This is a genomic window from Variovorax sp. 10N432 (genome assembly GCF_056394465.1).
In genome coordinates this window covers 1-55475 of the sequence record NZ_JBFTHX010000039.1, presented here as the reverse complement: position 1 = coordinate 55475, position 55475 = coordinate 1, and the positions used below count along the sequence as shown (strand labels likewise).

General features: G+C 65.8%; 50 protein-coding genes, 2 pseudogenes and 1 riboswitch. Of the genes and pseudogenes, 32 read left to right on the top strand and 20 right to left on the bottom strand.

Annotation, left to right across the window (positions count from 1 at the left end; genetic code table 11):
* Positions 1–92: 92 nt before the first annotated feature.
* Complete coding sequence (locus tag AC1DF3_RS30185) at positions 93–1013, bottom strand: LysR family transcriptional regulator (protein ID WP_286538357.1); 921 nt, start codon at positions 1011–1013, stop codon at positions 93–95.
* A 65-nt stretch (positions 1014–1078) separates the two neighbouring features.
* On the opposite strand from AC1DF3_RS30185, the gene AC1DF3_RS30180 reads away from it, so the two are divergent.
* From AC1DF3_RS30180 to AC1DF3_RS30165, 4 genes and pseudogenes are all read left to right on the top strand, one after another.
* Complete coding sequence (locus AC1DF3_RS30180; RefSeq protein ID WP_478141841.1) at positions 1079–2494, top strand: aminotransferase family protein; 1416 nt, start codon at positions 1079–1081, stop codon at positions 2492–2494.
* Between the two features lie 77 nt (positions 2495–2571).
* On the top strand, positions 2572–3549 hold the full coding sequence (locus AC1DF3_RS30175) for a Bug family tripartite tricarboxylate transporter substrate binding protein (RefSeq protein WP_286538363.1): 978 nt from the start codon (positions 2572–2574) through the stop codon (positions 3547–3549).
* The gene (locus tag AC1DF3_RS30170) at positions 3546–5813 is read left to right on the top strand and encodes a N,N-dimethylformamidase beta subunit family domain-containing protein (RefSeq protein WP_478141840.1); all 2268 of its coding nucleotides are present in this window, start codon (positions 3546–3548) and stop codon (positions 5811–5813) included. Before AC1DF3_RS30175 ends, AC1DF3_RS30170 begins: the two co-directional genes overlap by 4 nt.
* Before the next feature lie 198 nt (positions 5814–6011).
* A pseudogene (locus AC1DF3_RS30165) lies at positions 6012–7219 on the top strand (AMP-binding protein); the annotation flags it as partial.
* A 44-nt stretch (positions 7220–7263) separates the two neighbouring features.
* Here AC1DF3_RS30165 and AC1DF3_RS30160 read toward each other — a convergent pair.
* The 6 genes from AC1DF3_RS30160 to bglX all read right to left on the bottom strand — a co-directional run bounded on the left by AC1DF3_RS30160 (position 7264) and on the right by bglX (position 13192).
* Positions 7264–7734, bottom strand: a complete 471-nt coding sequence (locus tag AC1DF3_RS30160; protein ID WP_478141839.1) for a hypothetical protein — start codon at positions 7732–7734, stop codon at positions 7264–7266.
* 180 nt (positions 7735–7914) lie between these two features.
* Entirely contained in the window at positions 7915–8550 is a 636-nt protein-coding gene (locus tag AC1DF3_RS30155; RefSeq protein ID WP_478141838.1) for an N-acetyltransferase, read from the bottom strand.
* Between the two features lie 2 nt (positions 8551–8552).
* Positions 8553–9332, bottom strand: coding sequence for a universal stress protein (locus tag AC1DF3_RS30150; protein ID WP_478141837.1), 780 nt, complete (start codon positions 9330–9332; stop codon positions 8553–8555).
* On the bottom strand, positions 9329–10288 hold the full coding sequence (locus AC1DF3_RS30145) for a universal stress protein (RefSeq protein WP_286538369.1): 960 nt from the start codon (positions 10286–10288) through the stop codon (positions 9329–9331). Before AC1DF3_RS30145 ends, AC1DF3_RS30150 begins: the two co-directional genes overlap by 4 nt.
* Positions 10289–10410: 122 nt before the next feature.
* Positions 10411–10575 (bottom strand): GreA/GreB family elongation factor, encoded by a 165-nt coding sequence (locus tag AC1DF3_RS30140; protein WP_286538370.1) that lies wholly within the window; start codon positions 10573–10575, stop codon positions 10411–10413.
* A gap of 334 nt (positions 10576–10909) precedes the next feature.
* Complete coding sequence (gene bglX, locus AC1DF3_RS30135) at positions 10910–13192, bottom strand: beta-glucosidase BglX (RefSeq protein WP_478141836.1); 2283 nt, start codon at positions 13190–13192, stop codon at positions 10910–10912.
* Positions 13193–13377: 185 nt separating this feature from the next.
* On the opposite strand from bglX, the gene AC1DF3_RS30130 reads away from it, so the two are divergent.
* Together AC1DF3_RS30130 and AC1DF3_RS30125 are read left to right on the top strand one after the other, a co-directional pair.
* Positions 13378–13713: a hypothetical protein gene (locus AC1DF3_RS30130; protein ID WP_478141835.1), complete on the top strand. Its 336-nt coding sequence runs from the start codon at positions 13378–13380 to the stop codon at positions 13711–13713.
* Positions 13714–13806: 93 nt separating this feature from the next.
* Positions 13807–13989: a DUF3606 domain-containing protein gene (locus tag AC1DF3_RS30125; protein ID WP_286538374.1), complete on the top strand. Its 183-nt coding sequence runs from the start codon at positions 13807–13809 to the stop codon at positions 13987–13989.
* Here the strand turns inward: AC1DF3_RS30125 and AC1DF3_RS30120 are convergent.
* The gene (locus AC1DF3_RS30120) at positions 13947–14933 is read right to left on the bottom strand and encodes an aldose 1-epimerase family protein (RefSeq protein ID WP_478141834.1); all 987 of its coding nucleotides are present in this window, start codon (positions 14931–14933) and stop codon (positions 13947–13949) included. The genes AC1DF3_RS30125 and AC1DF3_RS30120 overlap by 43 nt on opposite strands.
* A complete protein-coding gene (locus AC1DF3_RS30115; RefSeq protein WP_478141833.1) occupies positions 14930–16726 on the bottom strand; it encodes a glycoside hydrolase family 15 protein in 1797 nt (598 codons plus the stop codon). The genes AC1DF3_RS30120 and AC1DF3_RS30115 overlap by 4 nt, the downstream gene beginning before the upstream one ends.
* A gap of 152 nt (positions 16727–16878) precedes the next feature.
* Between AC1DF3_RS30115 and AC1DF3_RS30110 the strand changes: the two genes are divergently transcribed.
* From AC1DF3_RS30110 to AC1DF3_RS30100, 3 genes are read left to right on the top strand one after another with little or no spacing between them, the layout of a single operon-like run.
* Positions 16879–18426 carry a GMC oxidoreductase gene (locus AC1DF3_RS30110; RefSeq protein ID WP_478141832.1) on the top strand — a complete coding sequence of 516 codons (1548 nt, stop codon included), beginning with the start codon at positions 16879–16881 and terminating at the stop codon, positions 18424–18426.
* Positions 18423–19700, top strand: coding sequence for an MFS transporter (locus tag AC1DF3_RS30105; protein WP_286538379.1), 1278 nt, complete (start codon positions 18423–18425; stop codon positions 19698–19700). Before AC1DF3_RS30110 ends, AC1DF3_RS30105 begins: the two co-directional genes overlap by 4 nt.
* The gene (locus AC1DF3_RS30100) at positions 19697–20464 is read left to right on the top strand and encodes an SDR family NAD(P)-dependent oxidoreductase (protein WP_286538381.1); all 768 of its coding nucleotides are present in this window, start codon (positions 19697–19699) and stop codon (positions 20462–20464) included. The genes AC1DF3_RS30105 and AC1DF3_RS30100 overlap by 4 nt, the downstream gene beginning before the upstream one ends.
* A 106-nt stretch (positions 20465–20570) precedes the next feature.
* Here the strand turns inward: AC1DF3_RS30100 and AC1DF3_RS30095 are convergent, their stop codons facing one another.
* Complete coding sequence (locus AC1DF3_RS30095) at positions 20571–21932, bottom strand: DcaP family trimeric outer membrane transporter (protein ID WP_478141831.1); 1362 nt, start codon at positions 21930–21932, stop codon at positions 20571–20573.
* A gap of 54 nt (positions 21933–21986) precedes the next feature.
* On the opposite strand from AC1DF3_RS30095, the gene pgaA reads away from it, so the two are divergent.
* From pgaA to pgaD, 4 genes are read left to right on the top strand one after another with little or no spacing between them, the layout of a single operon-like run.
* Positions 21987–24218, top strand: coding sequence for a poly-beta-1,6 N-acetyl-D-glucosamine export porin PgaA (gene pgaA / locus AC1DF3_RS30090; protein ID WP_478141830.1), 2232 nt, complete (start codon positions 21987–21989; stop codon positions 24216–24218).
* Positions 24215–26008 (top strand): poly-beta-1,6-N-acetyl-D-glucosamine N-deacetylase PgaB, encoded by a 1794-nt coding sequence (gene pgaB / locus AC1DF3_RS30085; protein WP_478141829.1) that lies wholly within the window; start codon positions 24215–24217, stop codon positions 26006–26008. Before pgaA ends, pgaB begins: the two co-directional genes overlap by 4 nt.
* A gap of 19 nt (positions 26009–26027) precedes the next feature.
* Positions 26028–27281 carry a poly-beta-1,6-N-acetyl-D-glucosamine synthase gene (gene pgaC / locus AC1DF3_RS30080; RefSeq protein WP_286538385.1) on the top strand — a complete coding sequence of 418 codons (1254 nt, stop codon included), beginning with the start codon at positions 26028–26030 and terminating at the stop codon, positions 27279–27281.
* A gap of 17 nt (positions 27282–27298) precedes the next feature.
* Positions 27299–27802: a poly-beta-1,6-N-acetyl-D-glucosamine biosynthesis protein PgaD gene (gene pgaD / locus AC1DF3_RS30075; protein WP_286538387.1), complete on the top strand. Its 504-nt coding sequence runs from the start codon at positions 27299–27301 to the stop codon at positions 27800–27802.
* Positions 27803–28152: 350 nt separating this feature from the next.
* On the opposite strand, the gene AC1DF3_RS30070 is transcribed toward pgaD, so the two are convergent.
* From AC1DF3_RS30070 to AC1DF3_RS30055, 4 genes are all read right to left on the bottom strand, one after another.
* Positions 28153–28365, bottom strand: coding sequence for a hypothetical protein (locus AC1DF3_RS30070; RefSeq protein WP_286538388.1), 213 nt, complete (start codon positions 28363–28365; stop codon positions 28153–28155).
* Positions 28366–28501: 136 nt separating this feature from the next.
* Entirely contained in the window at positions 28502–30112 is a 1611-nt protein-coding gene (locus AC1DF3_RS30065) for a hypothetical protein (RefSeq protein ID WP_478141828.1), read from the bottom strand.
* Positions 30113–30296: 184 nt separating this feature from the next.
* Positions 30297–31481: an FAD-dependent monooxygenase gene (locus AC1DF3_RS30060; protein WP_478141827.1), complete on the bottom strand. Its 1185-nt coding sequence runs from the start codon at positions 31479–31481 to the stop codon at positions 30297–30299.
* A 142-nt stretch (positions 31482–31623) separates the two neighbouring features.
* Positions 31624–32214 carry a TetR/AcrR family transcriptional regulator gene (locus AC1DF3_RS30055; protein WP_286538393.1) on the bottom strand — a complete coding sequence of 197 codons (591 nt, stop codon included), beginning with the start codon at positions 32212–32214 and terminating at the stop codon, positions 31624–31626.
* Between the two features lie 183 nt (positions 32215–32397).
* Between AC1DF3_RS30055 and AC1DF3_RS30050 the strand changes: the two are divergent.
* The 8 genes and pseudogenes from AC1DF3_RS30050 to AC1DF3_RS30015 form a co-directional block, all read left to right on the top strand.
* Positions 32398–32661: pseudogene (locus AC1DF3_RS30050) on the top strand (VOC family protein); the annotation flags it as partial.
* Positions 32600–33376: a VOC family protein gene (locus tag AC1DF3_RS30045; protein WP_478141826.1), complete on the top strand. Its 777-nt coding sequence runs from the start codon at positions 32600–32602 to the stop codon at positions 33374–33376. The pseudogene AC1DF3_RS30050 and the gene AC1DF3_RS30045, both read left to right, overlap by 62 nt.
* 42 nt (positions 33377–33418) lie before the next feature.
* Complete coding sequence (locus AC1DF3_RS30040) at positions 33419–34561, top strand: FAD-dependent oxidoreductase (protein WP_478141825.1); 1143 nt, start codon at positions 33419–33421, stop codon at positions 34559–34561.
* Positions 34562–34590: 29 nt separating this feature from the next.
* The gene (locus tag AC1DF3_RS30035; protein ID WP_478141824.1) at positions 34591–35775 is read left to right on the top strand and encodes an amino acid ABC transporter substrate-binding protein; all 1185 of its coding nucleotides are present in this window, start codon (positions 34591–34593) and stop codon (positions 35773–35775) included.
* Between the two features lie 37 nt (positions 35776–35812).
* Positions 35813–36697, top strand: coding sequence for a branched-chain amino acid ABC transporter permease (locus AC1DF3_RS30030; protein ID WP_478141823.1), 885 nt, complete (start codon positions 35813–35815; stop codon positions 36695–36697).
* Complete coding sequence (locus AC1DF3_RS30025) at positions 36697–37656, top strand: branched-chain amino acid ABC transporter permease (protein ID WP_478141822.1); 960 nt, start codon at positions 36697–36699, stop codon at positions 37654–37656. Before AC1DF3_RS30030 ends, AC1DF3_RS30025 begins: the two co-directional genes overlap by 1 nt.
* Positions 37653–38396 (top strand): ABC transporter ATP-binding protein, encoded by a 744-nt coding sequence (locus tag AC1DF3_RS30020; RefSeq protein ID WP_286520898.1) that lies wholly within the window; start codon positions 37653–37655, stop codon positions 38394–38396. Before AC1DF3_RS30025 ends, AC1DF3_RS30020 begins: the two co-directional genes overlap by 4 nt.
* Positions 38380–39996, top strand: coding sequence for an ATP-binding cassette domain-containing protein (locus AC1DF3_RS30015; protein WP_478141821.1), 1617 nt, complete (start codon positions 38380–38382; stop codon positions 39994–39996). Before AC1DF3_RS30020 ends, AC1DF3_RS30015 begins: the two co-directional genes overlap by 17 nt.
* 22 nt (positions 39997–40018) lie before the next feature.
* Here AC1DF3_RS30015 and AC1DF3_RS30010 read toward each other — a convergent pair whose 3' ends face one another.
* Entirely contained in the window at positions 40019–40558 is a 540-nt protein-coding gene (locus AC1DF3_RS30010; RefSeq protein ID WP_286538405.1) for a Rieske (2Fe-2S) protein, read from the bottom strand.
* Positions 40559–40714: 156 nt separating this feature from the next.
* Positions 40715–40808, top strand: a riboswitch (TPP riboswitch).
* Between the two features lie 68 nt (positions 40809–40876).
* On the opposite strand from AC1DF3_RS30010, the gene AC1DF3_RS30005 reads away from it, so the two are divergent.
* The 6 genes from AC1DF3_RS30005 to AC1DF3_RS29980 are packed head-to-tail and all read left to right on the top strand — an operon-like array spanning position 40877 to position 46768.
* Positions 40877–41989: a LuxE/PaaK family acyltransferase gene (locus tag AC1DF3_RS30005; RefSeq protein WP_478141820.1), complete on the top strand. Its 1113-nt coding sequence runs from the start codon at positions 40877–40879 to the stop codon at positions 41987–41989.
* A complete protein-coding gene (locus AC1DF3_RS30000; protein ID WP_478141819.1) occupies positions 41986–43455 on the top strand; it encodes an acyl-CoA reductase in 1470 nt (489 codons plus the stop codon). The genes AC1DF3_RS30005 and AC1DF3_RS30000 overlap by 4 nt, the downstream gene beginning before the upstream one ends.
* A gap of 8 nt (positions 43456–43463) precedes the next feature.
* Positions 43464–44210 (top strand): ABC transporter ATP-binding protein, encoded by a 747-nt coding sequence (locus AC1DF3_RS29995; protein WP_286538412.1) that lies wholly within the window; start codon positions 43464–43466, stop codon positions 44208–44210.
* Positions 44207–44974 (top strand): ABC transporter permease, encoded by a 768-nt coding sequence (locus AC1DF3_RS29990; protein ID WP_286538413.1) that lies wholly within the window; start codon positions 44207–44209, stop codon positions 44972–44974. The genes AC1DF3_RS29995 and AC1DF3_RS29990 overlap by 4 nt, the downstream gene beginning before the upstream one ends.
* Positions 44975–44987: 13 nt before the next feature.
* Complete coding sequence (locus AC1DF3_RS29985; RefSeq protein ID WP_286538414.1) at positions 44988–46004, top strand: ABC transporter substrate-binding protein; 1017 nt, start codon at positions 44988–44990, stop codon at positions 46002–46004.
* On the top strand, positions 46001–46768 hold the full coding sequence (locus AC1DF3_RS29980; RefSeq protein ID WP_286538415.1) for an SDR family oxidoreductase: 768 nt from the start codon (positions 46001–46003) through the stop codon (positions 46766–46768). Before AC1DF3_RS29985 ends, AC1DF3_RS29980 begins: the two co-directional genes overlap by 4 nt.
* An 8-nt stretch (positions 46769–46776) precedes the next feature.
* Here AC1DF3_RS29980 and AC1DF3_RS29975 read toward each other — a convergent pair whose 3' ends face one another.
* Positions 46777–47376 carry a DUF4148 domain-containing protein gene (locus AC1DF3_RS29975; protein WP_478141818.1) on the bottom strand — a complete coding sequence of 200 codons (600 nt, stop codon included), beginning with the start codon at positions 47374–47376 and terminating at the stop codon, positions 46777–46779.
* A gap of 14 nt (positions 47377–47390) precedes the next feature.
* On the opposite strand from AC1DF3_RS29975, the gene AC1DF3_RS29970 reads away from it, so the two are divergent.
* From AC1DF3_RS29970 to AC1DF3_RS29960, 3 genes are all read left to right on the top strand, one after another.
* The gene (locus AC1DF3_RS29970) at positions 47391–47831 is read left to right on the top strand and encodes a CoA transferase (RefSeq protein WP_286538419.1); all 441 of its coding nucleotides are present in this window, start codon (positions 47391–47393) and stop codon (positions 47829–47831) included.
* A gap of 71 nt (positions 47832–47902) precedes the next feature.
* Positions 47903–48196: a cupin domain-containing protein gene (locus AC1DF3_RS29965; protein WP_286538420.1), complete on the top strand. Its 294-nt coding sequence runs from the start codon at positions 47903–47905 to the stop codon at positions 48194–48196.
* Between the two features lie 325 nt (positions 48197–48521).
* On the top strand, positions 48522–49520 hold the full coding sequence (locus AC1DF3_RS29960; protein WP_286521766.1) for an ABC transporter substrate-binding protein: 999 nt from the start codon (positions 48522–48524) through the stop codon (positions 49518–49520).
* Between the two features lie 329 nt (positions 49521–49849).
* Here the strand turns inward: AC1DF3_RS29960 and AC1DF3_RS29955 are convergent, their stop codons facing one another.
* The gene (locus tag AC1DF3_RS29955; protein ID WP_478141817.1) at positions 49850–50434 is read right to left on the bottom strand and encodes a flavin reductase family protein; all 585 of its coding nucleotides are present in this window, start codon (positions 50432–50434) and stop codon (positions 49850–49852) included.
* 163 nt (positions 50435–50597) lie between these two features.
* Here AC1DF3_RS29955 and AC1DF3_RS29950 point away from each other — a divergent pair, with 163 nt between their 5' ends.
* Together AC1DF3_RS29950 and AC1DF3_RS29945 are read left to right on the top strand one after the other, a co-directional pair.
* Positions 50598–51029, top strand: coding sequence for a VOC family protein (locus AC1DF3_RS29950; protein WP_478141816.1), 432 nt, complete (start codon positions 50598–50600; stop codon positions 51027–51029).
* A gap of 10 nt (positions 51030–51039) precedes the next feature.
* Complete coding sequence (locus tag AC1DF3_RS29945; protein WP_478141815.1) at positions 51040–51939, top strand: amino acid ABC transporter substrate-binding protein; 900 nt, start codon at positions 51040–51042, stop codon at positions 51937–51939.
* On the opposite strand, the gene AC1DF3_RS29940 is transcribed toward AC1DF3_RS29945, so the two are convergent.
* The 3 genes from AC1DF3_RS29940 to AC1DF3_RS29930 form a co-directional block, all read right to left on the bottom strand.
* Entirely contained in the window at positions 51936–52871 is a 936-nt protein-coding gene (locus AC1DF3_RS29940; RefSeq protein WP_478141814.1) for a LysR family transcriptional regulator, read from the bottom strand. The two genes, AC1DF3_RS29945 and AC1DF3_RS29940, sit on opposite strands and share 4 nt — an antisense overlap.
* Before the next feature lie 361 nt (positions 52872–53232).
* Entirely contained in the window at positions 53233–53964 is a 732-nt protein-coding gene (locus AC1DF3_RS29935; RefSeq protein WP_286537717.1) for a P-loop NTPase family protein, read from the bottom strand.
* Positions 53965–54889: 925 nt separating this feature from the next.
* On the bottom strand, positions 54890–55321 hold the full coding sequence (locus tag AC1DF3_RS29930) for a hypothetical protein (protein WP_478141813.1): 432 nt from the start codon (positions 55319–55321) through the stop codon (positions 54890–54892).
* Between the last annotated feature and the right edge of the window lie 154 nt (positions 55322–55475).

Here is a 55475-nt window from a genome sequence, read left to right as displayed (position 1 = left end):
GCATCTTGAAAAGCCTAAACTTATTCCAGGATGTAGCAACGATAGAACACAGTTCGCGGCGATAGAGGTTCTTTCGGCCAGATGGTGAGAGTTCAGGCCGACTGAAAGCCGCGCATGTCCTTGATCCTTCGCTCCAATGCGGCAATGAATGCCGTCACCCGCGCGGGTCGATGCAAGCCCGGCGGCAGGGCGACATAGATGCCGACCGGCTCGAGCCACAGACGTGGCAGCACGCGCTTGAGTCGTCCGGATTCGAGATCGGCCTCGCACATCCACGGGGCCGCCGCGCCGATGCCGGCGCCGTTGAGGATCGCCCGGTAGCTGGACAGCAGGCTGTCCGTGCGCAGTGGCGTGTCGATGGAGACCGTCTGCGAGCGCCCGGCGGCATCCCGCAGACGCACCGAACCATGGAAGTAGGGCACCAGCCCCACGCACGGCAACGTGGGCAAGGTGGCCGGGGTCACGCGACCGATGCGACGCAGCAGCGCAGGATGGGCCACCAGGATCCTCTCCATGCGCCCCAGTGGCCTGCTCACCAGACCTGGATCGTGCACCTCGCCGACGCAAACCCAGCATTCCGCGCCGGTGGCAACGAGATCCACCACCCGATCGGTCAAGGTCAGTTCCACGCGAAGCTGCGGCCAGGCGGCACACAGGTCCGTCACCGCATCCGTCAGGAAGCCCGTTCCATAGCCCGAGGGCCCGATCACTCGCAACGTGCCTTCGGGCCGGCTGCGGCCGCCGGAAATCCGCTCGGACAGGCTGGCCCAGCCATCGGACAAGGCCCGGGCCTCGGCCATCAACAGGCGCCCCTCATCGGTCAAGGAAAAGCTCGCGGTCGTTCTCAGTGCGAGCTTGCAACCCAATAGACGCTCGAGTTCGATCAGGCGCCGGCTGGCGGTCGGTTGGGTGATGCCGAGCAATCGAGCCGCCTTGCTCAGCGAGCCGGTCTCGGCCACGCGAAGAAAGGTGGCCAGCAGATCGAGGCGGTCATGAGCGAGCTTCATGCGCATAGCGTATAGGACTTCATCCTTCCATGCTGCTTCTCTTTAGCTCGGGAGCTCCGTATCGTTGCGCCATGAATACTCACGCCAGCGCCCCCGTGACCCCCGCTTCCCCGCGCCTGCTCGGCGACACTGCGCAAGGCGGCTCCGTCCTTGCCTTCTACAGCCCCAAGGGCTCGCCACGGCCGCCGCGCATCGATCGGGGCGAAGGCGTCTACCTCTGGGACGCCGACGGCAAGCGCTATCTGGATGCCACCGCCGGCGCCGTGGTCGCCAACATCGGCCATGGAAACCCGCATGTACTCGCGGCCATGAAGGAGCAGGCCGCGCGCGTGAGCTTCGCGTACCCGCGCTTCTTCGAAAGCGAACACAACATCGCGCTGGCCGACCGTGTCTGCGCGCTGGCCGGCGAGGGATTCGACCGCGCCTTCTTCATCTCGGGCGGCTCCGAGGCCAACGAGTCGGCCCTCAAGCTGGCGCGGCAGTATGCGGTGGTCAGCGGGCAGGCCAGTCGCTGGAAGGTGATTTCGCGCAACCCCAGCTACCACGGCTCGACCCTCGGCGCGCTCGCCGTGACCGGCGACGCGCACACCCAGTCGATCTACGGGCCGATGATCAAGTCGATGCCCAAGGTGTCGGCTCCGATGTCCTACCGGATCCCCGACGGCCACACCCAGGAGAGCCACGCCATGGCGTGCGCCGAGGAGCTGGCCCGGACGATCGAGCGCGAGGGGCCGGAATCCATCCTCGCTTTCATCATCGAACCCATCGGGGGCCTGTCTACCGGCGCCGTGGTGTCGTCGTCGGCCTACTTCGAGCGCGTGCGACAGATCTGCGACCGCCATGGGGTGCTGCTGATCTATGACGAGATCATGAGCGGCGCCGGCCGCACCGGAGAGTTCCTGGCCGCGCACCACTGGCGTGCCGCGCGACCCGACATGGTCACGTTGGCCAAGGGGCTGGCCGCCGGCTACACGCCGCTGGGCTGCCTGCTGGCGCCCAACCGTATCGTCGATGCTGTGGCAGGTCAGGGCGGCTTCGTGCACGGACACACCTACTTCACGAACCCGCTTTCCTGCGCCGTCGCCAATGCAGTGATGGACGAAGTCGAACGTCTCGACCTCGTGACCCGCGCCCGTGAGCGCGGCGAGAGCCTGCGCCGGCGGCTGGAGGCGCTGGCCGAGCGATCGCCGCTGGTGGGCGACGTACGCGGCCTCGGGTTGCTCAGTGCGATCGAACTGGTCGCCGACAAGGCCACGCGGCGCGCGCTGCCGCCGGCATTCAACGCGCCTTCGAAACTCACGGCGCACGGATTGCGCCACGGCATCGCCCTGTACAACCGCCGAGCCAACCTGGGCGCCTTCGGCGACTTCCAGATGATCACGCCGCCGCTGACCATCAGCGAGTCCGAGCTCGACGAGCTGGTCGAAAAGCTCGAGCGGGCGCTCACCGATCTGGCGGATGAAGTGACGCGTTCCAAGCTCGCCTGAATCGCGCGTGCGTAGCGCGTTGCTTCGACCGCCCAAGCCCTTTCTCCCCTCCTGCAAGTCTTTCGAAAGATGCCCCCATGAAGCTGCCCGTTCTGTTTCGCCTGTCACTCGCCTGCGCGAGCCTCGCCTTCGCCTGCACGGCTCCCGCGCAGGTGCCCACCTCCAAGGGCGCGCTGCGGCTGATCGTCGGCTATCCGGCCGGCGGTTCGGCCGACGTGCAGGCCCGCACGCTGGCCGACAAGCTGGCTGCGGAACTGGGCGTGCCGGTGGTGGTGGAGAACCGCACCGGCGCGGGTGGCCAGATCGCTGCCGACTACGTGCGCGCCGCGCCAGCGGACGGTCTCACCGTGCTGCTCGCCAACATGCACATGATGGTGATGTTGCCGCTGACCTCGAAGTCGGTGCACTACGACCCGGTGAAGGACTTCCAGGCTGTCGGTCGCATCGCCACCTTCTACGAAGGCCTCGCCGTGCCCGCCGCCCTGCCGGTGCGCGATGTCCGCGAATGGCTCGCATTGGCCAACAACGACAAGTCGAAAGCGACCTACGGCGTCCCGGCGGCCGGCAGCGTGGCGCAGTTCATCGGCTACCGCCTCGGCAGCGACGCCAAGGTGGAGCTGACCTCAGTGCCTTATCGTGGCGCAGCCCCCCTGGTCCAGGACCTCCTGGGCAACCAGGTGGCCGCCGGCATCACCCCGATCGCCGATCTCGTGCAATACCAGCAGGCAGGCAAGCTCAAGGTGATCGCGGTGAACGGGGCCAAGCGCGCCGCGCTGCTGCCGGATGTGCCGACGCTCAAGGAGCTGGGTCAACCGCATTTCGACAATCTCGAATGGACGGGTCTGTTCGCGCCCGCCGGCACACCGCGCGCGACGATCGCGCAACTCCATGCTGCGCTCGGCAAGGCCCTGGTCCTTCCGGAGGTGCAGCAACGCCTGGCCAAGCTCAGCAGCGATGCGAATCCGAGCACGCCCGATGAGCTGACGAACCTCATCGCGGATGACCTCAAGCGCTGGGGGCCGGTGGTCAAGGCGTCGGGCTTCACCGCAGAATGAGCCGATCGATCCCGCCGCACCGCCCGCTGGTCGTGCCGGGCGTGCATGGCTACACCCGCTCGAAGACCGTGCACGCCGGCGAGCCGATCGACATCCACATCAGCAGCGACCGGCCCTACCACCTGTCGGTGTGCCGCCTGGGCCCGGACCCGGACAGTCGACGCGAAGACACCGTGGTGGCGGACCTCGGGGCGTCGCCCGCCCGCGTCCAGCCCATCCATCCCGGCTCCTACATCCATGTCGAAAGGGGCCTGCCGGCGGCGCTGCCGCTGTCGGGACTGACGCTGGAATGCTGGGTCATGCCCTGGCGATCCACGGGCGAGCGACAGGCCTTGATCACGCAATACGATGCGCCCGGGCATTGCGGCTTCGGTCTGTTCATCGAGGCCGACGGCGCGCTGGCGCTGTACCTGGGCGATGGCGGCCTGCAAAGCGAGAACGGCCTGCACGTGGCGCAGGGGCTGGCCACCAGGAGATGGCAGCATGTCGTTGCGACCTGGGATGGTCGGTCGGCGGCCTTGTGGATCGATGGTGCGTGCGCCGGACATTGGCCACGCAGCGGCCCGGTCTGCCCCGGCGCCGCGCCACTGCGCCTGGGGGCGGCCGGACACGCCCACGGCGTCGAAGCTCTGGCGGATGTGGATCTGGCCCTGCCGGTGATCTACGAACGCGCGCTGTCGGGCGATGAAATCGCCGCTCGGGCCGCCCAGCGTGCGCTGCGGCTGCCGGTCGATCCGGCCGTGCGCGCCTGCTGGCCCTTGCGCGAAGGGCGCGGCGACGCCGTCGTCGACGCCAGTGGCCACCAGCGCGCGGGTCGCATCGTCAACCATGGGACCTGGATGGTGCGAGGGCCGGCCTTCGATGACGCGGCGGACGAAGCCCAGGACGCGTTCGATCCTCATGGGCAACGACAGGGCTTGCGCCTCGCCGGCGACGATCTCTACGACTGCCGCTGGACAGCCACGCAGAGCCTGACATTGCCGTCCGACGCGCGTCCCGGTCTGCATGTCGCGCGCCTGCGATTCGATTGGGAAGGACAAGAGGCCGTCTACGACATCACGTTCCTGGTCAAGCGCCCCGCAGGCGCTCGACCTGCGCCGCTGCTGGTGCTTTGCGCCATGAGCAGCTGGCTGGCCTACGCCGCCACGCCCTTCGCGCGCAACCAGGTGGAAGACCCCGTGTGGCCGCGCCGTTCGACCGGCCTGCCCAACAGCCATCCGCAGGCGCCCGCATTCTGCAGCTACACCTACCATCAGGCCGGCCAGCCGAGCTACTTCACCGGGCTGCGCATGCCATGGCCCAACGCGAGCCCGGCGGCGCTCTACGATCCGGTCGGCAGCGGCTTCTCGCAATGGACGCGCCTGGAGCGCCGACTGCATGCATGGCTCGAACGCGAGGGCTACGAATTCGATCTGCTGGCCGATCTCGACGTGCATGCCGACCCCGACCTGCTGGCGGCCTACCGCACGGTTGTCGTCAATGGCCACAGCGAATACTGGTCCACGCCGGTGGTCGATGGCTTCGATGCCCTGCTGCGGCGTGGCGGCCAGGCCCTGGTTCTCTCGGGCAACACGATGTACCTGCGGGTCAGTTTCGATGACGACATGGGCGTCATGGAGCAGCGCAAGAACGACGCGCGCGGCGCCGATCCCGCGGAGGCCGGATCGCGGCCGCCGGCCGGCCCTTTCGGCGAGGAGTTCCACAGCCAGGACTGGGCGCGCGGCGGCCAGTTGCGCGCCGTGGGCCGCTCGGCCGCCAGCATCATCGGCCTGGAGACCGCGGGATGGGGCTTCGCCGACGCGGAGGATTTCGGCGTCTACCACGTGGCCGAGCCCGAGCATCCACTGTTCAACCATCCGCACCGCCTGGGGCTCGAACGCGGGCAGACCTTCGGCCATGCACCCGGCGGCGGACTGCCCCGCGCCATCGGGCACGAATGGGACCTGAGCGCTGCGACACTGACGCGGATGACCCTCGACACGCCGCCTGGTGTCACGCTGCCCGAGCCGCCGACCGGCCTGAGCGTCGTTGCGCAGGGCATCCGCCGTGTCCCGGGCGCCTTGGACACCTACCTCGACTGGCATTCGCGCGTCACGGACTCGCTCGAAGGTCTGTCGGCGGAGATGATCTACTGGGAACGGCCCCAGGGCGGTCGTGTGTTCCATGCCGGTGCGGTCGGTGCTGCATGGGTCGTGGGTCGAGATCCTGTGTTCGACGGTCTGTTGCGCAACGTCCTGCATCACTTCGGATGCGATCCCCTGTAAGGTTCCATTCTTGAGTTCCGTTCAGTCCCACCCGATGCAACCCCATTCCCTTCCTGATGGCCACGGCGAGCTGCTGTGGTCGCCCTCTCCCGAGCAAGTCAGCGCCAGTCGCCTGCATCACTACCAGCAGTGGCTGGCTCGACGTCGCGGCGTGCAAGCCTCGGGCTACCAGGACCTGTGGCGCTGGTCGGTCGACCCGGAGATCGGGTCGCAGGCTGTTTGCCCAACAGACCCGAGACGGTCGTGGCCTTCCTCGCCTGCGCCAGCATCGGTGCGATCTGGTCCGGATGTGCCCCGGACATGGGCCCCTCGGTGGTGCTGGATCGCCTGAGGCAGATCGAACCCTGCCTGCTGCTGGCATCCGACAGCGATAGCTATAACGGCAAGCTGCACGACCGTTCGCAGCAGGTCGATGCGTTGCTTGCGCAGCTGCCCACGGTACGGCGCGTGGTCCACGTGCCCGGCCCCCTGGCCACCGAGCGCGCCGTCGGTTGGCGCGATCGCATCGAGTGGGCCGAGGCGATTGCCGAATCGGCGCCGCCGCACTACGAGCGTTTGCCTTTCGACCATCCCCTGTGGATCGTGTATTCGTCAGGCACCACCGGGCTGCCAAAGGCCATGGTCCACAGCCATGGCGGCATCGTCCTCACGCACCTGAAGACGATGGCGCTGCAGCACGACCTGCGCGCCGGCGATCGCCTCCTGTTCCTGGGCAGCACCGGCTGGATCGTCTGGAACCTCCAGGTGGGTGCGCTCCTGACGGGCGCAAGCATCGTCCTCTACGACGGCAACCCCGGCTGGGGGCCGGGCAATCGGTGGTGGGCGAGGTCGGCGAGCTCGTCATCACGCGGCCCATGCCCTCGATGCCGGTGTTCTTCTGGAACGACCCTGGCGGCAAGCGCTACCTCGAGAGCTATTTCGACCAGTTCCCGGGCGCATGGCGCCACGGCGACTGGATCCGCTTCACGCTGCGTGGCAGTTCCGTCATCTACGGTCGCTCCGACAGCACGATCAACCGTTTCGGGATCCGCATGGGAACGGCCGAGATCTATCGCGTGGTGGAGGCTCTGCCGGAAGTGCGCGACAGCCTGGTGGTGGACCTCGAATACCTGGGGCGTCCCTCCTTCATGCCGCTGTTCGTGGTGCTGCAGCCCGGCGTGGTGCTGGACGATGCGCTGAGGCAGCGCATCTGCATGGAAATCCGCACCAAGGCCTCGGCCCGCCATGTTCCGGACGAGGTGTCGCAGGTCGAAGACATCCCCCGCACGCTGAGCGGAAAGAAGATGGAAGTGCCGGTGCGCATGTTGCTGCTGGGGTCGGCGGCGGAAAAGGTCGCGAGTCCCGATGCCATGTCGAATCCTGAGAGTCTCCGATTCTTCGTTGAATATGGGGCGCGACGCTGCTGAACGAGTTGCGGCGTCACGCCCGCCCGGTCATCGCTCGATCCGCATCATTGAGGGCTGACGGAGTAGCGCACCACCACGCCGGTCGGATCGAAGTAGACGTAGAACAGATACGGCAGGTAGTTCTGCTGTATGTGCCAGCTCCAGATGGTGCCGTCGAAGGAATCCACACGCGTCACTTGAAAGGGCTTTCCGTAGGTGCGCAGGATGTCCGCCTCGCGCCATTTGCCGATCTGGATCGGGTTGTTGACCAACGGCGCGGCGAGTTCGTTGCGCACGGTCACCACTTGCCCGGCCGCGTTCAGATCGACGTTGTTGACCTCGTATCCGTATGGCTCGGTTGAATATTGCAAGCGCTCGCCGCCATCGGGCAGTGGGTAGGTGGCGCTCGGCTTGCCCAACTGCTGCAGGGCCTGGGCGCGCGAAGAGCCGATGGCCAGGCGGGACGGATCGCTGGCGCAAGCGGCCAGCAGCAGGGCCAGGACCGGCGGCAACAAGTGCAGGTGGAAGGCTTTCATGGGCGTCTCCAGGTCGAAGCTCGGACAGCCCACATCGTAGCCGGCCCCGGCGCAGCCTGCACCCCACGTCGTAGGCGCAGGTGCGTACCCACCGGCTGCCCTCCGTCACGCAGCACCGCCTTTTGCTCGCCCGCGGTCGTGTGGATGTGCCCGTGGGTCGGCGCGCCTTCCGAAACCCACTCAACGTGGAGAATTCCGCATTCCGACCGCCGCGCAGAACTCGGGGAGAGTGCACTTCGCCGGAAGGAGGAACATCCGGGTTTCCAGTCGCTCCAGATCGCCGGGACTCATGTCGACGCCCAGATAGGTGAGCTTCTTGTTGCGAAGTTCTGCGAAGCCCGACTCGTAGCGCCGCGCCAGATTGCGCCACAGGGCGTGCGCGCCCGCCGACTGACGCGCCCCTGTCATCAGGCAGATTCCGGAGGCGAGTGCCCAGTCGTAGACGGCCGTCGCGATTCCTTGCCGTTGGTATTGGGGCAGATAGCGTGAATGAGGAGAGCGAAGATGCCGATCCGCCCGACGGTCGACTTCGACCAATCTGTTGAAGACCGTGCAGCCGGCCAGACATCGCCGCAGCGTGTCTTCGACGTACGCATAGCGCTCGCCGTCGACCTCCCGGACGTGCACCTTGAGATGGGGATCTCGAAGGCCGAAGCTTGGCAGGTCGTGAAGTTGGTCGCCTGGCGTTTGAATGCGCTCGTAAACGTGGGTGAGCGGATCGCCGCGGTTGGTCGCGGACGGATCGACATCGACCCGAAGTTCAAGCGGGCGATGAAAGGGGATGCGGAAATGGGGGAAAGGCAGGGCAAGGATCATGGCTACTGCTCCGGCTTGGCCAACAGGTGCGGGGTGGCTATCGTCGGCATTCCAGGGGTGGGGTCGATACGCAGATCGTGAGGTACCAGGAGAACGTCGCAACTCGACCACCGCAGCACCCTGTGTGCCACGCTCCCGAAGAGAAATTCCGAGAATCCGGAACTTCTGGACTGTCCGACCACGATGAGGTCGGCGTTGGAATGCTGTTGTTGAATCACCGCCTGGCGCGCCACATCGTTGGGGCTGCCCCTGTTGCGCGTGGCAGTCGACGAATCGCCCACATGAAACGGCTCGACCAGCGCGTCGCTGTCGAGGCTTCGAGCCAGTTTCAGCAGCTTCTTGGAGCAAGCCGTGGAGTCGATCGCCACCAGAATTCGGCGATAGCGATGAAACACCTCCAACCGAGCCAGCAGCACGGGGCAAGGCACGAGTTGCTGCAGGCGCTCGATCGGCTTGCCGCGAAAGAAGAATCCGGTGGGTTCCTTCCGATGCTCGCCGACAACCAGCATGTCTGCCCATCGGGCTTCCTCGGCGACTCCTTCCAGGTCACCGCGCGTGTCGGCAACGGTCTTGACCAGAACCTTGAAGCGAGTGTGAACCTCCGTAGCGATTCGCTTCACGTCCTGCTCGACATCCGGGTCGATGGAGCCACGGAAATCCGAGGGCGCATACATGATCTTCAGCAGGGCGCGCCGCGGCGCAGCGAGCATCGCGGCGCGAATCACCGCGCGATTGCCTTGCTGCGAGAGATCGGTGACGGCGAGAATGGAATGAAAGCTCATGGTCCACCGAACACTGCGGCCGGATTGGGAAGGCGCGGTGGATTTGGCGCGCCGGCCCTGACCCGGCGCACCTCGGCCCCTGCCGTTGAGATCCGCTCCACGGCGCGAGCGCCGGATGCCGGCTCGTAGTCGTGAGGTACCACGAGCACGTCGGTGTCCGAGTAGCTGACGATTCGGTTCGCGGTGCTCTCGAAGAAGAGGTCGCTCAGTCGCGAGGAGGGTCGCCTGCCGACGACGATGAGCTCTGCGCCGCTGTTCTGTTGTTGCACGACCGTCTGTCGGGCAGCGTCACCGTGGCCGACGGCGGACAGCACGCGATTGCGCCTCGAGTCGTACGAGTCCGTCAGCCAGAACATCCTGTCCTGGGCGTAGCGCCGGCACTCGCTGCGGTAGGCCTTGATGGCACGATCCGAGACCTCGGCGTACCGAAGCTTCCCTTCGTTGGCTGTGCTGACCGCATGGAAGAGCTCGACCTGGGCCGACGGGCTGAGAGCAAAGCCAAGGTCGACAAGCCCTCGTGACGCCTGCGTGAAGTCGACCGCCACGATCAGACTGCGGTAGTCGTGCGTGGCCGCGCGCCGCACGACGAGAACGGGGCGCTTCGCGGTTCGAAGCAGTTCCTCGACCGGCTGGCCCGTGAAGAACGTTCGCAGACTTCGAACGGCGGCGGTGCCCCAGACGACCAGGTCAGCGCTGGCCACTTGAGGCAAGAGGTCCCGGACGGTGAAGGCAAGTCGGCTCACTGCGCGCACCGGGACGCCATGTCGCTGGCTGAGTTGCAAAGCGTGGTGCGCCAGTCTGGTGGACGCGTCTTCGGGCGGAGCCTCCCCAGGGTAGGCCAGGTAGACGAGATTGAGCGTCGCGCCGTGCTCCGCGCTGAGAAGGGCTGCGCGAGCGAGCGCATCGTTTCCGAATGGGGAAAAATCGGTTACTGCCAGGACGGAGTGAGGGGTCATGGAAAATCCTTTCGAAATGGCTAGCGCCAAGCTTCCTGCGCGCGACATCGCGACTTCGGGAATACGTGTTGCTGCGGGCGGCTCATTCGAGAGCCGTGAGGGTCGACCTGGCGGTCGCCGGTCTACCGGGAGTAGTCGCCCGAGGCCTCGGGCTGGTACTGGATGGATGCGATCTCGGAGGTGCACTCTTCGCCGGAGGGCGTGTGCCACCGGGCGAGGTCACCTGTCTTCAAGCGAGCGAAATCCAGGTCGGTGAGCGTGCGCTCGCCGTGAACAACTGCATGCATGGCTGCATTCCATCGAAATGCGAACGCCGTCTTCGAGGTGGCATCCGCGACCGCGCGAAGCTTTTGCCCGGCGGTGGATGGTTGCGCTGAAAGGGGAGAGAGCGGACCGCCGGGCTTAGGAATGTGCTGGCGTCAGCTGACGACGAGCCCTCTTTGCAGCCGCACGTGCACAGGTGGCTGCGAGAAGCAGCGCAGCCAAGGCAACGTGGGCGCAAATCAGGGTGGTGGTCATGAGGGGAGTGTAGGCAGTCCAACCTATTCTGCAATCGTAGGGGTCAATGCCCTCACGGTCCTTGCCAGATTGCACGGCTCGACTCTCACTGGGAGCCCCGCGTCAGGGCAGCAGTTCGAAACTCTCCTGCAGTACATCGCGTGAGTCGAGTCCCACCTGCACGTTGAAAGTTCCGGGTTCCGCGACGCGCTTGAGTTGCTGGTTGTAGAAGCTCAGCATCGTCTCGCCGATCGGGAAGCGCACCACCTGCGTCTCGCCCGGTTGCAGCAGCAGCTTGCGGAAGCCCTTGAGCTCCTTGACCGGACGCACGACCGAAGCGACCACGTCCTGAATATAGAGCTGCACCACCGCGTCGCCGGCGCGGTCGCCGCTGTTCTTCACCCTGACGCTGGCCTCGAGCGTGCGGCCCTTTCGCAGCTTGCGCGACGACAGAACCAGGTTCGACAGTGTGAATTCGGTGTAGCTCAGCCCATAACCGAAGGGGTAGAGCGCGCCCTGCGGTTCGTCGAAATACTGCGAGGTGTAGTTGCCGGGCTTGCCTGGCGTGAAAGGCCGGCCGAGGCGTGGGAAGTTGTAGTACGTCGGGATTTGCCCCACCGAGCGAGGCAGCGAGATCGGCAGTTTGCCCGATGGATTGGCGTCGCCAAAGAGCACATCGGCGATGGCATTGCCGCCTTCTGTGCCGGCGAACCAGGTCTCCAGCATGGCGTCGGCATTGGCTTTCTCCCAGCCGAGCGTCAGTGGGCGGCCGTTCATCAACACCAGCACCAATGGCTTGCCCGTTGCCTTGAGCGCCTTCAACAGTGCCTGCTGACTCTCTGGCAGATCGAGGCGCGTGCGGCTCGACGACTCATGCGACATGCCGCGCGACTCGCCCACGGCAGCCACGACCACGTCGGCCTGCTTCGCCGCCGCCACGGCCTCGTCGATCATCTCCTGCGGCATGCGGCCATCCTGAACGATTTCCTGCGCCTCTCCGTTCGGATAGTTCATGTAGTCGACAATCGATCTGTCTTCGGTGACGTTCGCGCCGCGTGCGAAGAGGAGCCTCGCCTTGTCGCCAATCGCTGCCGCCATGCCTTGACGCAAGGTCACTGCCAAGGCCGGCACGCCCTGGGCCGACCACGCGCCAAGGATGTCGACCTGCGAGTCGGCGAGGGGTCCGACCAGCGCGATCGTTCCGGTCTTGCGCAACGGCAGCGTGCGGTTGCGGTTTTCAAGCAGCACCATCGACTTGCGGGCCACGTCACGTGCCGGCGCGCGATGCAGGCGGCTGTCGGCCTTGAGTTCTGCCGGGTCGTCCTCGGCCTTGCCGATCCGCAGGAACGGATTGCGGAAAAGGCCCATGTCGTACTTGGCGCCCAGCACCTCACGCACTGCGTTGTCGATCTCGGCTTCGCTGACCTGGCCCGACTTCACCAGACCGGGCAGTTCCTTGATGTAGAGCTCGTCGGCCATGCTCATGTCGACGCCGGCCTTGATTGCGAGCTTGGCGGCTTCGGCCTCGTCACGCGCCACCCCATGGTGCAGGAGTTCGGCGATGGCACCGTGGTCGCTGACCGTCACTCCTTTGAAGCCCCAGTCCTTCCGCAGCAGGTCCTGCAGCAGCCAGGTGTTCGCGGCCGCCGGCACGCCGTTGACGGCGTTCAGCGCGAGCATCACACCGCCCGAACCCGCGTCGATGGCCGCGCGGTAGGGTGGCAGGTAATCGTTGTACATGCGCATCGGGCTCATGTCGACGATGTTGTAGTCGCGCCCGCCTTCGACGGCACCGTAGAGCGCGAAGTGCTTGACCGACGCCATGAGACTGTCAGGCTTGGCGGCCGAATCGTTCTGGAAGCCTTTGACCATCGCACGCGCCATCTGCGACACGAGGTACGGGTCTTCGCCGAAACCTTCCGAGGTGCGACCCCACCGGGGGTCGCGGGCGATGTCGACGGTCGGCGCGAACGTGAAATCGATGCCGTCGGCGCTGGCCTCCTGCGCTGCGACGCGTGCGCTCAGCCGGACCGCTTCCAGGTCCCAGCTCGACGCGAGGCCCAGGCCGATCGGGAAGGTGGTGCGGTGGCCATGGACCACGTCGTAGGCAAACAGCAACGGGATCTTCATCCGGCTCCGTTGTGTGGCCGCTTCCTGAAGTGGACGCTGCTCTGGGCGGCTGACGACGCCGAAAGAGCCACCGACCCGGCCGGCGGCCACTTCCTCGGCAAGCTTCGGCGCCGGCATCAATGGGCCGAAGCTGATGAGGCGAAGCTGGCCGATCTTTTCGTCGAGTGTCATCTGGCGCAGCACATCGGCGATGAACGCACCCTTGCTGCCCAGCAGGGCGGGGTTGGGCTGGGCCCACGCCGTCGACGTGGCCAAGCCGGCGAGCAGGCCCAGCATCCAAGGCGTTTTCATCAATGCGGCTTTCGGTGGACTCAAGGCGGAATCCGAGACTAATGCATCGATGCCCCAGGGCGGGTGGCCAATTCAATTGTCAGATTCGCTCAGCGGGCCTGGCGCCGGTCAACCGCGGGGCAATCGGCGCGTTGCAGAATATCGGGTCCCTCATCTCATCACGGACAACAATGAAAAAGTACTCATATTTCGTCGCGGCTGCAGGCGCCTTGCTCGGCCTGACCAGCGTCGCGCACGCGGTCAACATCGACATCAATGTGGGCACGCCAGCGCCGGTCTACGTCGCACCGCCGCCTGTGTACGTTGCCCCGCGACCGGTGTACGTGCCTCCGCCTGCACAGGTGGTGGTCGTGCCCGGCTGGTATGGCGAGCGGTACTACGATGGGCGTCGCTATTGGAGCCGACACGAGTGGGAGGCCCGCGAGCACTACGACCGAGACCGTCATCACCACGAAGGCAAGCGCTACCATTGCCCACCGGGCCACGCCAAGAAGGGCGAGTGCTGACCAGACTGCATGCGACTGGATGCCTGTACGCCGCCTTGCAGATCGATTCGCTTGAGTCTATAAAGGTTCGGCCACATTGCCTGAGGAGGCTGTATGCCTGATGACCTGAGAGATTTCCAGCCACTGGATCCAGGTCGGATCCTTGAGGAAGATTCCCTGGAGTTGAAGTACTGGTGCAAGGAGCTTCGATGCACCGAGGCGAAACTGCGGGATGCCATTTCCAAGGTCGGCAATCACGTTGCCGCCGTTCGCGAACATCTCGCTTCGGGGGAGTGATCGCCAAATTCGGCCCCATCCGGCACCACCCCCCAGCGGCCCTCGACGTGTTGCCCGGGCTCCAACTTCAAGAGGCCGATCCCTGAACGAAGAGCATTCGGCGGGCATGTCATCGGCTCGATCGCAATGGCGCGTCGTCGACGCGACACATTCTCGATGGTGTCGCCCGTGTACACCATGAGGTATCGGAACAACGAATCGGCCCAGACGCTGACACGTCGGCCTTTGTCGGACCTCGCCACGGATGCGCGCGCGAGGCCGTCGGCCCCTCGCACGAGGTCCGTGTAGCCAGTATCCAGCCGCATCGAGCCGATCGACCTCGGCTCGGTGAAATCCCGGTCCGATCCGGCGACCGGCTCGTCTCCGACCGGAAGCCCGCGGTCGTCCATCACCAGGCATCGGTTCGCCGGGACCCGCAGCACCGCGTCATCGATGGCGGCGCCCACCGTCAGGTAGGGATGGAAACCGATCCCGAAGGGCGCGGGGACGCTCGAGGCATTTCGCGCCCGGAAGGAGACCGTCAGGCCTGTCGCATCGAGCCGGTACCGGACTTCCAGGTCGAGCCGCCACGGATACCCCGGCTGTGGATGGAGGGCGCAGGTCAACGCAACTTCATCGGCCGACTTCGATGCGCTCTTCCACGGGAGCCATCGCACCAGCCCATGGATCGCGTTCTGCAACTCGGGCTCGTCGAGCGCCGCTTGGCAGGCCCGACCTTCGAACCGGTACTGCCCGCGGTCGAGGCGGTTCGGCCAGGGAGCCAGCACCTGACCGCGGCCGCTGGGCGACCACTCCTCCACCCCGAATCCATCGATGATGTCCGCGTCTTCCACCGAGTAGTGGCGCAGCGTCGCGCCCACTTCGGTCACGATGGCGCGCTGCGAGCCGTGACGGATCTCGTATTGCGCGCCCGAGAGGGGCGAAACCGCGTTGACCGAGCTCATCGATCCCGTGCGGGGGATCCCCGCGCATCGGCGGCTTCCGAAAGGGCCATGGCGCTGGCGATGAACGTCAGGTGAGTGAACGCCTGAGGGAAGTTGCCGATCAGTCGCTGGTGCGCCTGGTCGTATTCCTCGGCGAAGAGTCCGAGATCGTTTCGGAGCGAAAGCAGCCGGTCGAAAAGCGCCTGGGCCTCCTCGAGTCTCCCGAGCATGGCCAAATCGTTGACGAGCCAGAAGCTGCAGGCGAGGAACGCGCCTTCGCCCGGGGGCAATCCGTCGGCCGCGTCCTTGTCCGGGATGTACCGCATCACGAACCCGTCGTGCACAAGCTCACGCTGGATCGCCTCGACCGTGCCGGCCACGCGTGGATCGGTCGCCGGCAGAAATCCAACCTGGGGGATCAGCAGCAACGCCGCATCGAGCTGCGTGGATCCGTAGTACTGGGTGAACGTGTTCCTCTCGGCGTCGAAGCCATTGCGGCACACCTCCTCGTGGATGTCGTCCCGCATCCGCAGCAGTTCGTCCATCGCGCCCTTGTAGCCCGACTCTTGCAACATCTTCACGACGCGATCGGCAGCGACCCAGGCCATCACCTTGGAGTGGACGAACTGACGTCGGGGCCCCCGAACCTCCCAAATGCCATCGTCGGGTTCGCGCCAATGGCGCTCAAGCCACAGAACGAAGCTTTGGGTGGGATCCAGCGCTGCGGCGACGGCAGTCATGCCGAGCCGCCGCGCGCGATAGATCGCATCGGCCAACTCGCCATAGACGTCAAGCTGCAGTTGCCCCGAGGCAGCGTTTCCGACCCGCACAGGGGCGGACCCCTCGTAGCCCGCCAGCCAGCCGAGTTCGTACTCGTCGAGGCGGCGCTCTCCTGCGATCCCGTACATGATCTGCAGGTCTTCGGGGTCGCCCGCAACGGCGCGGATCACCCAGTCGCGCCAATGCGTCGCTTCCTCGACATAGCCTGCAGACATGAGCGCGTCCAGCGCGAGCGCTGCGTCTCGGATCCAACAGTACCGGTAGTCCCAGTTGCGCACGCCGCCAAGGAACTCCGGCAGGGACGTGGTGGGCGCGGCCACCAGCCCGCCAGTGGGCGCGTAGGTGAGCGCCTTGAGCGTGATGAGGGAGCGTTCGACCTCGTCCTTCCACGCACCCTTGTACGTCGAACGACCCGACCAGGCGCGCCACCAAGCCTCGGTCTCGGCCACGGCATCGAGCGCATCGATGGGCGGCGGCGCCTCTTCCCATGAAAGGTACCCTGTAAGGACGAAGCAAACGCGCTCGCCCGCATTCACCGAGAAGTCGGCTTCAAGACAACGGTCCTGCGACGTGATCGGTACGTCGGCCCGCAACTCCACCGCCTCGGGTCCCGCGCCGGCACTCACCGCCTGATCCTTGGCGAGGATCCACGGGGCGGTCTTTCCGTAATCGAACCGCGGCTTGAGCCGAACGGACATCGGTACGGTGCCGCGCACGCCCTCGACGATCCGCACGATCCGTGGGTTCGATGCGCGCAAGGCCATGCAGTCGATGAGCCGAACCACGCCGTCGGCCGTCTCGAACTCGGTTTGGAGAACGAGCGTCGAAGGCCGATACCGTCGCGTCGTGGCGACGACGTCCCCGGTCGGAGCGATGCGCCATCGACCGTTCTCCTCGGTGCCGAGCAGGTTCGCGAAACATGCGGGAGAGTCGAAACGCGGCAGGCACAACCAGTCGATCGACCCATCGATCCCGATCAATGCTGCAGTGTGCATGTCGCCGATGAGTCCGTAGTCCTCGATTCGAAGAGCCATTCGACCTCCCGTGATCCCTGATTTTGAAGGCGACTGCCCTCGCCTGTGCTGCGTTGACATGGCCCCGTTACCAACGTAACGATTTCCGACAATATCGGCCGCGAAAGAGGTGCCCACTCGTGCAGTCAAGGCCTTACCCACGGGGGAACCTCATGCGCAGCGATGATCACTACGATTTCATCATCATCGGCAGCGGGGCCGGCGGCGGCACGCTCGCCCTCAAGCTGGCCCCTTCCGGCAAGCGAATTCTCATCCTCGAACGCGGCGACTATCTGCCGCGCGAAAAGCAGAACTGGGATCCGACCGAAGTCTTCGTGAAGAACCGCTACGTGTCGAAGGACACCTGGTATGACTCGGACGGCAAGCCGTTCCAGCCGGGCGTCCATTACTTCGTCGGCGGCGCGACCAAGATGTTCGGCGCTGCGATGTTTCGCCTGCGCGAGAGGGATTTCACGGCGCATCGCACTGCCGACGGCTCGACGCCCGACTGGCCGATCCGGTACGACGATCTCGAACCGTACTACACGCAGGCAGAAGCGCTCTACCACGTCCATGGTCAGCGCGGCGATGATCCGACCGATCCACCGGCCAGCGCACCCTACGCATTTCCCCCCGTGAGCCACGAGCCGCGTGTGCAGGAGATCGCCGATGGCTTGAAGCGTGCAGGTTATCGGCCGGCGTACGCGCCGACCGGCATCCTGCTGGACGAGGCGGACCGTCCGCACAGCCACTGCATACGCTGCAATTCCTGCGACGGCTACCCCTGCCTCGTCCACGCGAAGGCGGACGCTGAAGTCATCGCCGTGCGGCCCGCGTTGCAGTACCCGAACGTGACGCTGAAGAGAGACGCTCATGTCCAGCGCCTCGAAACGGACGCCAGCGGACGCACGGTCACCAAGGTGATCGTGCATCGCGACGGGCAGCGCGAGGAATACACCGGAAGCCTCGTCGTCGTGTCGTGCGGGGCAGCCAATTCCGCACGGCTGTTGCTCATGTCGGCGAATCAAAAACATCCGCGCGGGCTGGCGAACGGTTCGGACATGGTGGGTCGCCACTTCATGTTTCACAACGCGGTCGCGCTGGTCGCTCTTTCCCGGCACGAGAACCCGACCGAGTTCCAGAAGACGCTCACGATCAACGATTTCTATTTCGGTGCGACGGACTGCGAATTTCCGCTCGGCAATATCCAGATGCTCGGCAAGTCCCAGGGACCGATGTTCAAGGAAGACGCGCCGCGCTTTGCGCCCGGCTTCACATTGGATCAGATGGCCCGGCACGCGGTTGATTTCTGGCTCACGAGCGAAGACTTGCCGCTTCCGCAAAATCGCGTCTCCGTGAATTCTGGAGGTGAGATCCAACTCCACTACGAGTTCACGAACGTGGAGCCGATCAATCGCCTGCAAAGGAAATTGCAGTCGATGCTCGAGCACATGGACATGCATCCTCACCTCATCCCGAACAACCTCTACATGGGAAAGCACATTCCCATCGCCGGCGTCGCTCACCAGGCCGGCACCTGCCGGTTCGGCATCGACCCGGCGACTTCCGTCCTCGACGTCAACTGCAAGGCGCACGAGCTCGACAACCTGTACGTCGTGGACACGAGCTTTTTCCCAAGCATCGGGGCGGTGAATCCGTCGTTGACCGCCATCGCGAATGCCTTGCGCGTCGGCGAGCATCTGCTGCACCGCATCCAATGACAAATTACCCGCTCGCACGGCGCAAGGAAGTCGCGGCCGTGTACGGTGCCGGCTTGATTCAGGGCGTGGCGCTGGTCACGTTTCCGGCGGCGGGCGTCGTCTTCACCAGCGCCGCGGGCTACGGTTTGTCGAGAACGGAATACGGCGGCATGTTCGTGCCCCAGGCGCTGACAGCCATCGGATCCTCCCTGCTGGGCGCCGGCTTGGCACGACGCCTCGGCGCCAAGCGCATCTTCTTGATCGGACTCGTTGCGAATCTGGCGTCGATGGCGCTGCTCGTTCTGAGCCGATTCGCGATGAGCGAGCACGCGCTTGCCTACGTGGTCCTGCTCGTCGCCACCGGCTGCCTCGGCGTCGGTTTCGGTTTCACGGTGCCGACGCTCAACACCTTCGCCGCCGCCTTCTTTCCTCAGAAGGTGGACAAGGCCGTGTTGGCGCTGAACGCCCTGCTGGGGTCAGGCACTGCGCTGGCGCCGATTCTTGTCGCGGTGTTCGTCGGTCTGGGCTTCTGGTGGGGACTTCCGGTGCTGGCTGGCGCGCTGATCCTGGGGTTGCTCCTGTTCAGTGCGCGCTTGCCGCTCAGTCCGGATGCGCAGGCGGACGGCGCCGGCGTCGTGGGCGGGCGGACGAAGCTTCCTTCTCGGTTCTGGGTGTTCGCCGGATTCGCGCTCTTGTACGGTGTCTGCGAAACGATGAACGGCAACTGGGCTTCGCTCTACATGACGAAGGAACTGGGCGCAAGTGCGACGCAGTCCTCGCTTGCCCTGACCGTGTTCTGGGGCATGGTGACGGCAGGGCGCGTCCTCTTTGCCCTCGTCGAGAAATGGTTGCCCGAGCGCGCCGTCTTCCAGGTCCTGCCGTTGCTCGTGGCCGCTGGCTTTGTCGTCCTTGCCTTCCTGCAGCCGAGCCAGCCGCTCCTCGGCATCCCGGCCTTTGCGCTCGCAGGCTTCGGTTGCTCGGCCTTGCTGCCGCTGGTCATCAGCTTCGGTCAGGCGGAACTCAAGGCCATCGCCGCATCGATGGCCGGTGGGTTGATTGCGTCCTACCAGATCGGCTACGGAATCGCGGCCTTTGGCGTCGGTCCTCTGGAGTCACGGTCGGGATTGAGTCTGGGCACGATCTATGGAGCGACCACCGGGGTCGCGCTGGCGCTCGTCGTGCTTGCCGCGCTCATCGCCCGCCGCCCAGCGCCACGGGTCACGGAAGCAGTGCGCGCGCCGATTCAAATTCCGACCCAGACCTCAACCATCACTCATCCAGGAGATCAACCATGAACCTGAAGGACAAAGTCGCCATCGTCACGGGCGGCAACAGCGGCATCGGTCTCGCCATCGTGCTGGAGCTCGCCAAGCAAGGCGCCAACGTTGTCATCGACTACGTCGTGCATCCAGAAGCAACGGAAGCGACGGAGAGGCAAGTCCTCGCCTTGGGAGACCAGGCGATCGGAGTGCAAGCCGACGTGAGCAAGGTAGCCGACCTGCAAAGGCTGATCGCCACTGCCGTCAAGAGGTTCCGCCGGGTCGACGTCATGGTCAACAACGCAGGGGTCGAGACTCGCACCTCCGTGCTCGACACGAGCGAGGCGGACTACGACAAGGTGCTCGCCATCAATCTCAAGAGCGCGTTCTTCGGCACCCAGTTCGCCGCGCAGCAGATGATCAAGCAGGGGGGCGGCGGGCGCATCATCAACGTCAGTTCCGTGCACGAGGACTGGCCGATGCCGGGCAACGCCGCCTACTGCCTTTCGAAGGGCGGCATTCGCATGCTCACCCGCACGGCGGGCGTCGAGCTGGCGCCGCACAACATCCTCGTCGTCGGCGTCGGCCCTGGCGCCGTGGCCACGCCGATCAACCTGTCGACCATGAACGATCCGGTACTGCTGAAGAAGCTGAACTCGGCCATTCCGTTGGGCCGCATGGCTCGTTCGGAGGAAATCGCGAGCGTCGTGGCGTTCCTCGCGAGCGACGGTGCGAGCTACCTGACGGCCACCACGATTTTCGTGGACGGCGGGATCATGCAAAGCAGTCCTGGACTGTGAGCGCGGGTGGTCGGCCGTTTGACTCAGAAGCCACACGTCCGGACCTCGCGGAAAACTCGGCGCCAGCACGGTGTCGACGGGTCGCACTGGCGGGGGTCAGGCGGCGTCAGAACGTGACCTTGGTCGAGAACTGCAGCCGGTAGTCGTCTGCCGACAGTCCGAACTTGTTCTCGAGGCGCCCCCAGATGAATTCGCCGCCCAGCAGGATGCTTCGAGAGGCGGCATACAGCAGGTTGACCGACGAATAGCTGCCCTTGTGGAAGGCGGTGGCAAGCTGTCCGGCGGTATTGTTCTGCCGATGCTCGCTGTAGCCGATGGCGCTGCTCCACTTCTCGCTCCAGGCGTGGTTGTAGTAGACGAGCCATCCCAGAGACCCCACCGTTTCGGCCTGCAGGTTCGCGCCCGGGGCCAGGTCCACGCCGCCGTCGTTCATGTAGCTCGCGATGGCTTGCCCGCCGACGACCTGCGCGCTCAGCTGGTCCTTGCCGAACACGCTGTACGTGCCGCTGAGATTGAGCCCGTACCCGGTCTTCGAGCCGGACGGCTCGCTGTTGAAGCTGATCGTGTTCTGGAAGCCGACCTGTCGCACGATGGCGGCGGCCCGGACATGGCCCCAGTCGCCGTCCATCCGCAGGCTCGCGACGACGTCCGGGGCGCGGTTCCAGCCGGTGATGCCGGCGCCCAGCGCCGGGTCCACCCGTGTGATCCGACCGGTATCGATCGCCGAATTGGGCGCCTCGAGCGAGAAGGCCGCGGTCAATCCATCCTTGCTGTAGGGCGTCAGACGCAGCTGAGGATTGCGCACGAAGACCATGCCGCTCGGTCCCCAGTAGTCGATGATGTTCGGGAACACGTCGATGTCCATGAAGTTCGAGTAGGTCTGGCCGGCGCCATACATGCCGAGTTCGGCCCATGCGTTCAGCCAGTGGACCTGGGTACCGCCGTTGGTCGCGAAGAGGTCGAAGCTCAGGTCGGTCTTGACCAGGCCGAGGCTCGTCGGGATGAAGGACTTGAACCCGAGACTCGATTGCCGCACGCTGAAGACCGTCGTGCCATCCTTGCCGCATCCTGGCGATCCCGGGCAGACGATCGGAATCTGCGATGGCCGCAGGGTCGCCTGCCAGTCGGGGTTCATGCGCTTGAAGTCGTAGATCGTGTCGATCATGGCCTGGCCGTAGAACTCGACCCTTGCCTTGTCCGGGTCCGGGACGCCGTCCTCGGCCCTCGTGCCCACCGAGACGACGGGTGCCCAAGCGGCGGCAGCGGGCACGGCCAAGGCGGCCGCTGCCGGGGCGGTCGCCTTTTGCTGCTCGAGGGCCGTCATGCGCGCCTGCAGGTCCTGGATCGTCTTCATGGCCTGCTGCAACTCGGCTTTCAGTTCGTCGTACGACGCCTGGTCGGCCGCGCAGGCCCCGGGAGCGGCGTGAACGGCCCCGACGACCGCAAGCTTCCAAAGCGATTTCCTCATGACACCCCCTCTGTGGTGGTCCTGGCTTTACAGCGCATCAGAGAGGCGCCGCGCATGAAGGTCCCCAGGAAATGGCGTGCCTCGTGTTTGACGGATCTGGTTGCTGCGTTTAGGCTGAAACAAGCAGGCCCCGGCCGCATTCAGGAGTGCCGAATTCTCCGACATTCTTCCACCTTGGGCATTCGCTCCACCGCCCTGGCCGGGGTGGTGGCATGCGGCATCGCAGCGGGACAGGGCGTGACTGCGCCTGGTGCAACTCAGGCCCCGCGGTCACCGTTCAGGCCCGACGCGCAGGCCGATGCAGCGGTGGCAGCGCAGTTGCTGCTGGAGCGTGGTCGCGCTTTTTTGCGCACAGGCGATCGCTATGCCGCCCTTGGCGCGATCGCGCAGGCCCGGCGCCTGCAGCCAGACAACGCCGAAGTCACCCAGGCCCTGGCTGATGTGCTGATGGAGTTGGGCGCCCCGAGCGCCGCCGCCCACGCGCTGGGCGCCCGTGCCGACCCGGGTGTGCGCAGCCGCGTCGCCGGCCAGCGCCTGCGCTGGGCGATCGACATCCCTCCGCGGGAGCCCGATCCCCGACGGCGTTTCGACGCCGTGGACCCGGCGCTGGCCCGTCTCGACGCGTTGCTGGTCGAGGCGCGTGCCGCCGCGCCGCCGGACCCGGGTCTGGTCACGCGTCTGCAACGCGACCGTGCGGTGGCCCTGCGTTATCGCGAGCGCTGGCAGGACGCCGTGGACCAGGTGGAGGCGCTGCGTGCGGCGGGAGATGCCCTTCCGGCCTATGTCCTCGAAGCCGAGGCGGACGCGCTGCTCGCCCTGCGCCGCCCCGCGGATGCGCGCCGCGTCTACGATGAAGCCCTGCAGCGCCTGACGCCTTCGGAGCGCGCCGACGACGAGGGTCCATGGCGTTCGATGATGATGGGCCGTGCCTATGCAGAGACGGAGGCCGAGGATTTCGACGCCGCCTTCGCCACGGTCGACGCCCTGGTGGCCGCTGCGGGACCGCCCTGGCGCCGAGCCGGCGAACAGCAGACGCCGCGCGAAAACGAAGCCTGGCTCGAAGCGCAGGCCTTCGATGCTGCGGTGCACAGCTATGCAGACATGCCGGCCGCCGCGTGGCAGCGCATCGCGCCGCTGGAGCGTGGCGCCCCGGCTCTCCCCTGGCTGCGTGCGCAGGCGGCCGATATCGCTGCGCAGCAGGGCTGGCCGCGCCGGGCCGAAGACGGCATCGATGCCGCCGCCGCGCTGGCGCCGGAGGATTTCGGCATTCGCGTGCAGCAGGTGGACTCGGACACGCGACGCCATCGCTTGCTGCGCGCCGACGAGCGCCTGGCGCCGCTGCTGGAAGAAGGCGCGGACGTTCCGCGCGTGCAGCAGGCGCGGCGGGAACTCGACGCCGCCATGGGCCCCAGCGTGCGCTTCGCGCTGGGTGGCAGGCATACCGACAACCAGGCGCTGCAAGGGCCCGGCAATGGCGGTGAAGCCAGTCTCCAGGTCGAGTCCTCGACCTTCGCGGGCACTTGGCGGCTTATCGGCCTGGCCGACAGCAGCAGCGACTCCATCGAGGAAGGCCGCGCCGAACGCCATCGTTTCGGCGGCGGTGTGCAGGCCCTCTGGCCCGACTGGAAGGTCAACGCGCTGGCATGGTCCCAGACAGGCTCCCTGAACACCTCGGGCGGCTCGCTCGCCGCCCAGTGGCAGCCCACCGATCACTGGACGTTCCTGGCGGATGCCGCGAAGCATTCGCCGGACACCCCGCTGCGGGCGGATTTTCATGGCATCACGGCCGATGCGGCCAGCGGCGGCGTGCGCTATGCCTGGACCGAATCGACCGAGGCGGGCCTGAAAGCGCAGTACATGGACTTCAGCGACGGCAACAGGCGGGAGCAGGTGACGATCGACGGCACCCTCACCTTGCTCGATCGGCCGCACCTCGACATCATGGTCAAGCCGCGCGTCGAATGGCAGCACAACAGCCTGGCCGTCACGCCGTATTTCAATCCCAGGGAGTCATGGCTGCCTTCGGTCGAGGCGCAGGTGCAGCATGTCCTGGGGCGTGTCTACGAGCGCGTGCTGCTGCAGCGGCTGCGACTGACGATCGGCATGTTCGACCAGCGCGACTTCGGCGGCTACGCCGTGGGCGGCGCCGCCTACGAGCAGACCTGGCGCCATGATCCCTGGACCGAACTGACCTGGGGCATCGAATGGGCGAGCAACGTCTACAACGGCCAGCGCGAGCGCACGCTGAACGGCTACCTCAAGCTCGAGCACAGGTTCGGAAGATGAACACTAGCCCGCCCGCCAACAAGGCGATTCGCACGCTGGCGATCTCGCTGCTGCTCCTGTGGCTGGCCGCCCGGCCCGCGTTCGCGCAGCTGCCTTCGCCCGCATCCGGACCGGCCGCGACCTTCGCGACGGTGAGCCTTCATGACGTGGTGGACGCTCCCGGCGACCTGGACGACGACGCGGTCACCGCGGATCGCCTGGTGAGCTTTTTCGACTGGCTGCGCGGCAACGACTGGACGGCGATCTCGCTCGACGACATCGCACGCGCGGGCCGCGGGGAGAAGGTGCTGCCCGCCAAGGCCGTGCTGATCACCTTCGACGACGGCTACCGCAGCCTGTACACCCGCGTCTACCCGCTGGCGCTCGCCTATGGCTTCCCGATCGTCGCGGCCCTGGTGGGCGAATGGATGGAACCACCTGCAGGCTCGATGGTTCGCTATGGAGATCAAGCGGTGCCGCGCGAACGCTTCATCAGCTGGGATCAGGCGCGCGAGATGCAGCGTTCGGGCCTGGTCGAGTTCGCGCTGCACAGCCAGTCGCTTCACGACGAAGTCGTCGGCAACCCGCAGGGCAACACCATGCCGGCGGCGGTGACGCGCCGCTACTCTCCCGGCACGGGCTACCAGAGCGAAGCCGATTTTGCGGCGGGCGTCCGCGCCGACCTGGCGGCCGGGCGGGCAAGCCTGCAGCGCGAACTGGGTCGCGCGCCGCGCGCGCTGGTGTGGCCCTACGGCCGCTACGACAGCATCGGCACGCAGGCGGCCCGCGACCTGGGCTTCTCGTTCGCGCTGGTGCTCGACCAGGGACCCTCTCGCCCGGAGCGGCCCTTCAGGCTGGCCCGGTTGCTGCACAGGCACAACCCGCCGCTGCCGGACCTGGTGCAAAGCCTGCGTCCCGATCCGAACGAGCGGCGCCTGGATCGCCTGGTCTGCCTCGACCCGGCGGCCCTGTGGACCGACAACGCGGAGGCCAGCAACGAACGCCTGGGCCTGGCGATCGAGCGCGTGCGGGCGCTGGGGGTGACCGGCCTGGTGGTCGACGCGGTTCGCCGCGATGCACAGGGGCGGATCACCGCCGCCTGGTTTCCTACCCGGGAGCTGCCCTTGGCGGGCGACTGGCTGTCGCGCATCGCCTGGCAGATGAACACGCGGGCCGGCGTGAAGGTCTATGCCCGCCTGCCGCATCGCGAGGCACTCGCGGCGTTGGGCGACGACGCGCGCGTGCAGCGCCTCTATGGGGACCTGGGTGCCAAGGTGCCGCTGGACGGCTGGCTGCTCGAGGACACGCAGGCGCTGGCGATGCACTTCGACGGTCCGCCGCCGCTCTTCGCGCACCGTCCGGGCATCCCGATGACCTGGTCATCCTGGGTCATACGCGAGCGGCGACAGTCGGTGCTCGCCGACCTGGGTCGCGCGGACGGCATCGACGCGGCGGGATGGCGGGCCTTCGCGGCCCTGGACGCCGCGCGACCCGGACTGGAACTGGTGTGGGTCGCGCCACGGCATCCCGTCGCAGCGCCGCACCCGCTGGCAGACATCACCCTCGTGCCCCGAGGCGTCGACGACCCGGTCGCCGACGACCGCCTCTCGCCTGTCGATCCAACGCTCCTGAGATGGTTCACCGGCGTGTCGCCGCCCGACGCCCGGGTACTGGCCCGCAAGGCCGTCGACTTCCAGCGCCACGGCGGCGTTTCGCTGGGCTGGTGCCCGGATGACCCCATTGCGGATCGGCCCGAGGCGGCCATCGCGGCGCCCGCGGTGTCGGGGTCGATCTTTCCGGTGCGACGTTGAAGGAAGGCGCTGAACATCCATGCATTTCAATGAACTCATCGCCGCCTTCTGTTTCGGCTATCCCTTCGTGATGGCCCTGTTCTGGATGACCGGCGGCTTGCTCTACGTCGGGTTGCGCGGCCGCCATGAGCCGCGGCCGGAGCATCCTCCGAAGCTCCCGTCGTACCCGGGCGTGTCGGTGCTGGTGCCTTGCCACAACGAGGAGCGGCAACTGGCCGAAACCTTCGGGGCCCTGTCGTGCATCGACTACCCGGACTTCGAGATCATCGCGATCAACGACGGCTCCACCGATCGGACCGGGGCCTGGCTGGAGGCCCTGATTCCGCAGCTGCCGATGCTGCGCGTCGTGCACCTGGAAAGCAACCAGGGCAAGTCCACCGCGCTGAATGCCGGCGCGCTGGCCGCCCGGCATGAGTTGCTGGTGTGCATCGACGCCGATGCGCTGCTCGAACGGCACGCGCTGACATGGCTGGTGCGTCGGTTCCAGACCGATGAAGGCATCGGCGGACTGACCGGAAATCCGCGGGTGCGCAACCACGCCACGCTCCTCGGACGCCTGCAGGTCGGCGAGTTTTCGTCCATCGTGGGGCTGATCAAGCGGGCCCAGACCGTGTATGGATCGCTGTTCACCGTCTCCGGCGTGATCTGCGCCTTCCGAAAGCGCGCACTGCAGGACGCCGGCTGGTGGTCTCGCGAGGCCATCACCGACGATGTCGACGTCAGTTGGCGCCTCCAGCTCGCCGGCTGGCGGCTGGCCTTCGAGCCCAAGGCGCTGTGCTGGATCCTGATGCCGGAAACCTTCCGCGGACTGTGGCGCCAGCGCCTGCGCTGGGCCGAAGGCGGCGTGACCGTCATGCTCAAGGTGTTTCCCAAGTTGCTGTCGCAGCCGCGCATGCTTCCGGTATGGTTCAACTATGTCGTCGCGGTCGCCTGGGCCTATGCGATCGCACTGGGCTTCCTGGCATGGGGCGTGGGCCCGTTGCTGCGCTTCTGGGGCTTCGGCCTGCCGGAACTCTGGCCAGCCTTCGGACCATTGCCGCGCGGCTGGGGCCAGGTCCTGGCGCTGACCTACCTCGCGCAGGCCGTGACGAGCGCCTGGATCGACGAGCGCTTCGAGCGCGGCATGTTTCGATCGCTGTTCTGGGTCGTCTGGTATCCGCTGGTGTTCTGGGCCGCCCAGGCCGCGACCTCGGTCGTCGGCCTGCCGCGTGCCATCCTTCATATCGGCAGCATGCGCGGAACCTGGGTGAGCCCCGACCGCGGCCTGCGTTGAAGCGGGAGCATTCAATCATGCAGAAGACGCTTGCTACTCCGGGGGACGACGCCGCTGCGCCGCCGGAACTGGCCCGGCCGCCCGATTGGCCGCCGCGAATTCAGCGGGTGCGCACGCAGTGGTGGATGCGCGTGCGCGACCTTGTCATGACCTTGCTTGCGTGGATGGCCTATCTGTGGTTTCTGAGAGAGCCCGTCATTGCCGGCGTTGCATGGCTGAGCCCGTCGGCGGGGACCTATCTCGGGAACCTGATCGAACGTCCGCTCGCCGTCGACCTGCGTCCCTATCTGTGGATGGCGGCGGGCCTCATGGTCTGGTTGGGCCTGGCAGGCCTCAGCCGGTGGCGCCGCCTGCGCCAGCAGCCCAGTCGCGATCGGGAAGTTCCGCCCTTGCTTCCCGACGAGCAGTTCGCGGCGGCCGGGGTGGCACTCCCGGACCAGCCCCCGTGGCGCGAAGCGCGCTGCCTTCGCGTGCAACATGACAATCAAGGGCGTGTGCTTGGCGCGGCGCCCGACTTCTGATCCGCCCCGGACGGCTCGATCCCGATGCTCGCTCGAGGACGGAACCAGCTGCTTCCGACCACCAGATACACCGCCGTCGTGCCCGGGCTGTGAGCCACGTCGATGCCCACATCCAGACCGAACTTGCGGTGTCGACGCCAACGATGGCAGTCCGGGGCCCAGGCTGTAGAAGTCGAGGTTCACCTGTCCGGTTGCGGCGCCGACCGTCGTGCGCAGGCGCCCGTCCATCCAGCGGCTGGCGTCTCCCGCGAACGCACCTTTCTTCCAAAGCAGGGCGTGCGGCAGCAAACGCATGCGAATCCTCGACGGAAACGATATCCGCAAGGTGGACGCAGCACCATCGTTCCGCTTCAATCGACTTCCCTTCGCGTACGCGCGAGATGTTCTGCAACCCGTTCGGCCTGTTCGCGGGTCGCGAAGGCTTCGACGTGGGGTGATCCGCTCAAGCGGTTGGCCAGCAGTTCGCAGTGGCCGGAGAAGTTCTTGCGTGCAAGGCAGAAATAGCCGTTCACCGTCGGATGCCGGGCGGGCTTCCAACCGCCGGTCGTTGCGTGCGTCTTCATGTGCTTTCAAGAAGGAGAGAGATTGTTCCGGCTTCTGGCGGGGGCAGGGCGTGCGTGGGAGGATCTCCCTGACAGCCTGGGAAAGAAAAAGAGCCCCGGCGTCGTACGCCGGGGCCCATTGACCTGAAGAACGTGCCTACTGGAACGCGAAGTTCCGTACGTTGGCGGCGTTGAATCGAATCTTCTTCACCTTCCAGTCGGAGGCGACCACCGTGCCGCTGTCACCGAGCACGACGATCGCGCCGCTGTAGGGCTTGCCGCAAGCGGCTGGCTTGTCGCCTGCCAATGCGGCGGTCGTGTCGCACTGGGCATCGCTCTTGTCGCGGTACATGCCGCCGTCGCCGGTGACCCCGTCGACGATGCAAGCGTTCGGATAGGTGGCGAAGTCGAAACCGGTCAGCGTTTCGTGCCCGATGTAGTCCGGATTCAAGGCGACGCCGCTTCCCACGGGCGTGCCAGCGGATACCCGCCATCCCGGCGTCGCGCGGCTGAACTTCACGGTGCTGAAGGCGCTGTCGGAGATGGCGTTGTCCTGCTGGACGAACTTCGCGAACGGGTCGTAGATCACGATCCGACGCTTCTTGCGCACATCGGCCAGCGTCGCATTCGCCGCAAGCGGGGAGCCGTCGCAGGTCAGGTCGACGGTGAAGTTCACGTAGGCATAGACATTCCTGCCGCCGGAAGTGGTCGCTCCTTTGACGTCCATGGCCATGTCCTTGAAGTCGATGAGCTTCGTACCGGCAAGGCCTGGCAGCTGGAGGACGGCCTTGTTGCCGTTGCCGCCGCCGACGAAGCTTCCCACCGCATTGGCGCCTGCGCCGAGGGTCATCGAGAGTTCGTCACCGCTGGCAGAGATGGAGGCCCTGTTCAGCTGGGGAATTGCGGCGAGTTCCGCAGCCTTGAAGACATGCGTCAACGGGATCGGCACCTCGGCGTCGCCTGCGGATGCGATCGACGAGAGCATCTCGTCATAGGCGATGTTCTCGTCGGCGAGGGAGCGCATGAGGGTCGAGATCAGGTCGTCGTGCGCGTCGCCGGCACTCGGCTGGAATGACGTCGTCAGCGGATTGCCGGCCAGCGGCGAGTACCCTGAAGCCTTCAGACTCGCATTGACCTTTGCCAGTCCTTGCGCGAGGGCGCTGGAAGCCGACGATGCGAGCGATGACGCAGTGATCGTCGACGGAGCGGCATGAAGGCCTCCCGCCACCACGAGGCCGGTCAGCGGGGTCACGTTGAGGTCGGAGGCGTCGAGTGCCATGGAATAGAGCGACTGCCCGGCGGGTACGGTGCCGCCGCTGACGGTGACCAGGCACGGGAACTTCTGGTCGGTCAAGGTGGCGCTCCACGCGCCCGTGGCGCCGGTCGTCGTGGCCACGGCAGTGCCTGTCGCGCACTGGACTGAAACGCTGCCGTTCGCAACGGGTGCGCCGACGGCAGCCAGACCACTGAGGCGGGTGGTCAAGGCTGTATTCGCATCGGGCGTGGCGAGGCGGCTTTCCGCGGGGCGAGTTTGCGGGTTTGCGGCTGAAGTTTGGGTCGGGGTGGCAAAGCCACCGTTTCCGCCACCGCCACCGCAGGCGGTAATCGTGAGGACGGCGGCGGCGACGAGGGAGCGTGAAAGAATGCTCAGCATTGAGGACGTCATGTGGATGGGTTGGCGCGTGAATTCGGCGAAGCGCGTCCGCGCGCAGGCGCGGTGAAGCCCGGCGCGGGACGCGTCGCACGGGCAGGATTTTCCGATCCACATGGCCCTCGCGCCCCCTCCCTGAAGGAGGGGGTCGAAGGCCGCGGTCCCGAGCTGCCGTCGCTGGATCAGCAGGTGAGCTGCTCGCGAGTCCGGCGCGTTGTCAGGCGCCGTGGGCAGCCCGCTCTTGTACAGGGTCGGGCCCCGTGCGATCAAGTAATTCCGATGATGCGCGCGTCCAGATCCATCACAGTGGCACCGCTGCTCCGGCGGCGATTGCATCCGGCAGCACGTCGTAGGCATAGAGACGCTTGCGGAATTCGGCATGCGCGGCGAGTTCTGCGTCGCGGGTACTGAGATCCGCAGCGGTCGAGTCCAGACGCAGTCCGTTTTGCCGGGCACCCAACTGAATTTCCGCCACGCGCTCGCGACGCAATCGGTCGTAGGCAAGCAGCGACGCCGCCACCTGCGATCTGTCCACCTGAGCCAAGATCGTGGCGAGTGCCATGCCGTCCTCGATCGCCTGGTTGGCCCCCTGGCCCAGGTGCGGCAGCATCGGATGCGCCGCGTCGCCAAGCAGTGTCAATCGGCCCTTGGTCCAGGTCGGCAGCGGCTCGCGGTCGTAGAGTGCCCAGCGAAAAGTCTTGTCGACTTGCCGCAGGACATCGGAAACGCGCGGGTCCCACCCTGCGAACTCGCGGCGCAGCACCGCCGGATCGCCGGGCGCGGACCATGATTCCTTCATTTCCTCATCGGTCGGCACGAACCCGACGTAGTTGACCATCGAGCCGTGGCGAACAGGAAAGACCAGGAAATGCCTGGACGGACCGGCCCACATTTGCCAGCGGTCCATCGGCCAGTTCGGCAGCCGCTCGCGCAAGATCAGGCCTCGATAGGAAATGGTGCCGTGAAAAGCGGGCTTCGAGGGCGGAAAGACGTGAGGACGCAGTTCGGAATGTATGCCGTCCGCGGCAACCACCACGTCGGCCTCGGCGGTGACGCCGTTGGCAAATTCGACGCGGGCGACGTCGTCGGTCTGCTCGAAGCCGATGGCACGGTGGCCGGTATGGACGATCCCGGGAGGCAGGTTGGCGGCCAGGAAATCTACAAGATCGGCGCGGTGCATGCCGAAGGCCGCATGCCACCCGGAGGCATCCGACACCTGCACCGGGGCAATCGGCGTGCCGTCGTGGCGAAGGTAGCAGGAGCCGGGTCCGACTCGGGCGCCCCATCTTTCGACGGCGGGCCCCAGACCCACTCGCTCGAGGTGGCGCACCGCATTCGGCGTCACGAACACGCCGGCGCCGATCTCACCGAGGGCCGACGCCTGTTCATAGACAGAAACGCGCAGCCCCTTTTCGATCAACGCATTGGCGGCGAACAAGCCGCCAATGCCGCCTCCGATGACCAGGACGCTTGGTCGAGATGCCATTTCAACCCAATCGAAAAAGATTCGACAGGGAATTGTGCGAGCGTGACGGGCAGAGGGCAACGACAATCGACGAGAAGCTGCATGCCCCTTTGCAGGGCGTGCCGCACAGCTCAACTCTACCTCTGCAGCGGCCAGACCGCCTTCATGGCGTCGGCGCGGACTTTGCGGCGGCGCCAGCGAACAAGCGACTGAACAGTCGCGCCATGTCGTCGTCGCACGGGGGGCTGTGCGCCAGGCGAACGTTCATGGCAAAGCCGTCGAACGCCATGAGCGCGACGCTTGCGAGCATGTCGCTTTCGTCTGATGGCGTCGCGAGGCATTCTTGGATCCAACCGGCCACCCGCGACTGGAACAGCTGGCGCAACGCCGGGCTGTAGTCGCCGTTGCCGCTGCTGGTGGAGACAGCCTGCATCACGTTGTTGGTGAAGCCGTTGTTTTCGCGCGGCAGGTCGCGCCACAGCGTCAACAACAGCTTTCGCAGTCGCTCTTGCGGATCAGCGACTCGGCGCTGCGCGCGCTCCAGCTTGTCCAGGCGTCCCAGCAACCACGGCGAGTACAGCTGGAACAGGATGTCGATCTTCGATTGAAAGTAGACGTAGACGTTGGCCGTCGAAATGCCTGCTTCCCGCGCGATGCCGGGAATGGAGGTCTCGCTGTACCCCTGTTCGCTGAAGAGGCGGAATGCCGCCTCGAGGATCGCGTCGCGAACCCCTTCCTTCTTGCGTTGAACCATGTGCCGATGCCTTCTTTTGGTGCTCGCGCCGGCGGCGATGACCGCAGCGATCGATGCACCAATTGTGCTTCCAATCGTCGGCCGTCACATTTTCAAAACTGAATGGTATTCGCTATTGACAGCCATCGAGGCGGCTTCTAGAGTTCACTTCGATCGCAACTCGAGTACCCGGAAAGAGCTTCAATGACTGCCACACGACAAGCTTCCTACTTCACCCCGCGTCGCCTCGGCCACGTGAATCTCTGGGTGGACGACATCCCGACGTCCGAACGCTTCTACAGCGATGTGTGCGGCCTGCGCGTGGAGTTCAGCGAGCCCGAGCTGATCGCCACCTTCCTCGGAACCGGCCATACGCCGCACGACCTCGGCATGATCCAGAAGACCAATGGCGTGGACCGCTACGGCAAGGATGGCCTGCTGCAGCTGCCCGGCAGCATCGGCCTGCATGCGGGGCTCAATCACCTGGCCTGGGAACTCGAGAACGAGGCCGATCTGGTGGCGGCCTTCAGGCCTGAAGGACGACGGCGTTCCGACCGACATCACGGTCGACCACCAAGTGGCGCACAGCGTCTACATGTTCGATCCCGACGGCAACTACAACGAGTTCTATTGCGACACCGTCAAGGACTGGCGCCAGGTACTGAGCGGCCCGATGGCGCTGATCACCACGCACTGGGACCCGCTGACAGCCGAGGGCTTCGCCGAAGGCCGCTACGACACGGACCCGGTGCTGCGCACCAACACCGCGGCGCCGATGCGCCCCTGGCGCATCACGCATGCCGTTCTCGAGACGGCGCGCATCGAGGAGATGACGCGCTTCTATACCGAGATCGGCGGTCTGCACGTGGTGGCGCGCGAGGAGGGCGTCGTCTACCTCGGCGCCACGCAAGCCCAGTACGACCACCACCTGGTGCTGGTGCCCGCGAACAGCGCGAGCTACCACCATGCGAGCTTCCAGCTGGCCGACGAGGCCACGCTGGATTCGGCCGTCGCAGGCCTGCAGACGCAGGGCGTGGCCATTGCGCGCCAGGTCGACCTGCCCTGGAAGCGCTCGATCTTCCTGCGCGACCCTGACGGCCTCTGCAGCGAGTGGTACGTGAAGCGCCCGGCGCCACGGGCGCTGTCGGCGCTCGGCGATGTCGACCTGGTCGAAGCGGTCTGAGCGGTCCCTGTTCGGCATCCAACAGCCTGAAAGACAACAACCATGGCAAGAAGCGCAATCATTTCCGGCGGCGGCATCGGCGGACTGGCCACCGCGGCCGCCCTGGCCCAGCGCGGCTGGGACGTGACCGTCTACGAACGGCAATCCGAGCTGCGTGCGGCCGGCTCGGGCATCTACATCTGGGAGAACGGCCTGCGCGTGCTGGAGGCCCTGGGGGCCTATGAAGAAGCCACCGAAGGTGCGTTCCACGGCACGCACTTCGAGCAGCGCGACAACCGCGACCAGATCATCGAGTCGGCGCCGATTGCCTCCGACAAGCGCCTGCTGACGGTCCTGCGCAGCCGCTTGCTGGGCGCCCTGAAGTCAGCCTGCGAGCGCGCCGGCGTCAAGGTCGTCACCAACGCCGAGACCATCGGCGCCACGGCCTGCGGCGAACTGCTGCTGGCCAACGGACAGACCGTGCGCGCCGACCTGGCAGTGGGCGTCGACGGCGTCTGGTCGCGCGTGCGCCAGAGCCTGGGACTGGAGTTGCTGCACGAGCAGACCCGCGAGGGCGCATTGCGCACCATGATCGCCTCCCGGCCCGGCGACTTCGCGGCGCAGGATGTCGGCAAGTACATCGAGAACTGGAACGGCACCCGCCGGCTCCTGGTGACGCCGGTCAATGCGACGCAGATCTACCTGGCATTGACCTGCCTGCAGGACGATGAAGCGCGCAATCTGCCGCTGAACCGGCAGCTCTGGATCGACGCCTTCCCGCGCTGGGCCCACCTGATCGAACGCATCGGCGACACGCTGAGCTGGGGCGTCTACAGCGTGACGCGCAGCCGCGCCTGGTCGGCCGGCCGCACGGCGATCGTCGGTGATGCCGCGCATGCCCAGCCACCCAACCTGGGGCAGGGCGGCGGCATGGCGATGCAGAACGGCCTGGCCATGGCCGTGGCGCTCGAGCAGGCGCAGGACTCGCGTGACATCCCCTCGGCGCTGGAAGCCTGGGAAACGGCGGAGCGTCCGCTGGTCGAGCACTGCCAGCGCTGGTCGATCCTGTACGGCGAGGTCACCTGCCTGCCGGACGCCGTGCGCTCGCAGGTGATCCGCTCGGCCATGGGTGACGAATGGGTCGCGGGCCAGGTCTTCAAGGCCGCCAACAGTTCACCCACCGGAACGGTGGCACCCCGCCGCTGACCGCTCTCTCTCAACTCAAGGGCTCCATGATGAAACTACTGAAAGTCTTTCGGATGTTCGCGACGGGATTCGTGCTCGCGATGGCCGCCGGCAGCTGGGCCGCCGAGCCCGTGCGCATCGGCATGAGCATGGCCAAGACGGGTGCCTTCGCCGCCGCCGGTGCCGGCCAGCTCAACGCCTACCAGTTGTGGGCGGAGCAGGTCAACGCAGCCGGCGGACTCGATGTGGCGGGCACCCGGCGGCCGGTGGAACTGGTGGTCTACGACGACCAGTCCGACCCGGCCAAGGCCGCGGCGATCTACGAGAAGCTGATCACCAGCGACAAGGTCGACCTGCTGATGTCGCCCTGGGGTTCGCCCGCCCACTTCGCGGTGGTGGGCGTGCTGGAGCGCTACAAGTTTCCGATGGTCGGCAGCTCCGCGGCGTCGCTGCAGATTCGTTCGCTCAAGGCGAAGAACATCTGGTTCCCGACCTCGGCCATCCCGGATGCACTGGGCGCCGAGCTGGCCAAGTTGATGCAGGCGCAGGGCGTGAAGGCGGTGGCGATCAACACCGTCCAGCTGCCCTTTCCGCAGGAGATCAAGCGCTACCTGGTGCCGGCGGTACAGGCCGCCGGCATGAAGGTGGTCTACAACGAGGAGTACGCGCCGGGCATCAAGGACATGACCGCCAGCATGGTGGCCATCAAGCGCGCCTCGCCTGACGCGGTGATCTCGCTGTCCTACCCTGAAGACTCGATGCTCTACATGAAGCACGCCCGCGAGCAGGATCTCCGGGCGCCCTTCCAGTTCGTGGCGGTCGGCCCCAGCATCGCCTTCTTCTCGAAGATGTTCGGCGCCAACCTGGACAACATCGTCACCCTGGGCCATTGGTCGCCGGACCAGAAGGCCTGGCCGAAGGCGAAGCCCTTCTTCGACGCCTACCAGGCCAAGTACGGCGAAGCACCCGACTACCTCGACGTCGCGCTGGCCTGGGTGTCGGCCGAGGTCCTGCAGCAGGCCGTCGCCAAGGCAGGCCTGGACAAGGACAAGCTGCGCGCCGCCATCGCCTCCGGCACCTTCGACACCATCGACGGGCCGGTCGCCTTCGAGGGCGTCCAGAACCGCCTGACGCCGGCGATGTTCCTGCAGTTCCAGCAAGGCAAGGGCCAGATCGTCTATCCGCCTTCGCAGCAGACCGCGCCCTTCGTCGCCAAGAGCGGCTGGCAGAAGTAGGCCCGGCCCTCTTGCCCGCGACGCTCCGGCGAATTCCATGGCACAGATCCTGTCTCCCGAGCTGCTGCTGGCGGCGTTGATGCTCGCATCGACCTACGCCCTGGTGGCTTTGGGCCTGAACCTCATCTACGGCGCCATGCGCCTGCTCAACGTGGCCCATGGCGACCTGATGGTGCTCGGCGGCTACGTGGCCTGGAGCGGCTTCACCCTGCTGGGGCTGAGCCCGCTGCTGGGTCTCTTCGGTGCGATGCTTCTTGCGGCGGGCCTGGGCATCGCCTGCTACACGCTGTTCTTCAAGCGGCTGGTGCGCAACACGGCGATCGCGGCGCGGCTGGAGGCCAACTCGCTGCTGATCTTCTTCGGCGTGTCGATCATCCTGCAGAACCTGATGTCGCTGGTGTTCACGGCCGACGCGCGCAGCTACAGCTACATGGACACGCTGGTGCAATGGGGCAGCGTGTCGATCGCCCTCAATCGACTGGTGATCCTGGGGATCAGTGCCGGCGCGACGGTGGCGGTGCTGTGCTTCCTGCGCCTCAGCGTCTTCGGCATCGCGATCAGGGCCTTGATACAGCAACGCGACGCGGCGTCGCTGATCGGCATCGACGCCGATCGCATCAACATCGTGGTGTTCTGCCTGGGCTTCGCGCTGGCCGGCCTGGCCGGGGCGCTGATCAGCATGACCGAGAGCGTGACGCCCTTCGGCGGCTTTCCCTTCACGATCGCGGCTTTCGTGGTGGTCATCCTCGGCGGCCTCGGCTCGCTCGGCGGTGCCGTGGCGGGGAGCCTGCTGCTGGCCTTCGTCGAGGTCTACGGCGTGACGCTGACCTCGGCGGCCTACCGCTCGATCCTGGTCTACGGCTTGTTCATTCTCATCCTGTTCGTGCGGCCGCAGGGGCTGTTCGGGCGAAAGGCCAACTGATGGCACGCACTGTCTTTTCTTCCGTCGACAAGGGCGGCCTGACCGTGGCCGCGTCGTTGACCGGCGTTGCCGCTCTGTCGCCCCTGATCCTCAGTGCCTACGGGGTCGGTGTCCTCACGCAACTGTGCGCCTGGATCGCACTGGCCGGCAGCTGGGTCGCGTTCTCCGGCATGACGGGCTACATCTCGCTGGGCCACGCGGTGTTCTTCGGCCTCGGCGCCTACATCATGGCGCTGGGCTGGCAGCAGATCCCGATCGTGGCGATCCTGCCGCTGGCCGGCGTGGCGGCGGCGGCGCTCGCGCTGGTGGTGGGCTTTCCGGCGCTGCGGGTGCGGGGTCCCTACTTCGTGATCCTGACCTTGGGCATCTCGGAGTTCCTGAAGTACGTGGTGGTGGCCATCGAGGCGTCGCTTGGCGCCGGCGGCCGACTGCTGATCGACACGCCCGACACCGTCGTCCTGTTCTATCCGATGCTGGGGCTGGCCCTGGCCGCCACCGCGATCAACGTCTGGCTGACCCGGTCGCGTCTCGGTGCCGCGCTGCGAGCCATCCGCGAAGACGAGACGGCCGCGGCGACGGTGGGCGTGCCCGTGACGCGCATCAAGATGCTCGCCTTCGCGGTGTCGGCCGTGATCCCCGCGATGGTGGGCGCGTTGAGCGTGCTGCGCAGCACCTACTTCGAGCCCATGCAGTTGTTCAGTCCGACCACCTCGTTCACCATCGTGACCATGGCGATCATCGGCGGCAGCGACCGGCCCGCTGGGCCGATCCTGGGCGCGGCGTTCATCCTGTTCCTGAGCGAACTGCTGTGGGCCCGGGCGCCCCAGACCTACATGATCCTGCTGGGCGCGCTGCTGATCGGCTTCGTGCTGCTGGCGCCGTCCGGACTGTCGGGCCTGTGGGCCCGGCGGCGTTCGGCGTCGCTCAAGCGTCGAGCGGTCGTCGGGAGGCCGGCGTGAGTCTTCTTTCCGTGCGCAACCTGGCCCGCCGGTACGGCGGCAACCTGGCGGTCGACGACGTCAGCTTCGATGTCATGCCGGGAGAAATCCTCGGCGTGATGGGCGCCAACGGCGCCGGCAAGACCACGCTGTTCAGCATGATCGCGGGCAACGTCAAACCTTCGTCGGGACAGATCATGCTCGAAGGACAGGCGATCCAGGGGCAGCCGCCGGAGCGCATCAATGCGCTGGGCGTGGCGCGCACCTTCCAGATCGTGCGGCCCTTTCCGGGCATGAGCGTGCTGGAGAACGTGGCCGTCGGAGCCATGTACGGGCGCGGGCGCATCGCGTCGCCTGCGGAGGCCCGCGAACATGCCTTCGCATTGCTGCGCGAGACCGGGCTCGCCGATCGAGCGGACCTGCCGGCTTCGCAGCTCAACCTGGCGGGCCGCAAGCGGCTGGAAATCGCCCGCGCGCTGGCGACCCGGCCCCGCCTGCTGCTGCTCGACGAGGTGCTGGCCGGGCTCAATGCCACCGAGGTGGGCGCGGCGCTCGAACTGATCCGCGAAGTGCGCGAGCGCTACGGGCTGAGCATCGTCATCATCGAGCACGTGATGAAGGCACTCATGCGCCTGAGCGATCGCATCGTGGTCATGCACGAAGGTCGCAAGGTGGTCGAAGGCCTCCCTGCGGAGATCGCCAACGATCCTCGCGTCATCAAGGCCTACCTGGGAGAACGACGCCATGCCGTACCTGCTTGAGGCGCTCGGCGCCAGTGCCGGCTACGGCGAGATCCAGGTGCTCGACCAGGTCGACGTCGCGATCCCCGCCGGTTCGATCACGGCCATCATCGGCAGCAACGGCGCGGGCAAGTCCACCTTGATGCGGTCGCTGGCCGGACTGCTGCGCCTGCGGTCGGGCCGCATCCGCTTCGACGGCGCCGACGTCACTGGCCGTTTCGCCCACCAGCGCGTCGACGACGGCATCGCGCTGGTGCCCGAAGGCCGCCTGGTGTTTGCGGACTTCACGGTCGCCGAAACCCTGCGCATCGGTGCCTACCTGCCGCGCGTGCGCAAGGGGTGGCGGGCGCGGGTGGACCTGATGTATGAGCTTTTCCCGCGGCTGAAGGAGCGGCGCGCCACCCCGGCCGGCCTGCTGTCCGGCGGTGAACAGCAGATGCTGGCGTTGGCGCGCGGCCTCATGTCCATGCCGCGCGTTCTGCTGCTGGACGAGCCGAGCCTGGGCCTGGCGCCGGCCATGGCCGACGAGGTGTTCGCCGCGCTGCGGTTCGATCCGTGCCCAGGGCGTGACCATCGGCATGGTGGAGCAGAACGTCTATGCGGCGCTGTCGATTGCCGACACGGCCTACGTGATGGAAGATGGCCATGTGGTGCGTCATGGCCCGTCGGCGGCATTGATCGACGATCCGATGATCCGTCAAGCCTACCTGGGATTGTGATGAAGCCACCCATGCTCTACCGCCAGTTCGCCAGCCAGGCAGAGATCGACGCCGAGTACAACCCGGCGGCCCGGCTGAGTGACCCGGGCGCCTACCAGCGGCACTACGTCGAACAGAGCCGGTTGGCTCGCGAGCGCTTGCCCGGCCTGCAGGGCGTTCCCTTCGGGCCGACCTTGGCCGAGACGCTGGACATCTTCCCGGCGGCGCAGTCCGATGCGCCGGTCTTCGTCTTCATCCACGGAGGCTACTGGCGGGCGTTCTCGGCCGGTGATTTCAGCTGTGTCGCGCTGGGCTTGCATGCGCTGGGCATCACGACAGTGGTCGTGAACTACGCCTTGGCGCCTTGGGTCGGGATCGACGAGATCACGCGCCAGACGCGGGCGGCACTGGCTTGGGTGCTGCGCAACATCGAGCGGCACGGCGGGGATCCGGCGCGCGTGGCCGTCGGTGGGCACTCGGCCGGCGCCCACCTGGCGGCCATGGCACTGCAGACGCGCTGGTCGGACGACTACGGCCTGCCTGAAGATCCGTTCCGGGCCGCCGTTCTGGTCAGCGGCCTGTACGACCTGGAACCGCTGCGCCACAGCTACCTGCAGCCGCAGATTCAGCTGGACGACGGCGTGATCCGGCGCAACTCGCCGCTGTTCTCGATTCGCGCCTGTCCCACGCCGGTTCTGCTGACATGGGGCGGCGAGGAGAGCGCGGAGTTCGTGCGGCAGTCGACCACTTTCCACTCTGCCTGGACCGATGCGGGCAACCTGTCGCTGTGCGCACCTCAACCGGGCGCCGACCACTACTCGGCGATCATCGGCTTCGAGCAGAGCGCAAGCGCGATGTGCGAGTGGCTCGAGGGTCAGTTGGGTCCGCAGCGCCCTGCCGATCGCTCGCTGGAGGCATGCTGAACTCTCAAAACACCGGTCTCGACTATCGCTTCGGAGCACGAGTGATGCGCAAGATGTGGTAGTCCCTGACTTCGAAGTCCGGCACATCCAGGTCGGCCATCTGCAGCAGCCGCGCGTCCTGGTCCGCGTACTGCTTGATCGCGCGGCCAGCGTAGTCCCATTCGCCAAAACGGCATGGATCGCGATAGCCGCCTTGCCACGGACGCACTGGCGCGTAGCGGTCCGCGCCGCTGGGCACGTGATCGACCTCGCATCCGTCGGCCGGGCTCACCAGGGAGTAGATGAAGAACGATGGACGCCCGGCCGCGATCGGACGATGGTTCCAGGTGTGGGCGGTTTGCGCCCGAAGGTCATCGAGCATCGCATCGGTGGTTCGCACGAGGGCCAGGGGTGTACGTTGGAAGGTGTAGAACTTCGGGCTGCCCGGCGGAATCTCCGTGAGGTCGATCTCCAGGTAGGCCGGCTCCTTGCGTTCCATCCCCGTCATCCAATAAACGAAGGCAATCCAGGCACCCGTGGCGACCAGGAATGCGATCACAAGCAGAACGCGACGCAGGGTCACTTCGTATCGAGGAAGTCAGCAAGAAGATGAAGACTTTAGGACTGGATCGGGCTCCACGTCCATGAAGGGATCATCCCTCTCTCGCCCTGCCTGACTTGATGGGCAAGGAGCCGATCGCGGGCCGGCACGGCGGCAGGCGCGAATGCGCCTAAAATCCACGATGCTCCGGGGTGCACGTCACAGTGCTGAGATTCAAACCCGCGAACTTGAACCGGTTAACACCGGCGGAAGAAGAGCAGCTGCTTGGGTCATCGGCACATCCTGCCGACCCCGAAGCGGCCTTCGGAGCACCCGTTTCACGGTCACGAAGAAGGCCCTATGCACAATTCCTCTGCGAATCCACCTGCACCCACGGCGGCAGCCAGCGACGTGGTCGCTGCCGTCCTCGCCTTCATCGCGCAAGACGGTTGCACCGACGCCGACTTCGATGGCCTGGCGTTGCGACTGTTCGCCTACCAGTACGCCAACAACCAGCCCTTCAAGCGCTTTTGCCAGCGGCGCGGCGCGACTCCGCGAAGCGTGAAGCGCTGGAGCGACATCCCGGCAGTACCGATCGACGCCTTCAAGGAACTGCCGCTGCGCTGCGAGCCGCCGGCCGCCACCGACCGGGTCTTCATGACCAGCGGCACCACCCGCAGCGAGGTCAAGGGCCGCCATTTTCATCCGACGCTGGCGGTCTACGACCGCTCGATGATCGGCAACTTCGCACAGCGCTTCATGCGGGGGCATGGCCCGATGCGCATGGGTATCCTGTTCCCCACCGAGACCGTGCTGGCCAATTCCTCGCTCGCCCACTATCTGGCGCTGGCCATGGAGGCGTTCGGAACCGCGGAGAGCCGCTACTTCATGAGTCCGCAGGGCTTGGACCTGCCGGGACTCTGCGAGGCCCTGTCGGATGCGCAGCAGCGCGGCGAGCCCTTCGCGTTGCTCGGCGCCAGCTACAGCTTCGTGCACCTGATCGACGAGCTCAAGCGGCGCGGCCAGTCGTTCCGCCTGCCGGCGGGCAGCCGGGTGCTGGACACCGGCGGCTACAAGGGACAGTCACGCGACTTGCCGCTCGACACCTTCTATGCGGAGCTGTCCGCGCTGCTCGGCATCGAGCGATCGGACTGCATCAACATGTATGGCATGACCGAGCTGAGCACGCAGTTCTACGATGCGGGCAACGCCTCGGTGCCCTCGGTCAAGTCCGGGCCGCACTGGATCCGCTCGCGTCTGGTCGACCCGCTCACGGGCCGTGAAGTCGCGCCTGCCGAGCGCGGGATCCTGGTTCACTGCGATCTCGCCAATTTCAATTCGGTGACCACCATCCTGACCGAGGACGTAGGCCTGGCGGCGGACGGCGGCTTCCTGCTGCTCGGTCGCGCCGAGGGCGCGCAGGCCAAGGGCTGCTCGCTGGCGGTGGAGGAATTCATCCGGGCCGCCGCATGACGACGCTGCATGCGACCGCCGGCTACCTGCCGGGCCTGGCGCCAGCGGACGTGCAGTGGCGGTCCCTGCGCTTCGAATCGGGCCCGACCCGGCTCGAGGTCGCCGTTCCGGTGCTCAGTGCGGATCAGATGCGCGCCCTTGCCGTGCGTGTCGGGCACGCCAGCCGCCGCCATCTGAAGACCATGACCGTGTCCGGGATCGTGGACGTGGTCGATCGGGCGATGGCTCGGCTGCTGGACCCGGCCGATCCATACCGCAGGGAGCTCGACCAGCTGCTGCCGATCGTCACCGGCTACGACGCCGAGATGGTCCGCCTCGGCCTCACGGCCTTCTTCAAGACCTTTCGCGCGCCGCAGCTGCATCGCTTCGTCGCCGAGGATTTCGCCAACCCCAAGCTGCTCGACGAATTCCAGCCGCGCCCCAAGGGCGGCGCGGCGAGGGCCTTCGGGCCGGAGCTTCTGGTCCACGTCTGGGCCGGCAACGTGCCGGCCATTGCGCTCTGGAGCCTGGTCTGCGGGCTGCTCGTGAAGGCCGGCAACATCGGCAAGCTGCCGAGCGCGGAGCCGCTGTTCGCGGGCCTGTTCGCGCGCCTGCTGGCCGAAGTCCACCCGCCGCTGGCCGATTGCCTGGCCGTGGTGTGGTGGAAGGGCGGCGACGAGGAACAGGCGTCGGCGCTGTATGCCGAGGCAGACACGGTGCTGGCCTATGGCGGCAACGATGCGCTGGACCAGATCCGGCGCCGGCTGCCGGTCACGACGCGCTTCCTGGCCTACGGTCACAAGCTGGGCTTCGGCCTGGTCAGCGCCTCTGCCCTCGATGCCCTGAAAGCGCCGGCGACGGCACGCCTGGCCGCCTGGGACGTGATGCGCTATGACCAGCAAGGCTGCTACTCCCCCCATGTCTTCTACGTCGAACGCGGCGGCCGGGTGTCGCCGCGCGAGTTCGCTCATTACCTCGCGAGCGAGCTCGCCAACCTGCAGCACCGCTTCCCGCGCCGGGCCCTGTCGCTGGAAGATTCGGCCACGGTGGCCGGCTGGCGCCAGGGCATCGAGCTGCAGGCGATGGCCGTGGGCGACGGAGGCGGCGACGGGTTGATCGGCGAGGACGGCGCGGCCTTCGGCGTTGCCTACACCGACGAGGTGAAGGAGCTGGCGCCGACGGCATCGCATCGCAGCATCCAGGTCGTCGCGGTCGATGCGCTGGACCAGGTGGTCGCTCGGATCGAGGCGCACCGGCCCTTCCTGCAGACCGCGGGCGTGGCCGCGGCGCCGGCCGAGCTGTTCCGGCTGGCCGAACTGCTGGGCGCCGCTGGCGTGACCCGCATCAGCGCCATCGGCGCCATGAGTTCGCCGGAAGCGGGCTGGCACCACGACGGCCGGTTCAACCTGCTGGATCTGGTTCGAATGGTCGAGATCGAGCAGTCGGCAGAGATCGCGGCCGACCCGCTGGCGCCCTACGCCGACTAGGGATCGATGTGAGCTTCCTCGACATCGACCAGGTGAGCTTCACCTTTCCCGGCTGGCCGCCGGTGGTGCGCAGCGTCGACTGGCGCATCGCGCAAGGCGAGTTCCATTGCCTGGTCGGACGCAGCGGCTGCGGCAAGACGACCTTGCTCAAGCTCGCCGCCGGCCTGCTGCATCCGCAGGCCGGCAGCATCCGCCTGCAAGGCAGGCCGGTGCTGGCGCCCGGCCCGCAGCTGGGCTTCGTCTTCCAGTCGCCCACGCTGCTCGAGTGGCACCGCGTGATCGACAACGTGCTGCTGCCGGTGTCGCTGCAGCACAAGCCGTCCGCCGACGAGATCGACAAGGCGCAGCAGCTGCTGGCACTGCTGGGCCTGGCCGGCCACGCGCAGCACTACCCCCGGCAGTTGTCGGGTGGCCAGCAGAGCCGCGTGGCCCTGGCCCGCGCCCTGATCCTCGAGCCGTCGCTGCTGCTGCTGGACGAACCCTTTGCAGCGCTCGACGCGATCACCCGTGGCGAACTGCAGGACGATCTGCTGCAGATGTGCCGGCTGCGCCGCACCACCGTCCTGTTCGTCACGCATGACATCGCCGAAGCGGTGTACCTGGGCGACCAGGTCGCGGTGATGAACCGCGGCCGGATCGTCAGCGCCATCCGCGTCGAGGTCCAGAGGCCCCGCGCGCCGGCCATGCGCTACGGCGAGGCCTTCAACCGGCATTGCGCGCAGGTGCGCGATGCGATGGACCTGGAGGCGGCATGAAGAAGGCCTCGGTTCGCGCGCGCCTTGGCGCCTGGGCGCTGCTGCTGGCCCTGCTTGCCCTATGGGAACTGGCGTCGCGCGCCTCCGGTGTCTCGACGCTGGTCTTGCCACCGCCCTCGGCGGTGATGAAGTCGCTCTGGATGGGGCTGTCCACCGGCTACCTTTGGCCCCATATCCGCGCGACCGGCCTCGAACTGCTGTTCGGCCTGAGCCTCGGCTGCCTGATCGGTTTCGCGAGCGGCGTGGTCCTGGCCGAGTCGACGCTGCTGCAACGCTTGCTGAAGCCCTACATCGTGGTCAGCCAGGTGGTCCCCAAGCTGGCGCTGGCGCCGCTCTTCATCGTCTGGTTCGGCTTCGGCATGACGTCGACGGTGGTGATCACGGCGCTGATCTGCTTCTTTCCCTTGATGGAAAACACCGTGACCAGCCTGCAGCAGGTCGACCCGCAGCGGCTGGAACTGTTCCGCATGCTGGGCGCCACCCGGCGCCAGACCCTTCTTCGCCTGAAACTGCCCGCCGGCCTGCCCGGCATCCTGGCGGGGCTGCGGGTGGCCGTGGTCCTGGCGCTCGTCGGGGCGGTGGTCGGCGAGTTCATCGGCGCCAGCCAGGGGCTCGGCGCGCTGATCATCGCCTCGCAAGGGATGATGGACACGCCCCTGATGTTCGCGGTGCTGGTGGTCATCGCCGCGCTCGGGCTGCTGCTCTACGAAATCACGCTGGCCGTCGAGAGGCGACTGCTGCTGCCCTACACCCGAAGCTCATGAAGGAACCACTGCCATGCAAAGACCCATCGCTCGCCGAACCGCGCTGCTCGCGAGCGCCGCGCTCCTGGCCCTGACGGCCGCCCGCGGCGCCCACGCCGCCGACCCGCTCGAGAAGCTCACGGTGGCTGGCTGGAGCAAGCCGATCACCGAGATCACGCACCTGCTGGTCGAGCCCGACAAGGGCTTCTACAAGGCCAACGGGATCGATCTGGCCTACGTGCCGGGCGCCGGCGGGGGCGACGCGATCCGCAACATCCTCACCGGCCAGGCCGACGTCGCCTTCACCGACCCGGGAGCGTTCTTCGCTGCCCTCGACAAGGGCGAGAAGCTGCGCGCGATCTACGACATCTACCCGCAGAATGTCTTCAACGTGGTCTCGCTGAAGTCCGCCAACATCAGCAAGCCGGCCGACCTGAAGGGCAAGAAGATCGGCGTCTACAGCCTGTCCAGCGGCACTCGCCAGAACCTGCTGGTGCTGCTGCACCAGGCCGGGCTGTCCGAATCCGATGTCACGATCGTCGTCACGGGGCTGTTGAACTTCGCGCCGCTGCTGCAAGGCCAGGTCGACGCGACCGCCGCCACCGACACCGGCCTGCTGGTGGGAAGGCACAAGGGGATCGGCGATGTCAACGTGATGGAGGTCCGCAACTACCTGAACGTGTCGAGCGACCTGTTCGTGGTCCGCGAAGAGGTCTACCAGCAGAAGAAGCCGTTGCTCAAGCGCTTCCTCAAGGCCTATCGCGAGAGCGCGGCGTGGATGATCGCCAATCCCGACGAAGCGGCCGGCCTGGCGGTGAAATACGCCATCGACGGCACCGACCGTGCCACCAACCTGGAAGTGATCCGCCTGCGCAATGCCGCCAGCGTGTCGGCCAACACCGAGCGCAACGGCCTGGGCGCCTTCGACCTGGAGGCGCTGCAACGGGCTGCGGATGCCTATCGCAAGCTGGGCCTGATCGAGCACGAAATCAAAATCAAGGACGTGGTCGGCACGGATCTGCTGCCGTCGCGATCGAGGTCGACGCCATGAGGTTCGACACCCAGGTGGTGCTGGTGACTGGCGCGAGCCGGGGCATCGGCGCCGCCATTGCCCGGGCCTTCGCCGGCGAAGGCGCGACGGTGGTGGTCAATCACCTGCGCAATGAAGACGCCGCCGCCGCCGTGGTCGCGGATTGCAAGGCCGCCGGCGGCGATGCCTGGGCGGTGAAGGCCGACGTCGGTTCGGCCGTGGCCGTGCAGGCCATGGTGGAACAGGTGCTGGACGACGCGGGCCGCATCGACGTGGTGGTCAACAACGCATTCCGCCCCTATGCGTTCGACCCGCAGCGCCGCGCCCTGTTCGACGAGACGGCGTGGCAGGACTACCAGGCGCAATTCGATGGCGCCGTCGGCGGCGCCTACAACGTCTGCAAGGCCGTGCTGCCGCACTTCAGGCAGCGGGCCCGGGGCAGCATCGTCAACATCGTCAGCGACCTGGTCGAGCGCCCGGTGATCCCGTACCACGACTACACGACCGCCAAGTCGGCGCTGGTCGGCTTCAGCCGCAACCTGGCGGCCGAACTGGGGCCGTTGGGCATCCGCGTCAACTGCGTCGCCCCGGGCCTGGTCTACCCGACGCAGGCCAGCGGCGCGACCCGCGAGGCGTTCCGCGAGTCGCTGATCGCTGCGACGCCGCTGCGGCGCATCGCGCGGCCCGAGGACGTGGCGGGGCCGGTGCTGTTTCTTGCTTCCGACTGGAGCCGCTTCATGACGGGGCAGGTGCTGTTCGTCGACGGCGGCCTGGTGATGAAATGAAGCCCGCATCACTGCGCAGCGCGGCCTGCAGCCGAAGGCGCCTCGGCGGTCATCAGCCGGGGCGATCCGCCTTGTGCCGAGCGTGCCTTGGCGTAGTGCCGCGGGAGCTCTTCGTTGAGCCTCAGGCCGCTTTCATCGTTCGCGAGCATGTCGCCGGTACGGATCGCTTCGGCCAGCTCGGCCTTGACTTCGGCGCGTGACTTTCCTGCTGCAACGATCCGCGCCGGGAAGCGCTGCGGGAACTCCTCGTTGACCCTCAGGCCGCTCTCGTCGTTGGTCATGATGTCCCCGGTCCGGATGGCGTCGGCCAGTTCCATCTTGACCTCGGCGCGTGACTTGCCGAGTGCGACCACCGGCGCAGGATAGCGCTGCGGGCTCGACTCCCTGAGGGTCATGCCGCTTTCGCCGGCGGCGAGCATGTTGCCGGTTCGCATGGCCTCGGCCAGTTCGGCCTTGACCTGCGCACGTGTCATGCCCCCGTCGGCATGGGCGGCTGCACCGAGTGCGGCGAGAAGGAACAAGGCGGACGTGGCGCGAGCGAATTTCCAGCGCCGCGCCGTTTGCGAGCTGCCCGTCCCGGGGGCGAGTGTGGGTTCGAATGGTCGCATGTCGATCTCCTGGGTTGAATGGCACCACCTGTGCCGCGGTTGAGCCTCTCGGCCTCGTGATGCGGTACGGCGCCCGTTTGCGAAATATTCCTGGCCTTCGACATGGCATCGCGACCGACGTCCGATTCGCGAGCAACAACGTGCGAACCAGCAACCGGGTCGACCTGGAGTCGCTGATCCGCGACGTGTTCGCCGAGCTGACCTATGCGCAGGCGGTCGATCGGCTCACCGAGGCGCAGACCGCGTATGGCGCCATCAACTCCGTGCACGACCTGATCCAGCATCCCCAGCTGCGCACGCGGCCCATGAAGGTGCGCGGCCTGGTCGCGGAGATTCCGGCGACGCCGTACGCAACGGAGTGGGACGAAGCGTTCTATCCGCAGGCACCCATGGTCGACCAGAATGGCGACGCGCTGCGCCGCGAGTTCGAGTCGTTGTCTGGATCGAAGGTCTGAAGCGAACGAGCGGGCCACTCCCCGGTCGTGGCGCTCGTTCGAGAATCATCTGCCAGCTTAGGAGCCGTCTCATGCAACTCAAAGCAGTCGACACAATGGAGAAGTTTCGCGCTCAGGCGCTTGCCGAAGGTTTCGACGAAGTCCTGGAGCGCGTCTGGGCTTCAGGACTGGAGATCGAAACCCACAGCCATCCGTTCGATGCGGAGGCGATCGTCACCCGGGGCGACATATGGCTGTCGTGTGCTGGAAAGACACAACACCTGGAACCTGGCGACACTTTCGTGGTGGCCTGCGGAATGCCGCATGCCGAGCGCTATGGGCCTCAAGGCGCGACCTATTGGGTTGCGCGCCGCATCCCGCGCTGAGTCCTGTAGGCGTGGAACTCGCGTCGGCGGCGATCATCTCCGCCGCCGACTTGCACTACACCGCCTTGCGGCCCTTCAAAATCAGCGCCCCTCCGCTCCCTGCTTCGAAGGGCCCATCAGACTGGCTGCGGTCGGTCGCTCGCGAACCGTGGATGTCGCAGATGGGCCCGTTGCGGACGGTCGACCCGCTCTGGGAGAGGACGCTCAATGCCTTCGCCGCCGGCACCATTGCTCTCTCCTTGACCTGCGGGTAGCTGGGTTGGCATGATTCAGTGTCACCGCCTCCCAATTCGGGGGCGGATTCAAGACTGCTAGGAGGTGGGGCATGATTGACCGTCGTCGGATCATCTCTGGCTTCGCTTGCGCCCTTGGGACCACGGCGCTGGCCCAGGTTCGGGGCCGGACGTATCACATCGCCTGGTTCGGGCTCACCGCAAAGAACTCCGCAGAAGATGATCGTATCAATGCGGCATTCATCAACCGACTGGCTGAGCTCGGCTTTGCGGAAGGCAGGAATCTGACCATCGATTGGCGCTACGCGGAAGGAAAGAGTGAACGCTACGCTGAGTTCGCTGTTGAGATGCGAGACAGGGGTATCGACCTGGTGGTTACCGGCACTGCGACGGCGGCACGTGCCGTGGTCGAGGCAAGCCGCGACATTCCAGTAGTCACGTGGGGCATCACCGATCCGCTGAGTACGGGTCTCATCGCGAGCTTTGCACATCCGGGCGGGCAGGTCACGGGAATGTCGAACTTCGCTGGCGACCTCGTGCCAAAACGGATCGAGTTGTTCAAGGCCGCGGTCCCGACTGTCTCCAAGATCGCATTTGCCCGCTGCCCGGAATGCGCAAGGCTGTCGGGAGTTAGCCGCGCAAGTTACGACGCGGCTTTCGAGGGCTATCGTGAAAGCGCCCGATCGCTCGGCATCGCAATGATTCCGCTGGACATCAACGCGGCTGCAGATTTCTCGTCGGCAATGGCATCGATCGGGAGCCAACAGGCTCACGGAGTACTCTTGGCTGCGAATCAGATCAACGCGAAGTTACGAGACGACTGGGTTGCCTTCGAGGCATCGCATCGGGTGCCCGTGATGGTCGACTATCGCGGCTTTGGATGTCTCCTGTCTTATGGCCCTGACTACGCAGCGATGTTCCGCCGCGTGGCAGAGATTGCGGCGCAGATACTGAACGGCGCAAAGCCCGGTGACCTGCCGTTGGAACAGCCGACGAAGCTCGAGTTCGTCGTCAATCTGAAGGTTGCCAGAACAATCGGATTGACCATCCCGCGGAGCGCGCTCTTGCGGGCTGACGAAGTCATTTCGTGAGTCTGATCCTTGCGGTGGCTTCTGCCGCGAGATTGACGAACCGCGATCGCTAATGAGTGCCCCGCGAACGTTGGGTATCTGGCAAGTTCTGCGGCGCGGCCGACCGGCCGCTCCGGGCCGAACTGAGTCTCCCGCCGTCGCCGAGCGAAAGACGGTAATCGCTGCATGGCAGCCGCACCACGGGCGCTGGTGGAGGGCAGGGGAGGGCCCATGGCGGTCGGTGAGCATCATGCCGCCAAGGACGGCAGCGCAGGCGAAAGCGGGCATCGGCCTCTGCACATGAACCCAAGCTGTCGAGCGTGTACTTGGTGCATATCTTTGCATAGCAGTCATGGCGCAGTTGCACGGACGACGCTGCCAGCACAGATGAAGTTGCCGCCCCCGAGGTGATGGATCGTCTGCAGCGCTGCGTTGCTATCGTCAAACAACCAATGGCCGTTCCGGAAGATCCGCGCATCGGCTGCTGCGCCAACTACCTCGGCAAAGCAGGTGTCGTAGGCATCTTCACTGTGCCGTTCAGAAATCAACCGGCATTCGAGCCAGGCCGAGCAACCGGAAGACAAGACCGGCAGTTTCAGTACTGAACTGGTCTCCGTGCCGATGGCGAAGTGTTCGAACTTGTCCATGGTTCGACCGCTCGTGCTGCCGACCGCGTGAGTGAGGTCGACGAGCGCACTTCCGGGCAAGCAGATGGCAAAGGTGCCACTGGCCGCAATCAACTCGCGGGTGAAAGTGTGCTTGTCGATGACCACGGCGATGCGCGGGGGCGTGAACTCCACCGGCATCGACCACGCCGCGGCCATGACGTTGCGGCGGGTGCCGTCAGAACTGGTGACCAACACCGTCGGGCCGTGGTTGATCAGGCGACTGGCGTGCTCGAGAGCCACCGGTTGGAAGTTGGTTGTGTTCGACATGCTGGCGATTGGACAGCAAGACTGAAAAGCTCGCCAGTCGAAGTGAATCGACACAAGAAGCATCTAGAAAATCGATGCTTAGCGACGATTTATATCGCTTTCGGTTATGCGAATCGCTTATTAAAGTTTCCTCACCCCTGAACTACATCACCACGAGGACACCATGAACGAAACCCACCAACGCATCCCGTTTCACCTTGCTTTTCCTGTGCGCAACATCGCGGAAGCACGCACCTTCTACGGAGAGCTACTGGGTTGCCCCGAAGGACGGAGCGCGCCCGAGTGGGTTGACTTCGACTTCTACGGTCATCAGATCGTGGCGCATCTGGCACCCGACGAGTGCGGCCACAAGCAGAGCAGCGCCGTCGACGGCCACGATGTGCCGGTCAGGCATTTCGGCGCCATCCTGCCGATGGACAAGTGGCAAGCCATGGCCGACAAGCTGATCTCGAACAAGACCGCGTTTGTGATCGAACCCTACATCCGCTTCAAAGGTGAACCTGGCGAGCAAGCAACGATGTTCTTCCTGGACCCATCGGGCAACGCCATCGAAATGAAATCGTTCGCCGATCTCGGCTCGCTGTTCGCGAAGTAAGGAGGCTTCAATGGGACTTCAATCATGGGTCGCCACCAGCGTTGCCGCTGCCTTCCTGGCATTCCTGGATTCGGCGGGTGCACAGACCGACACGCTGAAAAAGATCAAGGACTCGGGCGTTGTCACGGTCGGCGTGCGCGACGCCTCGGGCGCCATGTCTTTCACCACCGGGCCCGGGGAATACACCGGCTTCCACGTCGATATTTGCGAGCGGATCATCGCCGACATCAAGAAGGCGACGCAGCTCGAGAAGCTGGAAGTGAAATACCAACTGGTCACGCCGCAGAACCGCATTCCGCTCGTGCAGAACGGCACGGTCGACATCGAATGCGGTACGACGACCAACAACGCGGCACGCCAGAAAGACGTCGCCTTCGCCCCCACGCTTTACGTGGAAGGCGTGCGCGTCGCGGTCAAATCGGCGTCCGGCATCAAGTCGACCACCCAGTTGGCTGGCAAGACGGTGGCAGCGACCACCGGAAGCACGTCCGTGCAACTGCTGAGAAGGCTCAAGAGCGATGCGACGGAGCTGACCGCCAAGGACAACAGCGAAGGCTTTCTGCTCCTGGAGAACGGCCGCGCTGACGCGTTCGTGGCAGATGGGCAGATCCTGGCGACGCTCATCTCGAAGAGCAAGGATCCCGCGCAGTACAAGCTGCTGGACCAGGTGCTGAGCACAGAGCCCATTGCCATCATGTTGCCGAAGGGCGACGCGGCGTTCAAGAAGCTTGTCGACCAGAGCGTCGTATCGCTGGCCAAGCGCGGGGATGCGGCGCGCATATACGACAAATGGTTCCTGAAGCCGATCCCGCCGCAAAACGTGATCGTGGGCCTGCCCGCGACCGAGATGACCAAGTCCGCTTGGGCGAATCCCACCGACAAACCCATGGAAGAGTACGAGGCGCGCTAGGCCCGGGGGCGACGACGGTCCTTGCGCGATGCGCCGCGTCGGGCGTCTGCATTCCCGACGGGGGCCTCCGAAGCCTCTGCCAAGCAGCGCGAAAACTGGGCCACGATCGGCGAGCTCGTTCGGGTGCGTCGCTGGAGCAGTCCGATCTCACGGTAGAAAGTTTGTTCCCCCAACGGCACCGCCCGGATGCTGTCGGGCAGAGGCAGATGGGCTTCGACAAGAGGCACGAGCGCAACGCCCACCCCGTTGGCGGCAAGTTGAATGAGGCCGGAGATTTCGTCCAGCTCGATGGCCTCATTCACCGTGATGCCTTGCCGCCGCAGAAAGCCTTCGACCATGCGGCCGCCAAAGGACACGCGGTCGTACCGGAGGAAGGGCCGCGACTGCAGCAACTCGCCCCAGTCCTTGCGGTCCGAACCGTCCTTCTGGACGATGAGCACGAACGGTTCGCGGGCAAGCGCCTGCCATGTCATGTCGGGTGGCATGCCGAAGGGCGGTCGAATCATCACTGCAGCATCGATCTTGCCGGCGTCGAGATCGTCCATCAGCCGCAGAGACACGCCAGGCGCAACATGGACGCGGACCAACGGCAGCGCTTGACGAAGTTTCTCGAGCGCACGCGCGACCAGCGTCGACTGCGCGGAGGCGATGGCGCCAACGCGCAAGACACCTTGCGTCGATTGTTCGTCGGGCGGATCGCCAAGTTTCGCGTAGAGCGCGCAGAGAGCTTCTGCGCGCTCGAGGACGATCTGCCCGGCGCTGTTCAACGTGGCGGATCGCCCAGTCCTGTCAAACAAGGAGAAGCCCAAAGTCTCCTCGATTCGCCGGATCTGGCTGCTCACCGCCGATTGCGTCAGGCCGATATGCTCGCCAGCGGAAGCGAAGGTTCCATACTTGCAAACGGCGATGAGGGTCTTGAGCTCGGCAATCATGGGGCGAGCATGTCCATAATCGATCGAAAGATCAAGAACCAAGCAAACGGCGGAATGCGTCATGCCGCGATACGCCGAGACTTTGCTCCGGAGCGGCTGGGCATGGCCGCAGCGCAGTGCGGATGTCTGCTATCAGTTTGCAACGATAGTTCGCGAGCGTCGCCCGAATGCCCGCCAATGGCCGCTAGTCGCCTCCTGCCGCATCAATGTCGCGAAGAGGTCGTCGTAGAACGCGAGGGCGTACCTTGCCAATGCGACTACAGAACGGACCTCTCGCAGATTGAATGTCCGCTCCGGCCCGGATTTCCGAGGCGCAGCCGAGCAGCCGCTATTGGCCGAATTTTGCCTGTGAGCACGCACCTCAACTCGCGCTTGGCACGCCGTCCAGGCCGAGCCGTTCCAGGACCTGCCGGTTGTACCGCGCCCAGTCTCGCCCCGAGTTCTCGATAGCCATCTTGTCCAGCGGCAGTCGGTTGAACAGCGCGTCCGTCATGAGTCGGTAGCCCTGGTACAGCGCGATGAGGCCTTCGAGACCAACCAAATTCCGGCGCACCGCGTACGGTCCCTTCAACTTCCAATCGACCTGATACTTCACCCAGGCCTCCCCTCGCTCCGCGCAGACGGTGCGCACGGCGCGCTCCACGTTCTCCTGACGCAGGTAGACGACGAGCGGGCGCAATGGCTCGATGAGCTGAACCAAGCTGTCGCAGTACGCCGCGATTTCATCGAGGCTCGCCTCCATCAGGAAGAGATTGGTAAGGTCGCCGTGAAAGAGCTGGCCGTCTAGCACGGGCACAGCAGGGCCGACTCGAACCGTTTGCGCAAACGAGCGCCACCTCGAAAGTGCACGGGTCGCCAGCTGTTCAGCCGTGGATTCTCGCCACGGTTCGAACCAGTGCTGGAGTTCATCGGTCGCTCGGACGGGGTGCGGGTCGGCGCGCTCGTGAACAGCAAGTGCCGGCCGTCCTGCATCTTCCAGTGCTTTCGCGACGAGCCTCATGGTTGTCGACTTGCCGGAGCCCATGATGCCCTCGATGATGACGAGCCCATGATGCTCGGACGACCGGTGGTCTGGCTGTGCGACTTGATGCATACGGATGTTGTATCCGATTCAGCCGGCGGTCATGAGTGTCCGCTCCTGCGACAGGGGCTGGCTGCATTCTGCCGGAGAGCAACCCGGTCCCACGGGCTTTTGGCCGTCACATGCCCTTTGGCTTCATCGTGGTGACCTTGTACACCGCCCCGTGCTTGTCGTAGGTCGTCCACGTACCGACTTGCACCCCAAGTTCGAAGTAGCCCGAGCTCATTCGAACGCCATCCTTGCGGAACCATTCAGCAATCCGTTGAGCATCTTAGGTCCACCGCAAGCTATTGGCTGAACGAACGGCAAAACGTCGCTCAGCCCCCGGAAGGTGGCTCTGTCAACCCTCTGCGGCCATGCAAGGTATCCGGAGTTCTACCTGGGCTTGGGCAGTGGCCGCCATTTTCGAGGTGGATTTGCTACCATCGCGCCCGTGTTCGTTTTCGCATTTCGGGAATGATGAGCTTGACCACTAGGCTGCCTGTCGGCGTTCTGAACGTATCGTATCGCCCAGCACATTCCAGCGCGTCGCCGTTATCCAAGTAGAACTTGGGCTCACGCTGCTTCTCCTCAGGGCCGTACGCCGTCTGAACACAGTACGATTGCGTGCGTCGTAAGACGAGGTGCCACTGCCCGTCTGTCCCAACTGCTCGAAATACATCGGTTCGCATTTGCGTCTGCCTCGAAACCGGGACACCATCTTGGCGAAACGCGAATCCTTCTGGTGTAGGAGGTTTGGCCGGGTCATTGCTGCCAGAGTCTGACTCGCCGTTGGCGCCGCATTCCGCGAGCCAAGCCGATAGGGTTTGCTGGTTGCCTTCGGCTACGCGGATGATTCTGCGTAGCGATTTACAGGCGACAGTCGGCCAGGACCGGACGTTCCCCGTGGTCCGCAAAACCAGTGCGCAGGAGTTCGCGCGACGACGCGAACCGTGCGTTATCGCTTAGTACGGCACCTGCTCAGGGTGACATCAATGCCTTCGTCGTCCATGGGCGCGGTGACGTCTTCGACGTTGCCGTAAATCGTCGCTCCGACTTTGAAGCTCTTGTCGTACGAATAGCAGCTGTAAGAGACGGAGAAGTCTTTTCGGGCTTTGATGGCATCAAACATCCACTGCTGGGGAAGCGCCTGCTTGCTGTGCTTCACCACCTTGAGCCCAACCAGCTTGTCCTGCAATTGACGCGTTGACTTGATTGTCCCTCCATCGCCGCCTTGGAAATAGCCGTTCTTTCTTGCCGCCAAGGCGTTCGCCTTGATAAGGCCTTCGACTTCCGAAGCCTTCATGGGAACGACGCTCGCTTCCGATGCCGGGGTGCTACCCGCCCTGCAGCCAGTCAAGAAAACCTGGAAAGATTTATCTTTAGTCATGCCGATTGTTGGCGCCGGCCGAAAATTGACCCACCTGTGAGGGTTGTGCCGGTTCAAATTTGACCCGGGTGTTCAGCCTACCCTGCTGCTTTTTTAAGCGGTGGGGGAATGAGGATTGATCACCATGGCCATGATTGGCAAGGTCCTGCGGATG

Bases quoted from the DNA above. Each gene is read 5' to 3' on its own strand.
- AC1DF3_RS29955 (WP_478141817.1), bottom strand. From the start codon at position 50,434: ATGTCGAACACAACCAACTTCCAACCGGTGGCTCTCGAGCACGCCAGT.
- pgaD (WP_286538387.1), top strand. From the start codon at position 27,299: ATGCAGAAGACGCTTGCTACTCCGGGGGACGACGCCGCTGCGCCGCCG.
- AC1DF3_RS30175 (WP_286538363.1), top strand. From the start codon at position 2,572: ATGAAGCTGCCCGTTCTGTTTCGCCTGTCACTCGCCTGCGCGAGCCTC.
- AC1DF3_RS30180 (WP_478141841.1), top strand. From the start codon at position 1,079: ATGAATACTCACGCCAGCGCCCCCGTGACCCCCGCTTCCCCGCGCCTG.
- AC1DF3_RS29950 (WP_478141816.1), top strand. From the start codon at position 50,598: ATGAACGAAACCCACCAACGCATCCCGTTTCACCTTGCTTTTCCTGTG.
- AC1DF3_RS30115 (WP_478141833.1), bottom strand. From the start codon at position 16,726: ATGGCTCTTCGAATCGAGGACTACGGACTCATCGGCGACATGCACACT.
- AC1DF3_RS30065 (WP_478141828.1), bottom strand. From the start codon at position 30,112: ATGTGGATCGGAAAATCCTGCCCGTGCGACGCGTCCCGCGCCGGGCTT.
- AC1DF3_RS29980 (WP_286538415.1), top strand. From the start codon at position 46,001: ATGAGGTTCGACACCCAGGTGGTGCTGGTGACTGGCGCGAGCCGGGGC.
- AC1DF3_RS29940 (WP_478141814.1), bottom strand. From the start codon at position 52,871: ATGATTGCCGAGCTCAAGACCCTCATCGCCGTTTGCAAGTATGGAACC.
- AC1DF3_RS30100 (WP_286538381.1), top strand. From the start codon at position 19,697: ATGAACCTGAAGGACAAAGTCGCCATCGTCACGGGCGGCAACAGCGGC.
- AC1DF3_RS30130 (WP_478141835.1), top strand. From the start codon at position 13,378: ATGAAAAAGTACTCATATTTCGTCGCGGCTGCAGGCGCCTTGCTCGGC.
- AC1DF3_RS30105 (WP_286538379.1), top strand. From the start codon at position 18,423: ATGACAAATTACCCGCTCGCACGGCGCAAGGAAGTCGCGGCCGTGTAC.
- AC1DF3_RS30060 (WP_478141827.1), bottom strand. From the start codon at position 31,481: ATGGCATCTCGACCAAGCGTCCTGGTCATCGGAGGCGGCATTGGCGGC.
- AC1DF3_RS30055 (WP_286538393.1), bottom strand. From the start codon at position 32,214: ATGGTTCAACGCAAGAAGGAAGGGGTTCGCGACGCGATCCTCGAGGCG.
- AC1DF3_RS30140 (WP_286538370.1), bottom strand. From the start codon at position 10,575: ATGCATGCAGTTGTTCACGGCGAGCGCACGCTCACCGACCTGGATTTC.
- AC1DF3_RS29965 (WP_286538420.1), top strand. From the start codon at position 47,903: ATGCAACTCAAAGCAGTCGACACAATGGAGAAGTTTCGCGCTCAGGCG.
- AC1DF3_RS30150 (WP_478141837.1), bottom strand. From the start codon at position 9,332: ATGAGCTTTCATTCCATTCTCGCCGTCACCGATCTCTCGCAGCAAGGC.
- AC1DF3_RS30030 (WP_478141823.1), top strand. From the start codon at position 35,813: ATGGCACAGATCCTGTCTCCCGAGCTGCTGCTGGCGGCGTTGATGCTC.
- AC1DF3_RS30045 (WP_478141826.1), top strand. From the start codon at position 32,600: ATGGCGTGGACCGCTACGGCAAGGATGGCCTGCTGCAGCTGCCCGGCA.
- bglX (WP_478141836.1), bottom strand. From the start codon at position 13,192: ATGCTGGGCCTGCTCGCCGGCTTGGCCACGTCGACGGCGTGGGCCCAG.
- pgaA (WP_478141830.1), top strand. From the start codon at position 21,987: ATGAAGGTCCCCAGGAAATGGCGTGCCTCGTGTTTGACGGATCTGGTT.
- AC1DF3_RS29975 (WP_478141818.1), bottom strand. From the start codon at position 47,376: ATGCGACCATTCGAACCCACACTCGCCCCCGGGACGGGCAGCTCGCAA.
- AC1DF3_RS30110 (WP_478141832.1), top strand. From the start codon at position 16,879: ATGCGCAGCGATGATCACTACGATTTCATCATCATCGGCAGCGGGGCC.
- AC1DF3_RS29985 (WP_286538414.1), top strand. From the start codon at position 44,988: ATGCAAAGACCCATCGCTCGCCGAACCGCGCTGCTCGCGAGCGCCGCG.
- AC1DF3_RS30005 (WP_478141820.1), top strand. From the start codon at position 40,877: ATGCACAATTCCTCTGCGAATCCACCTGCACCCACGGCGGCAGCCAGC.
- AC1DF3_RS30160 (WP_478141839.1), bottom strand. From the start codon at position 7,734: ATGAAAGCCTTCCACCTGCACTTGTTGCCGCCGGTCCTGGCCCTGCTG.
- AC1DF3_RS30125 (WP_286538374.1), top strand. From the start codon at position 13,807: ATGCCTGATGACCTGAGAGATTTCCAGCCACTGGATCCAGGTCGGATC.
- AC1DF3_RS29960 (WP_286521766.1), top strand. From the start codon at position 48,522: ATGATTGACCGTCGTCGGATCATCTCTGGCTTCGCTTGCGCCCTTGGG.
- AC1DF3_RS30185 (WP_286538357.1), bottom strand. From the start codon at position 1,013: ATGCGCATGAAGCTCGCTCATGACCGCCTCGATCTGCTGGCCACCTTT.
- AC1DF3_RS30170 (WP_478141840.1), top strand. From the start codon at position 3,546: ATGAGCCGATCGATCCCGCCGCACCGCCCGCTGGTCGTGCCGGGCGTG.
- AC1DF3_RS30120 (WP_478141834.1), bottom strand. From the start codon at position 14,933: ATGAGCTCGGTCAACGCGGTTTCGCCCCTCTCGGGCGCGCAATACGAG.
- AC1DF3_RS29945 (WP_478141815.1), top strand. From the start codon at position 51,040: ATGGGACTTCAATCATGGGTCGCCACCAGCGTTGCCGCTGCCTTCCTG.
- AC1DF3_RS30095 (WP_478141831.1), bottom strand. From the start codon at position 21,932: ATGAGGAAATCGCTTTGGAAGCTTGCGGTCGTCGGGGCCGTTCACGCC.
- AC1DF3_RS30000 (WP_478141819.1), top strand. From the start codon at position 41,986: ATGACGACGCTGCATGCGACCGCCGGCTACCTGCCGGGCCTGGCGCCA.
- AC1DF3_RS30155 (WP_478141838.1), bottom strand. From the start codon at position 8,550: ATGATCCTTGCCCTGCCTTTCCCCCATTTCCGCATCCCCTTTCATCGC.
- AC1DF3_RS30025 (WP_478141822.1), top strand. From the start codon at position 36,697: ATGGCACGCACTGTCTTTTCTTCCGTCGACAAGGGCGGCCTGACCGTG.
- AC1DF3_RS30070 (WP_286538388.1), bottom strand. From the start codon at position 28,365: ATGAAGACGCACGCAACGACCGGCGGTTGGAAGCCCGCCCGGCATCCG.
- AC1DF3_RS30035 (WP_478141824.1), top strand. From the start codon at position 34,591: ATGAAACTACTGAAAGTCTTTCGGATGTTCGCGACGGGATTCGTGCTC.
- AC1DF3_RS29990 (WP_286538413.1), top strand. From the start codon at position 44,207: ATGAAGAAGGCCTCGGTTCGCGCGCGCCTTGGCGCCTGGGCGCTGCTG.
- pgaB (WP_478141829.1), top strand. From the start codon at position 24,215: ATGAACACTAGCCCGCCCGCCAACAAGGCGATTCGCACGCTGGCGATC.
- AC1DF3_RS30015 (WP_478141821.1), top strand. From the start codon at position 38,380: ATGCCGTACCTGCTTGAGGCGCTCGGCGCCAGTGCCGGCTACGGCGAG.
- pgaC (WP_286538385.1), top strand. From the start codon at position 26,028: ATGCATTTCAATGAACTCATCGCCGCCTTCTGTTTCGGCTATCCCTTC.
- AC1DF3_RS30040 (WP_478141825.1), top strand. From the start codon at position 33,419: ATGGCAAGAAGCGCAATCATTTCCGGCGGCGGCATCGGCGGACTGGCC.
- AC1DF3_RS29930 (WP_478141813.1), bottom strand. From the start codon at position 55,321: ATGACTAAAGATAAATCTTTCCAGGTTTTCTTGACTGGCTGCAGGGCG.
- AC1DF3_RS29935 (WP_286537717.1), bottom strand. From the start codon at position 53,964: ATGCATCAAGTCGCACAGCCAGACCACCGGTCGTCCGAGCATCATGGG.
- AC1DF3_RS30145 (WP_286538369.1), bottom strand. From the start codon at position 10,288: ATGACCCCTCACTCCGTCCTGGCAGTAACCGATTTTTCCCCATTCGGA.